At 66.6% G+C, this 54,625-nt stretch carries 55 protein-coding genes and 1 tRNA gene (2 of these 56 cut by a window edge); 30 read left to right on the forward strand and 26 right to left on the reverse strand.

Translation table 11 applies throughout. The features are described from left to right. The 5 genes from cysS to AB7F10_RS08210 all read left to right on the forward strand — a co-directional run. On the forward strand, positions 1 to 406 hold the 3' end of the coding sequence (gene cysS, locus AB7F10_RS08190) for a cysteine--tRNA ligase (RefSeq protein ID WP_428558748.1). The gene continues 932 nt to the left of window position 1, outside the view; the window shows 406 of its 1,338 coding nt (coding positions 933-1,338); its start codon lies beyond the left edge, outside the window; the stop codon is at positions 404 to 406. Then, positions 403 to 792, forward strand: coding sequence for a hypothetical protein (locus AB7F10_RS08195; protein ID WP_428558745.1), 390 nt, complete (start codon positions 403 to 405; stop codon positions 790 to 792). Before cysS ends, AB7F10_RS08195 begins: the two co-directional genes overlap by 4 nt. Continuing rightward, positions 789 to 1,289, forward strand: coding sequence for a GNAT family N-acetyltransferase (locus tag AB7F10_RS08200; RefSeq protein ID WP_428558743.1), 501 nt, complete (start codon positions 789 to 791; stop codon positions 1,287 to 1,289). The genes AB7F10_RS08195 and AB7F10_RS08200 overlap by 4 nt, the downstream gene beginning before the upstream one ends. 119 nt (positions 1,290 to 1,408) lie before the next feature. Beyond that, a complete protein-coding gene (cimA, locus tag AB7F10_RS08205; RefSeq protein ID WP_428558740.1) occupies positions 1,409 to 3,007 on the forward strand; it encodes a citramalate synthase in 1,599 nt (532 codons plus the stop codon). A gap of 25 nt (positions 3,008 to 3,032) precedes the next feature. Next, positions 3,033 to 3,416, forward strand: coding sequence for a VOC family protein (locus AB7F10_RS08210; RefSeq protein WP_428558738.1), 384 nt, complete (start codon positions 3,033 to 3,035; stop codon positions 3,414 to 3,416). A gap of 79 nt (positions 3,417 to 3,495) precedes the next feature. On the opposite strand, the gene AB7F10_RS08215 is transcribed toward AB7F10_RS08210, so the two are convergent. The 3 genes from AB7F10_RS08215 to AB7F10_RS08225 all read right to left on the reverse strand — a co-directional run bounded on the left by AB7F10_RS08215 (position 3,496) and on the right by AB7F10_RS08225 (position 5,060). Further along, positions 3,496 to 4,086: a PRC-barrel domain-containing protein gene (locus AB7F10_RS08215; protein WP_428558736.1), complete on the reverse strand. Its 591-nt coding sequence runs from the start codon at positions 4,084 to 4,086 to the stop codon at positions 3,496 to 3,498. Positions 4,087 to 4,226: 140 nt separating this feature from the next. Further along, positions 4,227 to 4,406 carry a hypothetical protein gene (locus AB7F10_RS08220; protein ID WP_428558734.1) on the reverse strand — a complete coding sequence of 60 codons (180 nt, stop codon included), beginning with the start codon at positions 4,404 to 4,406 and terminating at the stop codon, positions 4,227 to 4,229. 48 nt (positions 4,407 to 4,454) lie between these two features. After that, a complete protein-coding gene (locus AB7F10_RS08225) occupies positions 4,455 to 5,060 on the reverse strand; it encodes a TIGR00730 family Rossman fold protein (RefSeq protein ID WP_428558732.1) in 606 nt (201 codons plus the stop codon). A 169-nt stretch (positions 5,061 to 5,229) separates the two neighbouring features. On the opposite strand from AB7F10_RS08225, the gene AB7F10_RS08230 reads away from it, so the two are divergent. Genes AB7F10_RS08230 through pssA form a run of 3 tightly spaced genes read left to right on the forward strand, consistent with a single transcriptional unit; the run spans position 5,230 to position 8,880 of the window. Continuing rightward, on the forward strand, positions 5,230 to 7,206 hold the full coding sequence (locus tag AB7F10_RS08230) for an ABCB family ABC transporter ATP-binding protein/permease (protein ID WP_428558730.1): 1,977 nt from the start codon (positions 5,230 to 5,232) through the stop codon (positions 7,204 to 7,206). A gap of 21 nt (positions 7,207 to 7,227) precedes the next feature. Next, positions 7,228 to 7,926: a phosphatidylserine decarboxylase gene (locus AB7F10_RS08235; protein ID WP_428558727.1), complete on the forward strand. Its 699-nt coding sequence runs from the start codon at positions 7,228 to 7,230 to the stop codon at positions 7,924 to 7,926. A 54-nt stretch (positions 7,927 to 7,980) separates the two neighbouring features. Beyond that, a complete protein-coding gene (pssA, locus tag AB7F10_RS08240) occupies positions 7,981 to 8,880 on the forward strand; it encodes a CDP-diacylglycerol--serine O-phosphatidyltransferase (RefSeq protein ID WP_428558725.1) in 900 nt (299 codons plus the stop codon). A 15-nt stretch (positions 8,881 to 8,895) separates the two neighbouring features. Here pssA and AB7F10_RS08245 read toward each other — a convergent pair whose 3' ends face one another. From AB7F10_RS08245 to AB7F10_RS08255, 3 genes are read right to left on the reverse strand one after another with little or no spacing between them, the layout of a single operon-like run. Further along, positions 8,896 to 9,567: a glutathione S-transferase family protein gene (locus AB7F10_RS08245; RefSeq protein WP_428558723.1), complete on the reverse strand. Its 672-nt coding sequence runs from the start codon at positions 9,565 to 9,567 to the stop codon at positions 8,896 to 8,898. A gap of 18 nt (positions 9,568 to 9,585) precedes the next feature. Beyond that, positions 9,586 to 9,975 (reverse strand): AprI/Inh family metalloprotease inhibitor, encoded by a 390-nt coding sequence (locus AB7F10_RS08250; RefSeq protein ID WP_428558721.1) that lies wholly within the window; start codon positions 9,973 to 9,975, stop codon positions 9,586 to 9,588. An 18-nt stretch (positions 9,976 to 9,993) separates the two neighbouring features. Then, the gene (locus tag AB7F10_RS08255) at positions 9,994 to 11,487 is read right to left on the reverse strand and encodes a CoA-acylating methylmalonate-semialdehyde dehydrogenase (RefSeq protein ID WP_428558719.1); all 1,494 of its coding nucleotides are present in this window, start codon (positions 11,485 to 11,487) and stop codon (positions 9,994 to 9,996) included. Positions 11,488 to 11,763: 276 nt separating this feature from the next. Here AB7F10_RS08255 and AB7F10_RS08260 point away from each other — a divergent pair, with 276 nt between their 5' ends. The 5 genes from AB7F10_RS08260 (at position 11,764) to AB7F10_RS08280 (ending at position 16,946) form a co-directional block, all read left to right on the forward strand. Then, positions 11,764 to 12,543, forward strand: a complete 780-nt coding sequence (locus tag AB7F10_RS08260) for a motility protein A (protein ID WP_428558717.1) — start codon at positions 11,764 to 11,766, stop codon at positions 12,541 to 12,543. Positions 12,544 to 12,557: 14 nt separating this feature from the next. Beyond that, positions 12,558 to 13,385 carry a flagellar motor protein MotB gene (locus AB7F10_RS08265; protein ID WP_428558715.1) on the forward strand — a complete coding sequence of 276 codons (828 nt, stop codon included), beginning with the start codon at positions 12,558 to 12,560 and terminating at the stop codon, positions 13,383 to 13,385. Between the two features lie 123 nt (positions 13,386 to 13,508). Beyond that, on the forward strand, positions 13,509 to 15,425 hold the full coding sequence (locus tag AB7F10_RS08270) for a potassium transporter Kup (RefSeq protein WP_428558713.1): 1,917 nt from the start codon (positions 13,509 to 13,511) through the stop codon (positions 15,423 to 15,425). 43 nt (positions 15,426 to 15,468) lie between these two features. Next, the gene (locus AB7F10_RS08275; protein WP_428558712.1) at positions 15,469 to 15,810 is read left to right on the forward strand and encodes a rhodanese-like domain-containing protein; all 342 of its coding nucleotides are present in this window, start codon (positions 15,469 to 15,471) and stop codon (positions 15,808 to 15,810) included. Between the two features lie 23 nt (positions 15,811 to 15,833). After that, positions 15,834 to 16,946 (forward strand): polyamine ABC transporter substrate-binding protein, encoded by a 1,113-nt coding sequence (locus AB7F10_RS08280; RefSeq protein WP_428558710.1) that lies wholly within the window; start codon positions 15,834 to 15,836, stop codon positions 16,944 to 16,946. A 10-nt stretch (positions 16,947 to 16,956) separates the two neighbouring features. On the opposite strand, the gene AB7F10_RS08285 is transcribed toward AB7F10_RS08280, so the two are convergent. From AB7F10_RS08285 to AB7F10_RS08315, 7 genes are all read right to left on the reverse strand, one after another. Further along, positions 16,957 to 17,913, reverse strand: a complete 957-nt coding sequence (locus AB7F10_RS08285; protein ID WP_428558708.1) for a lipid A biosynthesis lauroyl acyltransferase — start codon at positions 17,911 to 17,913, stop codon at positions 16,957 to 16,959. Between the two features lie 11 nt (positions 17,914 to 17,924). Next, positions 17,925 to 18,947, reverse strand: a complete 1,023-nt coding sequence (locus tag AB7F10_RS08290) for a zinc-binding dehydrogenase (protein ID WP_428559991.1) — start codon at positions 18,945 to 18,947, stop codon at positions 17,925 to 17,927. A gap of 23 nt (positions 18,948 to 18,970) precedes the next feature. Next, complete coding sequence (locus tag AB7F10_RS08295; protein WP_428558706.1) at positions 18,971 to 20,251, reverse strand: beta-ketoacyl-ACP synthase; 1,281 nt, start codon at positions 20,249 to 20,251, stop codon at positions 18,971 to 18,973. Between the two features lie 21 nt (positions 20,252 to 20,272). After that, positions 20,273 to 21,460 (reverse strand): beta-ketoacyl-ACP synthase, encoded by a 1,188-nt coding sequence (locus tag AB7F10_RS08300; protein ID WP_428558703.1) that lies wholly within the window; start codon positions 21,458 to 21,460, stop codon positions 20,273 to 20,275. Beyond that, positions 21,457 to 21,924, reverse strand: coding sequence for a 3-hydroxyacyl-ACP dehydratase FabZ family protein (locus AB7F10_RS08305; protein WP_428558701.1), 468 nt, complete (start codon positions 21,922 to 21,924; stop codon positions 21,457 to 21,459). Before AB7F10_RS08305 ends, AB7F10_RS08300 begins: the two co-directional genes overlap by 4 nt. 26 nt (positions 21,925 to 21,950) lie before the next feature. Continuing rightward, on the reverse strand, positions 21,951 to 22,232 hold the full coding sequence (locus AB7F10_RS08310; RefSeq protein WP_428558698.1) for an acyl carrier protein: 282 nt from the start codon (positions 22,230 to 22,232) through the stop codon (positions 21,951 to 21,953). A 180-nt stretch (positions 22,233 to 22,412) separates the two neighbouring features. Next, positions 22,413 to 22,736, reverse strand: a complete 324-nt coding sequence (locus AB7F10_RS08315; protein ID WP_428558696.1) for a hypothetical protein — start codon at positions 22,734 to 22,736, stop codon at positions 22,413 to 22,415. Between the two features lie 249 nt (positions 22,737 to 22,985). On the opposite strand from AB7F10_RS08315, the gene AB7F10_RS08320 reads away from it, so the two are divergent. The 3 genes from AB7F10_RS08320 to AB7F10_RS08330 all read left to right on the forward strand — a co-directional run bounded on the left by AB7F10_RS08320 (position 22,986) and on the right by AB7F10_RS08330 (position 25,715). After that, positions 22,986 to 24,710: a VTT domain-containing protein gene (locus AB7F10_RS08320; RefSeq protein WP_428558694.1), complete on the forward strand. Its 1,725-nt coding sequence runs from the start codon at positions 22,986 to 22,988 to the stop codon at positions 24,708 to 24,710. A 66-nt stretch (positions 24,711 to 24,776) separates the two neighbouring features. Beyond that, positions 24,777 to 25,130, forward strand: coding sequence for a DUF2946 family protein (locus AB7F10_RS08325; RefSeq protein ID WP_428558692.1), 354 nt, complete (start codon positions 24,777 to 24,779; stop codon positions 25,128 to 25,130). Between the two features lie 78 nt (positions 25,131 to 25,208). Continuing rightward, the gene (locus tag AB7F10_RS08330; RefSeq protein WP_428558690.1) at positions 25,209 to 25,715 is read left to right on the forward strand and encodes a copper chaperone PCu(A)C; all 507 of its coding nucleotides are present in this window, start codon (positions 25,209 to 25,211) and stop codon (positions 25,713 to 25,715) included. 66 nt (positions 25,716 to 25,781) lie between these two features. Here AB7F10_RS08330 and AB7F10_RS08335 read toward each other — a convergent pair whose 3' ends face one another. From AB7F10_RS08335 to AB7F10_RS08355, 5 genes are all read right to left on the reverse strand, one after another. Next, positions 25,782 to 26,366, reverse strand: a complete 585-nt coding sequence (locus tag AB7F10_RS08335) for a carboxymuconolactone decarboxylase family protein (RefSeq protein ID WP_428558688.1) — start codon at positions 26,364 to 26,366, stop codon at positions 25,782 to 25,784. Between the two features lie 50 nt (positions 26,367 to 26,416). Next, a complete protein-coding gene (locus AB7F10_RS08340; RefSeq protein ID WP_428558686.1) occupies positions 26,417 to 26,821 on the reverse strand; it encodes a septal ring lytic transglycosylase RlpA family protein in 405 nt (134 codons plus the stop codon). Between the two features lie 65 nt (positions 26,822 to 26,886). Further along, complete coding sequence (locus AB7F10_RS08345; protein WP_428558684.1) at positions 26,887 to 27,537, reverse strand: glutathione S-transferase family protein; 651 nt, start codon at positions 27,535 to 27,537, stop codon at positions 26,887 to 26,889. Positions 27,538 to 27,658: 121 nt separating this feature from the next. Further along, positions 27,659 to 27,732 (reverse strand) — tRNA-Gln (locus AB7F10_RS08350). 129 nt (positions 27,733 to 27,861) lie between these two features. Next, a complete protein-coding gene (locus tag AB7F10_RS08355; protein ID WP_428558681.1) occupies positions 27,862 to 29,073 on the reverse strand; it encodes an MFS transporter in 1,212 nt (403 codons plus the stop codon). A 308-nt stretch (positions 29,074 to 29,381) separates the two neighbouring features. Between AB7F10_RS08355 and AB7F10_RS08360 the strand changes: the two genes are divergently transcribed. Both AB7F10_RS08360 and AB7F10_RS08365 read left to right on the forward strand, forming a co-directional pair. Continuing rightward, a complete protein-coding gene (locus AB7F10_RS08360; protein WP_428558679.1) occupies positions 29,382 to 30,542 on the forward strand; it encodes an ABC transporter substrate-binding protein in 1,161 nt (386 codons plus the stop codon). Between the two features lie 11 nt (positions 30,543 to 30,553). Then, entirely contained in the window at positions 30,554 to 32,974 is a 2,421-nt protein-coding gene (locus AB7F10_RS08365) for a methyl-accepting chemotaxis protein (RefSeq protein WP_428558677.1), read from the forward strand. A gap of 86 nt (positions 32,975 to 33,060) precedes the next feature. Here the strand turns inward: AB7F10_RS08365 and AB7F10_RS08370 are convergent, their stop codons facing one another. After that, positions 33,061 to 35,427, reverse strand: a complete 2,367-nt coding sequence (locus tag AB7F10_RS08370) for a xanthine dehydrogenase family protein molybdopterin-binding subunit (protein WP_428558675.1) — start codon at positions 35,425 to 35,427, stop codon at positions 33,061 to 33,063. A gap of 232 nt (positions 35,428 to 35,659) precedes the next feature. Between AB7F10_RS08370 and AB7F10_RS08375 the strand changes: the two genes are divergently transcribed. Together AB7F10_RS08375 and AB7F10_RS08380 are read left to right on the forward strand one after the other, a co-directional pair. Next, complete coding sequence (locus AB7F10_RS08375) at positions 35,660 to 36,775, forward strand: Ppx/GppA phosphatase family protein (RefSeq protein WP_428558673.1); 1,116 nt, start codon at positions 35,660 to 35,662, stop codon at positions 36,773 to 36,775. Next, positions 36,772 to 37,488, forward strand: a complete 717-nt coding sequence (locus tag AB7F10_RS08380; RefSeq protein WP_428558671.1) for an RlmE family RNA methyltransferase — start codon at positions 36,772 to 36,774, stop codon at positions 37,486 to 37,488. The genes AB7F10_RS08375 and AB7F10_RS08380 overlap by 4 nt, the downstream gene beginning before the upstream one ends. Before the next feature lie 2 nt (positions 37,489 to 37,490). Here the strand turns inward: AB7F10_RS08380 and AB7F10_RS08385 are convergent, their stop codons facing one another. Continuing rightward, positions 37,491 to 39,908, reverse strand: a complete 2,418-nt coding sequence (locus tag AB7F10_RS08385) for a tetratricopeptide repeat protein (RefSeq protein WP_428558669.1) — start codon at positions 39,906 to 39,908, stop codon at positions 37,491 to 37,493. Between the two features lie 110 nt (positions 39,909 to 40,018). After that, on the reverse strand, positions 40,019 to 41,458 hold the full coding sequence (locus AB7F10_RS08390) for an MFS transporter (RefSeq protein WP_428558667.1): 1,440 nt from the start codon (positions 41,456 to 41,458) through the stop codon (positions 40,019 to 40,021). Positions 41,459 to 41,796: 338 nt separating this feature from the next. Here AB7F10_RS08390 and guaB point away from each other — a divergent pair, with 338 nt between their 5' ends. From guaB to AB7F10_RS08405, 3 genes are read left to right on the forward strand one after another with little or no spacing between them, the layout of a single operon-like run. Continuing rightward, on the forward strand, positions 41,797 to 43,287 hold the full coding sequence (gene guaB / locus AB7F10_RS08395) for an IMP dehydrogenase (RefSeq protein WP_428558665.1): 1,491 nt from the start codon (positions 41,797 to 41,799) through the stop codon (positions 43,285 to 43,287). 13 nt (positions 43,288 to 43,300) lie between these two features. Then, positions 43,301 to 43,723, forward strand: a complete 423-nt coding sequence (locus AB7F10_RS08400; protein ID WP_428558663.1) for an MAPEG family protein — start codon at positions 43,301 to 43,303, stop codon at positions 43,721 to 43,723. 10 nt (positions 43,724 to 43,733) lie between these two features. Further along, a complete protein-coding gene (locus AB7F10_RS08405; RefSeq protein WP_428558660.1) occupies positions 43,734 to 45,032 on the forward strand; it encodes an RsmB/NOP family class I SAM-dependent RNA methyltransferase in 1,299 nt (432 codons plus the stop codon). Positions 45,033 to 45,320: 288 nt separating this feature from the next. Here the strand turns inward: AB7F10_RS08405 and aat are convergent, their stop codons facing one another. Beyond that, positions 45,321 to 46,259, reverse strand: a complete 939-nt coding sequence (gene aat, locus AB7F10_RS08410; protein ID WP_428558658.1) for a leucyl/phenylalanyl-tRNA--protein transferase — start codon at positions 46,257 to 46,259, stop codon at positions 45,321 to 45,323. A 182-nt stretch (positions 46,260 to 46,441) separates the two neighbouring features. On the opposite strand from aat, the gene guaA reads away from it, so the two are divergent. Both guaA and AB7F10_RS08420 read left to right on the forward strand, forming a co-directional pair. Beyond that, positions 46,442 to 48,007 carry a glutamine-hydrolyzing GMP synthase gene (gene guaA, locus AB7F10_RS08415; RefSeq protein WP_428558656.1) on the forward strand — a complete coding sequence of 522 codons (1,566 nt, stop codon included), beginning with the start codon at positions 46,442 to 46,444 and terminating at the stop codon, positions 48,005 to 48,007. Continuing rightward, the gene (locus AB7F10_RS08420) at positions 48,004 to 48,402 is read left to right on the forward strand and encodes a nuclear transport factor 2 family protein (protein ID WP_428587146.1); all 399 of its coding nucleotides are present in this window, start codon (positions 48,004 to 48,006) and stop codon (positions 48,400 to 48,402) included. The genes guaA and AB7F10_RS08420 overlap by 4 nt, the downstream gene beginning before the upstream one ends. A gap of 6 nt (positions 48,403 to 48,408) precedes the next feature. On the opposite strand, the gene AB7F10_RS08425 is transcribed toward AB7F10_RS08420, so the two are convergent. Next, positions 48,409 to 49,038: a glutaminyl-peptide cyclotransferase gene (locus AB7F10_RS08425; RefSeq protein WP_428558652.1), complete on the reverse strand. Its 630-nt coding sequence runs from the start codon at positions 49,036 to 49,038 to the stop codon at positions 48,409 to 48,411. Between the two features lie 41 nt (positions 49,039 to 49,079). Continuing rightward, positions 49,080 to 50,300 carry a helix-turn-helix domain-containing protein gene (locus tag AB7F10_RS08430; protein ID WP_428558649.1) on the reverse strand — a complete coding sequence of 407 codons (1,221 nt, stop codon included), beginning with the start codon at positions 50,298 to 50,300 and terminating at the stop codon, positions 49,080 to 49,082. Positions 50,301 to 50,429: 129 nt separating this feature from the next. Between AB7F10_RS08430 and AB7F10_RS08435 the strand changes: the two genes are divergently transcribed. The 4 genes from AB7F10_RS08435 (at position 50,430) to AB7F10_RS08450 (ending at position 52,251) form a co-directional block, all read left to right on the forward strand. Then, a complete protein-coding gene (locus tag AB7F10_RS08435; RefSeq protein ID WP_428558646.1) occupies positions 50,430 to 51,170 on the forward strand; it encodes a DUF899 domain-containing protein in 741 nt (246 codons plus the stop codon). Between the two features lie 8 nt (positions 51,171 to 51,178). After that, complete coding sequence (locus AB7F10_RS08440) at positions 51,179 to 51,421, forward strand: hypothetical protein (protein ID WP_428558644.1); 243 nt, start codon at positions 51,179 to 51,181, stop codon at positions 51,419 to 51,421. Between the two features lie 79 nt (positions 51,422 to 51,500). Beyond that, positions 51,501 to 51,848, forward strand: coding sequence for an ArsC family reductase (locus AB7F10_RS08445; RefSeq protein ID WP_428558642.1), 348 nt, complete (start codon positions 51,501 to 51,503; stop codon positions 51,846 to 51,848). Positions 51,849 to 51,855: 7 nt separating this feature from the next. Continuing rightward, positions 51,856 to 52,251 (forward strand): carboxymuconolactone decarboxylase family protein, encoded by a 396-nt coding sequence (locus AB7F10_RS08450; RefSeq protein WP_428558640.1) that lies wholly within the window; start codon positions 51,856 to 51,858, stop codon positions 52,249 to 52,251. Between the two features lie 7 nt (positions 52,252 to 52,258). On the opposite strand, the gene AB7F10_RS08455 is transcribed toward AB7F10_RS08450, so the two are convergent. Beyond that, positions 52,259 to 52,429 (reverse strand): hypothetical protein, encoded by a 171-nt coding sequence (locus tag AB7F10_RS08455; protein WP_428558637.1) that lies wholly within the window; start codon positions 52,427 to 52,429, stop codon positions 52,259 to 52,261. A 153-nt stretch (positions 52,430 to 52,582) separates the two neighbouring features. On the opposite strand from AB7F10_RS08455, the gene AB7F10_RS08460 reads away from it, so the two are divergent. Continuing rightward, complete coding sequence (locus AB7F10_RS08460; RefSeq protein WP_428558635.1) at positions 52,583 to 53,458, forward strand: DMT family transporter; 876 nt, start codon at positions 52,583 to 52,585, stop codon at positions 53,456 to 53,458. Here AB7F10_RS08460 and AB7F10_RS08465 read toward each other — a convergent pair. Further along, positions 53,455 to 54,625, reverse strand: the 3' portion of a protein-coding gene (locus AB7F10_RS08465) for a cryptochrome/photolyase family protein (RefSeq protein ID WP_428558633.1). Its footprint extends 299 nt past the window's final position; the window shows 1,171 of its 1,470 coding nt (coding positions 300-1,470); its start codon lies off the right edge, out of view; the stop codon is at positions 53,455 to 53,457. The genes AB7F10_RS08460 and AB7F10_RS08465 overlap by 4 nt on opposite strands.

The following is a 54,625-nucleotide window of genomic DNA, read 5'->3' on the forward strand; positions in this document are numbered from 1 at the left end:
GGTTCGCGGCCTGAAGGAGAGCGAGCAGAACCTGCATTCGTGGTTCGACGCGAGCGACGATGCTGCGACGGGCGGCTTAGCGCCGGCGGTACTCGATGCCTTGCTCGACGACATGAATACGCCGAAGGCCATCGCGGAGATTCATGCGCTGCATGCAAAGCGTGAGGGCGCCGCGCTCGGCGCGACGCTGGCGGCGCTTGGCTTCAAGCGTTCGGCCCAGCGGATCAACGTCGACGAGGCGAAGGTCGGCGGGTTACTCGCCGCCCGTGCCGCCGCCCGCAAGGCAAAGGACTTCAAGGAATCCGACCGCATCCGCGACGAACTCGCCGCGATGGGCGTGATGCTGAAAGACGGCAAGGACCCCAACACCGGCGAGCCGGTGACGACATGGGAGATCGCGCGATGATTAGCGCATTCGGATGGAGCGTGGTCGGGCTGATCTACGATATTGTCGGCGCAGTTTTTTTAGCATTCGCGATCTTTCTGAATTCGCCGAAAAAAGTGGCCGCTCAAGCGGGCACATATTGGGACTTTAACCCGCACTTGTTGAAGGCGATTTCAGAACAGACCACAGATGCCCGCTCAGGTCTAATTTTTCTGGTATTCGGTTTTGCGCTCCAGCTTGTGGGTCAATGGCGACTGCCCGAGAGTCGCGCATGGAGCATCACTCTGCTGGTGTTGTTAGGAATTTTTGTCCTGTTTTATGTGACCGTTCTGCGACGACATCTGACCAGTCGCCTCGAAGCTCGTGTTAGAGCGATGTATGCGGTTAGCGAGAAGGCGGCCACATGAGCGCGCAGGCTACCCCGCCGTTCGCGCTGCGTCCGATGCTGCCGGCCGACGTGCCGCAGCTCGCGGAAATCCTGCGCGAGAGCGTGCTGGAACTGACCGGCGACGACTACAACGAGCAGCAGCAGGAAGCCTGGATTTCCGTGCTCGACGATCTCGAAGCCTTCGCCGCGCGCCTTGCCGGCGGCCTTACCATCGTCGTCACGCTTGGCGGTGCGGTGGTCGGCTTCGCGTCGCTCGAAGGCAATGACACGATCGATCTGCTCTACGTGCATCCGGCGGCGGCCGGGCAGGGCGCCGGCGCGATGCTGGCCGACGCGCTGGAGAAACTCGCCGGCAGCCGCGGCGTCGCGGCGCTGAAGGTCGACGCGAGCGACACCGCCTATGGCTTCTTCATCAAGCGGGGCTATGTCGCCCAGCAACGCAACAGCGTCGAGCGCGGCGGCGAATGGCTCGCCAACACCACCATGCAGAAACCGCTCGGCGGAGACAAAGCATGAAGCGTCCCGACACGCCGTTCCCGAAACACTGGGCTTATTACATCGTGTTGAAGTTTGTCGTGCTGGCCGCCGCCGTGCTGCTGGCCCTGTATCTGTTTGGCGTACTCTGAGGCTGTCCGATGACGAAAGAGCGCTTGTATCTGTTCGACACCACGCTGCGCGATGGCGCGCAGACCAACGGCGTCGATTTCACGCTGGCCGACAAGCTGGCGATCGCGGAGATGCTCGGCGAGCTCGGCATCGACTATATCGAGGGCGGCTATCCCGGCGCCAACCCGACCGACACCGAGCTGTTCGCCGCCCCGCACCGCTTCGACAAGGCGACCTTCACCGCCTTCGGCATGACGCGGCGGCCGGGCCGCTCGGCCTCCAACGATCCGGGTCTCAACGCGCTGCTCGAAGCGAAGTCGGATGCGATCTGCTTCGTCGCCAAGTCGTCGGCCTATCAGGTGAAGGTCGCGCTGGAGACGACCGAGGAGGAAAACCTCGCCTCGATCCGCGACAGCGTCCGCGCCGCCAAGGCGAAAGGCAAGGAAGTGCTGCTCGACTGCGAGCATTTCTTCGACGGTTACAAGGCGAACCCGACTTTTGCGCTGGCCTGCGCCAGGGCGGCTTATGACGAAGGCGCGCGCTGGGTGGTGCTGTGCGACACCAATGGCGGCACGCTGCCGCATGAGGTCGAGGCCATCGTCGGCGCGGTCTGCAAGGCGATCCCCGGCGATCATGTCGGCATCCATGCCCACAACGACACCGAGCAGGCGGTCGCCAATTCGCTCGCCGCGGTGCGCGCCGGCGCGCGGCAGATCCAGGGCACGCTGAACGGCCTCGGCGAGCGGTGCGGCAACGCCAATCTGGTCTCGATCATCCCGACGCTGAAGCTCAAGCCGGACTATGCCGGCCGCTTCGAGATCGGCGTGTCGGATGCGCAGATGCGGCGGCTCGCGCAGGTGTCGCATGCGCTCGACGAGCGGCTGAACCGCGCCTCGGACCGCCATGCGCCTTATGTCGGCGACAGCGCTTTCGCCACCAAGGCCGGCATCCACGCCTCCGCCATCATCAAGGACCCGGCGACCTACGAGCATGTCGCGCCGGAGACGGTCGGCAACCGCCGCAAGCTGCTGATCTCGGAGCAGGGCGGCAAGTCCAACGTGCTGGCGGAGCTCGAGCGGATCGGCCTCAAGGTCGACAAGAACGATCCGCGCGTGCCGAGGCTGCTCGACATCGTGAAGGAACGGGAGGCGGCGGGCTATGCCTATGAGGCGGCGGACGCCTCGTTCGAGCTGCTGGCGCGCCGCGTGCTCGGCACGGTGCCGGACTATTTCAGCGTCGACAAGTTCGACGTCAATGTCGAGCAACGCATCAACGCGAAGGGCGACCGCGTCACCGTGACGATGGCGGTGGTCAAGGTGAAGGTCGGCGACGAGAGCATGATCTCGGCGGCGGAAGGCAACGGTCCCGTCAACGCGCTCGACCTCGCGCTGCGCAAGGATCTCGGCAAGTACCAGAAATACATCGACGACCTATCGCTGTCGGATTTCCGCGTGCGCATCCTCAACGGCGGCACCGAAGCGGTGACGCGCGTGCTGATCGAGAGCGAGGACGGGCAGGGCGACCGCTGGACCACCGTGGGCATCTCGGCGAACATCATCGACGCCTCGTTCCAGGCCTTGATGGATTCGATCGTCTACAAGCTGGTGAAGTCGGGCGCGCCGGCGTGATACGGTCGGCGCCAAAGAGGGCGTCATGATCGACCATGTGTCCGTCGCGATAAGCGACCTTGGCAAAGCCACGGCGTTCTATGACGCGGTGCTCGGCGTCCTCGGTATGACGCGGCTGGAGACGCGCCCCGCGACCTGCGGTTACGGCAAAAAATACGCCGAGTTCTGGATCAACCTCCGGTCCGTAATGGCGCCGCCGGCGCCGGACAGCGGCCAGCATGTCTGCCTGCGAGCGCGCTCCGCGGAGATCGTCGATGCCTTTCACGCCGCGGCGCTGGCGCAGGGCGGCACCTCCGATGGTGCGCCGGGTTTGCGTCCGCAGCACGGTGAGGGCTACTACGCCGCCTTCATCCGCGATCCCGATGGCAACCGCATCGAAGCGGTGACGTTTCTCCCGGACGCGACCTGAACAGGGCAAAAGAATACGGCCGCCGGTTTTCGCCGGCGGCCGCATGATTTTTGTCAGTACCGAATTGTATCGCGAGCCGTTACTTCGGCGCCATCGGAGACGGCGAAGCCGGGCGCGGCGACGTCGAGGCCGCCGGCCGCGGCGGCGTATAGGGCTTGAACTCGGCGGCCTTGGACAGCTCGTCCTTGTTCATCGCGACCTTCAGCTGCACGTTGCCGGGGTCCTTGCCGGGCACGACCTCGACCGAGGCCGGGTCGAGCGCGATCTGCTTCGCGCCGATGCCGAGCACGCCGCCCACGCCGATCACGTAGGCCGAGACGCGGCCGTCCTTCTCGAACAGCACGTCATCGATGTCGCCGATCTTCTTGCCGTCGACGCCGATCACGTCGGTGCCTTTGAACTTCGAGGCCAGCATCTGATCGGGACTCTGCGTGGTGACGATCATCGGTGCGGCGCTGGCCATCGAGCCGGACGCCGTAGTGCCAGTGGTCGCCTTCGAGTCGGTGCTTGCCTTCGGCGCCGTGTCGGCGCCGGCCTTCGGCGCGCTCGTGGCTGCCGGGGCCTTCTCCGCCGGAGCCGGCGGGCTCGACTGCGCGAGCGCGGTGGTCAGCGCAAGGCCGCTCACCGCGGCGGCAATCGTCATTCGGGTGAATACACCTTTGTTAAACATGATATCGACCTCCATGGTCAGGAAAGGAGCAAGTGCTTGCTTTATGAAAGCCGCAGCGCGATGTGCCACGGCCCTCCACAGAAAAGTAGTTCTCAATCTCGAATACAATGCGGCGAGAGCGCAGCAATATCGGGGTCTTTTCACTGCGGATAAAAATGCGGGAAGGCGACGGCATAAGAAAATAAAATGGAACTCACGTTTCTTTTTTTCGGAAAAATTTTTTGAAACCGCCCGACAAAGCGGAACTCAAAGCCGGTGTCGTGAGTTTGACAGTTCGCCACCGCTACGCGATGGCTGCGTTGCAGCGCGGCGAACGTCAATGCTGGTGCGTTTCGCGCGATTCGTGCGCGAAGTGAAAGGCCGCCGCATCAAAGCTGATGTGGACGCGCCTCTTTCATCTTTTTGTCTTCTTCATCGATGCCGGCAAGCGCCTTGCGCAGCGTCGGCAGGATGTCGTCGACGTTCTCGGCGACGAGCATGTTGAAGTCGAGCCCCTCGCGGATGAACTGCACGGACTTCATGTGGTCGAGCAGGGCGCAGAGCGGGTTCCAGAATCCCTTGATGTTGGCGACCAGCACCGGCTTGCGGTGCCGGCCGAGTTGCACCCAGGTCAGTTGCTCGACCAGTTCCTCCAGCGTGCCGACCCCGCCGGGGAGCGCGACGAAGGCGTCGGCATGTTCGAACATCAGCCGCTTGCGCTCGTGCATGTCGCGCGTGACGATGAGGCCGTGCTCGCCGCGCTGCGCGTGCTCGCGCCGCATCAGGAAATCGGGGATGATGCCGGTCACCTTGCCGCCGCCGGCCTCGACCGCGTCCGCGACCGCGCCCATGATGCCGACCGAGCCGCCGCCATAGACGAGGCCGATGCCGTTTTCCGCGAGGATTTTGCCGAAAGCCTGGCCCGCCGCCATATAGGCCGGGTCGTTGCCGGGGCCTGACCCGCAATAGACGCAGATTGTCTTCAGTTCGCTCATGTCCGTCCGTTCCGGCCCTGCAAGACCATGGCGGGTCGGCGGGCGTCAAGTTGACGACCGTAGATAGGTATTTCTGCAAGGAATTTCACCCGCGCGGGATGATTAGCGCCCTGAATCCTCCTATATGAAGCGGATTGTGGCCGCCGCCGGCGGCCGCGCCGGAACACCCATGACCGCCGAATCGTCCACCCCGCCGAAAGAGCCGCAGATTTCCGCCAGCCGCGGCGCCTTGCTGCGCACGTTGGTCCACCTGTGGCCGCATATTTGGCCGTCCGGCCGTATCGATCTGAAGCGGCGAGTGCTGCTGGCGCTGCTGTTGCTGCTGCTCGCCAAGCTCGCCACGGTCGCGGTGCCCTTCACCTACAAGTGGGCGGCCGATGCGCTGGCCGGGCAGGGTAGCGCGCCGGTCGCGGCGTCCGACTGGGTGCTCTGGGCGCTCGCCGCGCCGCTCGCCATGACCGTTGCCTATGCCGGCATGCGCATCGTCATGGCCGTGCTGACGCAGCTGCGCGACGGCGTATTCGCCAAGGTCGCGATGCATGCGGTGCGCCGGCTCGCCTATCGCACCTTCGTGCACATGCACGACCTGTCGCTGCGCTTCCACCTCGAGCGCAAGACCGGCGGCCTCACGCGCGTGCTCGAGCGCGGCCGCAACGCCATCGAGACCATCGTGCGTATGGTCATCCTGCAGCTCATCCCGACCGTCATCGAGGTGTCGATGATCTCGGCGGTGCTGATGTGGCAGTTCGACTGGCGCTATGTGGCGACGATCCTGGCCACCGTCACGCTCTACATGGTCTACACCTATTTCGCGACCGAATGGCGCATCGCCATCCGCCGCAAGATGAACGACAGCGACACCGAAGCCAACGTCAAGGCGATCGACTCGCTGCTCAACTACGAGACCGTGAAATATTTCAGCGCCGAGCGCCGCGAAGCCGCGCGCTACGACCGCGCGATGGAGCGCTACGAAAGCGCGAGCATCGATGCATACACCTCTCTCGCGGTGCTTAACGCCGGGCAGGCGGCGATCTTCACGGTCGGCCTCGGCGTTGCGATGGTGCTGTGCGCGATCGGCATCAGGAACGGCACCAACACGGTCGGCGATTTCGTCCTGATCAACGCGATGATGATCCAGCTCTATCAGCCGCTGAATTTCATGGGCATGGTCTATCGCGAGATCAAGCAGGCGGTGACCGACATCGAAATCATGTTCGCGATCCTCGGCCGCAAGCCGGAGATCGCGGACGCGCCCGGCGCGCAGCCGCTGCAGACGACGCAAGGCGCGATCCGCTTCGACGACGTACGCTTTGCCTATGAGGCCGAACGGCCGATCCTCAAGGGCATCAGCTTCGAGGTGCCGGCGGGCAAGACCGTCGCAGTGGTCGGGCCGTCCGGCGCCGGCAAGTCGACCATTTCGCGGCTGCTGTTCCGTTTTTACGAATTGTCGGGCGGCCGCATCACCATCGACGGGCAGGACATCAGCGCCGTCACGCAAACCTCGCTGCGCGAGGCGATCGGCATGGTCCCGCAGGACACCGTGCTGTTCAACGACACGCTGCGCTACAACATTCGCTACGGCCGCTGGGAAGCGACCGACGCCGAGGTGGAGGAGGCCGCGCGGCTTGCCCGGATCGACGACTTCATTCGTCTGTCGCCGAAGGGCTACGAGACGGAAGTCGGCGAACGCGGCTTGAAGCTGTCGGGCGGTGAGAAGCAGCGCGTGGCGATCGCCCGCACCATCCTCAAGGGGCCGCCGATCCTGGTGCTCGACGAAGCGACTTCGGCGCTCGACAGCCATACCGAGAAGGAAATCCAGGATGCGCTCGACCGCGTGTCGCGCAACCGCACCACGCTGGTGATTGCGCACCGGCTGTCGACCATCGTCGCCGCCGACGAGATTATCGTTCTCTCGGCGGGCGAAATCGTCGAGCGCGGCACGCATCAGCAACTCTTGGCCAAGGGTGGGCTTTACGCCAGCATGTGGAACCGCCAGCGCGAGGCCGAGGAGGCGCGCGAAAAGCTTGCGCTGACCGGGGAAGGCGGCGATACCGGCGCGCCGAACCGCAATCCGCCGCCGGTCAATGACGAGATTTCCGCCGCGGCCGGCGCGCCGCTGCCGGTGCGGGTGGAAGCCGCGGAATAGTCCGCGCAACGGGGGACTGGGATGTCGATCGTCGACTCGATCAAGGCGCAGGCCGTGCCGGTGACGCCGGAGGGGTATCCGTTCATCGCGGCCTTCGCCTTCGCAAGCCTCGTGCTGTTCTGGCTGTGGACCCCGCTCGGCTGGCTCGGCGTCGTCCTGACGCTGTGGTGCGTCTACTTCTTCCGCGATCCGCCGCGCGTGACGCCGGTGCGCGACGGCATCGTGGTGTCGCCGGCCGACGGCCGCGTCAGCCAGGTCGCCGCCGCGTCGCCGCCGCACGAGCTCGGCCTCGGCGATGCGCCGATGACTCGCGTTTCGATTTTCATGAGCGTGTTCGACTGCCATGTGAACCGCAGCCCCGTCACCGGCCAGATCGAAAAAATCGTCTATCAGCCGGGCAAGTTCTTCAACGCCGATCTCGACAAGGCGAGCGCGGACAACGAGCGCAACTCGCTGGTGATCGCCACCGGCGAAACCCGCATCGCGGTGGTGCAGATTGCCGGCCTGATCGCGCGGCGCATCGTCTGTTACGCGCGGGAAGGGCAGGCGATGCCCGCCGGCGAACGCTTCGGCATGATCCGGTTCGGCTCGCGGCTCGACGTCTACCTGCCGGCCGGCACGCCGGTGATGGTGGCGGTCGGGCAGACGGCGCTGGCCGGCGAAACCGTGCTGGCCGATCTGCGCGGCAGCGAGGCTCCGCGCGCGTTCCGGATGGGTTAACGCCGCCGGCGCGGCTCCATGGAAAAGCCGTGTTGAACCGACTATAATCCTGTCATGGTGTTCCAACCGCTCGATCCCAATCGTCCGCCCGGCCGGCGGCTGCGCTTCAAGCCGGTTCCGGTGCGCGTGCTGCTGCCGAACGTCATCACGCTGCTCGCGCTGTGCGCAGGGCTCACCGCGATCCGCATGGCGTTCGAGAGCCGGCTCGATCTCGCGCTCGCGGCGATCGTTTTCGCGGCGCTGCTCGACGGCGTCGACGGCCGCGTCGCGCGCATGCTCAAGGGCACCTCGCGCTTCGGCGCGGAACTCGACAGCCTCGCCGACTTCGTCAATTTCGGCGTCGCGCCTGCGCTCATTCTCTATTTCTGGGGTCTGTTCGAGCTGAAGTCGGTCGGCTGGATCGCCGCGCTGGTGTTCGCGATCTGCGCGGCGCTGCGGCTCGCGCGCTTCAACGTGATGATCGACGACCCCAACCAGCCGGCCTGGGCCGGCAACTTCTTCACCGGCATCCCGGCCCCGGCGGGCGCCATCACCGTGCTGCTGCCGATCTATCTCGACTTCCTCGGCGCGGATCGCGGCAAGGCGATGATCTGGATCGCCTTCGCTTATACGCTGCTGATCGGACTGCTGATGGTGTCGCGGCTGCCGGTGTTCTCCGGCAAGCGGGTCGGCAAGCGGGTGGCGCCGGAAATGGTGCTGCCGGTCTTCGTCGTCGTGGTGCTGTTCTTCGCGCTTCTGGTCAGCTACCCGTGGGAAGTGTTGACCTCCGGCACGCTGATGTATCTCGTCTGCCTGCCGCTCGGCTGGCTATCCTACCGCAATTACCAGCGCAAGGACGCCGAAGCCGCCACCGCCGTCGCGGCGGGCGTCGGCGCCACCGAAGCGCCGAGCGTCGCGCCTTTGCCGGGCGAGATCGGCCCGGACGGCGACGATCGCCCGAACCGTCTCAACTGACTTGCGCGGAAACCGTCAGGGAGCCGGCTTGCCGTTGAGCAGGCTGGTGCCGAACGGATATCCCGGCATCAAATCGTAAGGATGCGCCCAGCCAGGCAGCGCCTTGACGCGGTCGAGCCACTCCGACACCGCCGGATGGTCCTTGCGGATATCGAAGCCGAACTCGTCGGCCGGATAATAAAGATAAGCCACCATTGAAATGTCGGCGATGGTCGGCCGCCCGCCGAGCAGATAGGGCGCCTTCTCCAGCCGCTTGTTCACGATCGCGAGGTTCGCGTCGATGCGGCCTTTCAGGAAGTTGAACACCGCCTGATCGGGCCGCGGCTTCGCCCAGTTGTTGATGAAGCGATAGGGACCGAGAAAGCCGTTGACCTTCTGGTTGTCGAACACGATCCAGCGCAGCGCTTCCAGTTCCTCGTCTTCGCCCTGCGGCATGAATTTGCCGGACCGCTTGCCGAGATAGTTCAGAATGACGGCCGACTGCGTGAGCTTCTTGTCGCCGTGCGCCAGCACCGGCACTTCACCCATCTCGTTGATGTCGGTGCGGAACTCCGCGGTGCGCTGCACGAGGCCGGCGAAGAAGTCGACCCACACCGGTTTCCAGTCGGCACCGATCAGGTTGAGCATCAGCGCGGCGCGATAGGCGTTGCCGGACTGGGCGAAACAGTAGAGCTGATAGTCGGCCATGATGAGGCTCCTTGGGATTCAGCGTGAGGGTTTGCGCGACAAGGTGAGCGGCAGCCCGTCGGCGGTCCTGCCTTCGAAATGCTCACCCTTGCTGTCGAGTTGCGCGAGAGCTTCGTCGTCGCCGGACGCCACGGTCAGGACGCCGTCGGTGAGCGTCCAGTGCCGCGCCTTGTAGAGACTGCCGGGGCAGCCGCCGTCCGGCGTCATATCGCCGGCCTGTCCGCTTCGGCTGCGCAATTCGACGCCGCAGGGCGGCGCATTGGGAGCGGCGAACATCCAGCGTCCGGCCATCGAGAGGCTCGTGGCCGGACCGTTCGATGCCGTCGTGTCGAGGACCGCGCCGCCGCCTGTCGAGCAGGCGGCGAGCGCGAAGGTCAGCAGCGTTGCCGCTATGGCAAATGGGGCCATCGCCGGCATCGAACGCGTCTACTTCATCGTCGGGATGACGAACTCGGCGCCTTGCTTGATGCCCGAGGGCCAGCGCGAGGTGACGGTCTTGGTCTTGGTGTAGAAGCGGATCGAGTCCGGCCCGTGCTGGTTGAGGTCGCCGAAGCCGGAGCGTTTCCAGCCGCCGAAGGTGTAATAGGACAGCGGCACCGGAATCGCGAAGTTGACGCCGACCATGCCGACATTGACGCGGCCGGCAAAATCGCGCGCGGCGTCGCCGTCGCGGGTGAAGATCGATACGCCGTTGCCGTATTCGTGCTCGGACGGCAGCCGCACGGCCTCCTCGTAGTCCTTCGCGCGGACCACCGACAGCACCGGCCCGAAGATCTCTTCCTTGTAGATCTTCATGTCCGGCGTCACGTTGTCGAACAGGCAGCCGCCCATGAAGTTGCCGTTCTCGTAGCCCTGGAGCTTGAAGTTGCGGCCGTCGACGACGAGCTTGGCGCCTTCCTTGACGCCGATATCGACGTAGTCCTTCACCTTGTTGAGATGCGCGCGGGTCACCATCGGGCCGTAATCGGCCTGGGTGTCGGTCGAGGGGCCGATCTTGAGGCTCTCGACGCGCGGGATCAGCTTCTTCACCAGCAGATCGGCGGTCTTCTCGCCGACCGGCACCGCGACCGAGATCGCCATGCAGCGCTCGCCGGCCGAGCCGTAGCCCGCGCCGATCAGCGCATCGACCGCCTGATCCATGTCGGCGTCCGGCATCACGATCATATGGTTCTTGGCGCCGCCGAAGCACTGCACGCGTTTGCCGTGCGCGCAGCCGGTCGCATAGATGTATTCGGCGATCGAGGACGAGCCGACGAAGCCGACCGCCATGATGCGCGGGTCGGTCAGGATGGCGTCGACCGCTTCCTTGTCGCCGTTGACGACGTTGAGGACGCCCGGCGGCAGGCCGGCCTCGAGGAACAGTTCGGCGATCCGCATCGGCACCGACGGGTCGCGCTCCGACGGCTTCAGGATGAAGGCGTTGCCGCAGGCGATGGCCGGCGCGAGTTTCCAGAGCGGGATCATCGCCGGGAAGTTGAACGGCGTGATGCCGGCGACAACGCCGAGCGGCTGGCGCATCGAATAGAGGTCGATGCCGGTGCCGGCGGCCTCGGTGTATTCGCCTTTCATCAGATGCGGGATGCCGCAGGCGAACTCGACGACCTCGAGGCCGCGCTGGATGTCGCCCTTGGCGTCACTGAAGGTCTTGCCGTGCTCGGAGGAGAGCAGGCGGGCGAGATCGTCATATTCGTCCTGGATCAGTTCCAGGAATTTGAACATCACGCGGGCGCGGCGCTGTGGGTTGGTAGCGGCCCAGGCGGGCTGCGCTTCGGCCGCGTTGGCCACGGCCTTTTCGACCTCGGCTTTCGAGGCGAGCGCCACCTTGGCCTGCACCTCGCCGGTATTGGGGTCGAAAACGTCGCCCTGGCGGCCCGCGCCCTTGACGGTCTTGCCGCCGATGAAATGGCCGATATCACGCATGATTGTCTCTCCCGTGCCGGGCCGCCGGTGTTCCGGCTGGCCCACGTCCCATTTGGTTCAGATAGCGCAGCGCGGACGCTGCGAAAAGCCGTGCCGGAGCGTGTCTGGGCTGCGATCCGGCGGCCAAACCTTAATGCATCCTGAATTTTCCCGCTCGCATTGCAAGGCCGGCGGATAGCGTTCTTTTACGCTCCCTTAAGCGCGCGCCACTAGTGTCCTTTTGCGGGTTTCTGCGCATTTCGTGCGGCCCGGCATCGTCTTGCGTGGAGTTGCGTCATGGACATTTCAACCGGCCTTGGCCTTGCTGCCGGCGCGGTCGTGCTGGTCACCCTCATCCTGATGGGTGGCGAACTCGGCATGTTCCTGGACGCCCACGCCGCCATCGTCATCTTCGGCGGCTCCTTCGCCGCCACGCTGATCCGCTTCCCGCTGTCCTGCATTTTCCACGGCGTCCCGCTCGGCATGAAGTTCGCCTTCACGCTGCGCCGCATGGGCGCGCGCGAGCTGGTCGAAGAGCTCGCCGGCCTCGCCGAGATCGCCCGCAAGTCGGGGCCGGTCGGTCTCGAAAAGGTCGAGGTCGAGGATCCCTTTCTCGCCAAAGGCATCCGCTTCGTCGCCGACGGCTACGACGCCGACTTCATCCGCGACAATCTGGAGCGTGACCGCGACAACTTCCTGACCCATCTCGACGAGGGCCAGAAGATCTACCGCGCGGTCGGCGACTGCGCGCCGGCCTTCGGCATGGTCGGTACGCTGATCGGCATGGTGCAGATGTTCGCCAACATGACCGATCCTTCCAAGCTTGGTCCCTACATGGCGGTCGCGCTACTCGCGACATTCTACGGCGCGGCGGTGGCCAACCTGTTCTGCCTGCCGATCGCCGACAAGCTGCACCTCAAGCTGATCGACGAGGAAATCAATCGCACGCTGATCATCGACGGCATCCTGATGATCCGCGACGCCAAGAGCCCGACGCTGGTGCGCGAGATGCTGCTCGCCTACCTGCCGGAGAAGCACCGTCACGTCGGCGAGGAAGCCGAACTGGCGCCGGCTTGAGGCGGGGCTAGCTCATGGCGCGGCGCAAGGACGGCGGACACGGCGGCGGACACGGCTGGTTCGTCACGTTCGCGGACCTGATGGGTCTGCTGGTCGCATTCTTCGTGATGCTGGTCGCGTTTTCCACGCAGGACTCCGCCAAGCTTCAGGTCGTCGCGGGATCGATGCGCGATGCTTTCGGCGTGCAGGATCGCGTGCGCTATTCCGGCATCATCGAGGTGCCGGGCCTGCCGACGCGGCCGAAGCTGAAGAACACCGCGCATATCAGCCCGGAGGAGGCGTCCGCGACGCCGACGCCGAACGAGCGCGACCGCAATCGCACATTCGGCGCGCGCTTTCACGAGGACCAGAAATTCGCGCTCGCGGCCGCCTCGCTGCGCCAGGCGCTGCAGAACATGCCTGAAATCACCGAAGCCTCGAAGCACATCATGATCGAGGAGACCAAGCAGGGTCTCAACATCGAGATCGTCGATCAGGATGGGCGCTCGATGTTCGCCGACGGCAGCAAGTTTCCCAACGACCGCACGCGCAAGATCCTCCAGAAGATCGCGCCGGCGCTGAAGGAGATGCCGTATCGCGTCTCGATCACCGGCCATACCGCGACCAGCCGGATTCCGCCGCGTCACGGCTACGGTCCCTGGGAGCTTTCGGCCGACCGCGCCAATGCGGTGCGAGAAATTCTCTCCGCCGAAGGTCTGCCGTCCGGCAATATCTTTCAGGTCGCGGGCAAGGCCGACACCGATCCCCTGTTTCCGGACAATCCCTCACTGTCGCCGAACCGCCGGGTGACCATCACCCTGATGCGGGAGGAACCGCCGGTTCCCGTTAACCTGCGGCCCTGACAGGGTTTTTCGCGCGCTCTTGCCCACAGGGCACCTCTGCGCCGTCGCCATGTTTGGTGTTCTTGGCCTCAATCGGGTGTTATAAGGCCCGCCGTTTAACGGAGCACCGGCGTTCGACAGCCCATGGCTGAAGGTTCGCGTACGACAACCACAGATGCCAATGGGGACGCGGACGCCGCACCGGCGCCCGCGAGCTTTTTTGCGCTCGCGCTCGGCAGCGTCGGCGTCGTCTATGGCGATATCGGCACCAGCCCGCTTTACGCCTTCCGCGAGGCGGCGATCGCCGCGGCGACTGATAACGTCGTCACCCGCGACATCGTGCTCGGCGTGCTGTCGCTCATCGTCTGGGCGCTGATCGTCATCGTCGCGCTCAAATACGTCCTGCTGCTGCTGCGCGCCGACAACAACGGCGAGGGCGGCACGCTGTCGCTGACCGCGCTTGCCAGCCGCGCGCTCGGCCGCCGCGCCGTGTTCATCTATTTCGCCGGCATTGTCGGCGCCGCGATGTTCCTCGGCGACTCGATGATCACGCCGGCGATCTCGGTGCTGTCCGCGGTCGAGGGCCTGAAGCTCGCGAGCCCGGTGTTCGACTCCTATGTCGCGCCGCTGGCGGTCGTCATCCTGATCCTGCTGTTCGCGGTCCAGAGCCGCGGCACCGCCAAGGTCGCCGCGTTGTTCGGTCCGATCATGGTGGTCTGGTTCATCGCCATCGCGGTCGCCGGTGCGCTGCACATTCGCGACGACGTTGGCGTGCTGCACGCCATCAATCCCTATTACGGCGTCAAATTCGTTTTCAACCACGGCACGGTCGGTCTGATTACGCTCGGCGCTGTCTTCCTGGTCGTCACCGGCGGCGAAGCGCTTTACGCCGATCTCGGCCATTTCGGCCGCAAGCCGATCCAGTTTGCCTGGTTCGGCCTCGTGATGCCGGCGCTGCTGATCAATTATTTCGGGCAGGGCGCCAAGGTGCTGGCCGATCCGATGGCGATTGAAAATCCGTTCTACCGGCTGGTGCCCGACGACTTCATCGTGCCGATGGTGGTGCTGGCGACGGCGGCGACCGTGATCGCGAGCCAGGCGGTCATCACCGGCGCCTATTCGCTGGTCCAGCAGGCGATCCAGCTCGGCCTGTTGCCGCGGCTCGCCATTCTGCACACCTCGGCCTCGCATGCCGGGCAGATCTACATTCCGCGCGTCACCTGGGCGCTGCTGGTCGGCGTTCTGCTGCTCGTCGGCATGTTCCATACTTCGAGCTCGCTCGCCTCGGCCTATGGCATCGCCGTTGCGACCACGATGGTGGTCGACGGCTTCCTTGCGTTCTTCGTGGTGTGGAAACTGTGGCGCTGGAAGCTGTGGCAGGCGCTGCTGCTGATGGTGCCGTTCATCGTGGTCGACGTGTTCTTCTTCTCGGCCAATGCCTCCAAGCTGCTGGAAGGCGCCTGGCTGCCGCTCTTGTTCGGCATCACGATGGTGCTGCTGATCATGACCTGGCGGCGCGGCACCGGCCTGCTGTTCGACAAGACTCGCCGCACCGAGGTTCCGATCGATACGCTGTTCCGCAACCTCGAGAAGAAGCCGCCGCATATCGTGCCGGGCACCGCGGTGTTCCTGACCAGCGACCCCGATTTCGCGCCGACCGCGCTGCTGCACAATCTCAAGCACAACAAGGTGCTGCACGAGAGCAACGTGATCCTCACCGTCAACACCGCCGACACGCCGCGCGTGCCGGAAAACGAGCGGGTCAAGATCACGCCGATGTCCGAACACTTCAGCAAGGTCGCGCTGAAGTTCGGCTACATGGAACAGCCCAACGTGCCGAAAGCGCTGGCGATCGCCCGCAAGCACGGCTGGCAGTTCGACATCATGGCGACGTCGTTCTTCCTGTCGCGGCGCTCGCTGCGTCCGGCCGCGCATTCCGGCATGCCGCTCTGGCAGGATCACCTGTTCATCGCGCTGGCGCGTTCGGCAAGCGACGCCACCGACTTCTTCCAGATCCCGACCGGGCGGGTGGTCGAGGTCGGCACGCAGGTGACGGTGTAACCCGCGCGCCGGCTATGCTATTCTCCCGGAAAAGGGAGTCACAATGTCCGAACCGATGCCGCGCGCCGACGAGGTCACCAACCTGACCGTCGAGGAGGTCGCGAAGGGCCTGACCGAAGGCCGCATGCTGCTGATCGATGTGCGCGAGCCGAACGAGACGGCGCTGGAACGCTATCCCGGCGCGGTGCTGTTGCCGCTGTCGTCCTTCGACCCGGCGCAGATTCCCGATCCGAAGGGCAGGCAGGTGGTGTTTGCCTGCCGTTCCGGGCGGCGCTCGATCACGGCTTCGGTTGCCGCGCAGGACGCCGGGCTCAAATCCTGTAACTGCCATCTGGCCGGCGGTATCCTGGCCTGGAAGGCTGCCGGGCTTCCCACCGAGAGCTGAAAATTCCACCGAGAGGCGATGCGATGGTCCTGACAAAGTCGTTGCGGTTGGCCGCGGCGCTGGTCACGGCGCTTTACTGGGGCGCTATCGTGCCGGCGCTTGCGCAAAGCGAGCGCGTCGTCAACGTCTACAACTGGTCGGATTACATCGATCCGCAGGTGATCGAGGAGTTCACCAAAGAGACCGGCATCAAGGTCCGCTACGATACGTTCGACTCGAACGACACGCTCGAGGCCAAGCTGCTCGCCGGCAAGTCCGGCTACGACGTCGTGGTGCCGACCGGCTATTTCCTCGAGCGGCAGATCAAGGCCGGCCTGTTCCAGAAGCTCGATAAATCGAAGCTGCCGAACCTGAAGAACGTCTGGCCGGAGATAGCGAAGCATCTCGCGGTCTACGACCCCGGCAACAACTACGCCGTCAATTACATGTGGGGCACCACCGGCATCGGCTACAACGTCAAGGCGATGCGCGAGCGGCTGGGCGCAAGCGGAAAAATCGAAAGCTGGGATACGGTCTTCAAGCCGGACAACCTCGCGCGGTTCAAGGACTGCGGGGTTCACATGCTGGACTCCGCCGACGATATCCTGACCACGGCGCTGCATTATCTCGGCATCGACCCGAATACGACCAGGCAGGACGAGTTGCAGAAGGGCGCCGACCTTTTACTCGCGGTGCGTCCGTCGGTCCGCAAGTTCCACTCTTCCGAATATCTCAATGCGCTTGCGAGCGGCGAGATCTGCCTCGTGGTTGGCTGGTCCGGCGACATCAAACAGGCGCAGAAGCGCGCCGCCGAAGCCAAAAGTGGTGTCGGGATCGGCTATGCGATCCCGAAGGAGGGCGCGCAGCTGTTTTTCGACAATCTGGCGATCCCGAAGGATGCCGCCCATGTCGCGGAAGCGCATGCCTTCATCGATTTCCTGCTGCGCCCGGAGATCGCCGCCCGCAACACCAATCTGGTGTCCTACGCCAACGGCAATCTCGCGAGCCAGAAGCTGGTCAAGCCGGAGATATTGAGCGATCCGGGCATCTATCCGGACGCCGAGACGATGAAACGGCTTTATGCCGTGAAGGCGCGCGACCCGCGCTCGCAGCGCGTGATGAACCGGCTCTGGACGCGGATCAAGACCGGCCGCTAACCCGGTCCGGTCAGCGTTTGAACGGGGCGTCCTGCGGCCGCCAGCGGCGGTGCACCCACAGCCATTGCTCGGGGTGCTCGCGGATCCAGTTTTCGATCACGGTCGTGATCGCCTGCATGGTGCCGGCGATGTCGATGCTGCCATCCGTGTCGCGCACCGGCGGGATGGCCTCGGTCAATTCGGCGCGGAAGCGGCCGCCGGGCAGGCGGACGATCCGCGTGCCGTGGATCGGGCAGTCGACCTGCCGCGCCAGCCGCGCGAGCAGCGGATTGGCGCGCGTGCGCTGGCCGAAGAACGTCACCTCGACGCCACGCACGTAATACTGGTCGACCAGCATCGCGACATGTCGTCCGGCTTCGAGCGCCTCGGCAAGCCGCACCGGCGCGTCGAGCCCGGTCGCGATCAGCGTGCCCATGCTGCCGGAGCGGATGCGGGTGATTGCGTCGGCGACCGCGCCGAGATTGGGGCGGCGATAGAGCACCGCGGTGTCGAGGCCGAAGGTCTGCGCGATCTGCGCCGGCAATTCCCAATTGGCGAGATGCGCCGCGAAAATGAGTGCCGGCTTGCCGTCGTCCTGCAACTGCCGGAACAGCTGCTCGGTCTCGGGGCTGAAATCGACGTCGCCGGCATCCTTGCCGTGCGCGGCGTCGGAGCCGATGGCGGTGCGGATGCGGTCGATATGGGCGAACTCGCCGGCGACGCGGCCGAGATTGTCCCAGACGCCTTTCAGGATTGCTTCGATCTCGGCCCCGGACTTTTCCGGGAACGCCGCTTTGAGATTGTCGCGGCCGATCCGGTGTTCCTTCGTCAGCGGGCCGATCGCGCGGGCGGCGGCGGCCATTGCGTTGGCGGAGCCGCGGCGGGGAAACAGCCGCAGCACGCGCAGCAGCATGGCGGCGGTGTTGCCGGCCGCCTCGTCGGCGGCGGCGATCAGTCTGGAGCGAAAGGAGCGGTCGGCGCGCGGCATCCTCGCGCGCCTCAGAAATGCACGATGATCTTGCCGAACACCTGGCGACTCTCGATGCGTTCGAGGCCGCGCTCGTATTCGGCGAGCGGCACCTCCATGTCGATCACCGGCGTCAGCCCCTTCGCCATCTTGGCAAGGCCGTCGGCGATGTTGCGCATGGAAGCGCCGAACGATCCGAAGATCTTGTACTGCTGCTGGAACAGCTGCATCAGGTTCAGCGTGATACTCGGTCCCGCCGTCGAGCCGCAGGTAACGAGCCGGCCGCCGCGCTTCAGGACCAGCAGCGAGCCGTTGAAGCCTTCGCCGCCGACATGCTCGAACACGACGTCGACGCCCTTCTTGCCGGTCAGCTTGCGCGTGATCGTCTCGAAACGTTCGGTGCGGTAATTGATGACGTGGTCGGCGCCGAGCGCCTTGACCTTCTCGGCCTTCACGTCGTCGCCGACGGTGGTGATGACGGTGCAGCCCATCGCCTTGGCCATTTTGATGGCGACGGTGCCGATGCCGGAGCCGCCCGCCTGCACCAGCATGGTTTCGCCGGGCTGGAGCTTGGCATTGTCGAACAGCATGTGCTCGACGGTGCCGTAGGCGATCGGCGCGCAGGCGGCGTCGCGGAACGAGACGCCTTTCGGCACCGGGATAACGAGGCGAGCGGGCATGTTCAGCAGATCGCGGGCAAATCCGTCGATGTGGAAGCCCATGATGCCGCCGATGTTCTCGCAGAGATTGTCGCGGCCCTCGCGGCAGGCCTTGCAGGTGCCGCAGGTGAGGCCGCCATACATGACTACGGGGTCGCCCGCCGTGAAGCCGGTGACGCCGTCACCGACGGCGGCGATCTCGCCCGATCCCTCGACCCCGGCGATCAGCGGCAGCTTGCGCTTGGCGAAGGCCATGCCGCGAAAGCCCCAGAGGTCGAGATGGTTGAGTGCGATCGCCTTGACGCGCACCTGCACCTCGCCGGCCGCAGGCGGCGGTGGCGCGTCGATCTCGCGCAGTTCGAGCTTGCGGTCGGCGACCTGGGTGAGCGCGCGCATGGTCTTCGGGGCGTCGGCCGTCGTCACGCCGGCTCCCGCGCCATCACCAGCGACACGTTCTGGCCGCCGAAACCGAAGGAACTGGAGATTGCATAACGCACCTGTGCGTCGCGCGCCGTGTTCGGCACCACGTCGAGCGGGATTTCCGGGTCCGGCACCGCGTAATTGATGGTCGGCGGCAGGCGGCCATGTTCCAGCGTCAGCATCGTGAACACCGCCTCGACCGCGCCCGCGGCCGACAGCGTGTGGCCGATCATCGACTTGTTGGACGACATCGGGATCTGCTTGGCGCGTTCACCGAACACCGCCATCACGCCCTTCGTTTCCATCTTGTCGTTTTCCGGCGTGCCGGTGCCGTGCGGATTGATGTAGTCGATGTCGTCCGGCGTAATGCCGGCGTCGTCGAGCGCATTGCGGATGCAGCCGATGATCGGCTTGCCGTCCGGGCTCGAGCGGGTGCGGTGGAAGGAGTCCGCCATCTCGCCGCAGCCGGCCAGCACGCCGAGGATCGTTGCGCCGCGCGCCTTGGCGCTGTCGAGGCTTTCGAGCACCAGCGCACCGGCGCCTTCGGCCATCACGAAGCCGTCGCGGTTCTTGGAGAAGGGCTTCGCCGCCGATTGCGGCGGGTCGTTCTGGGTGGACAGCGCCGACAGCAGCGAGAAGCGCACCAGCGACTCGATGTTCACCGAGCCGTCGGTGCCGATGCAGAGCGCGGCGTCCGCTTCGCCGCGCCGGATCGCCTCGACGCCGAGCTGGATCGCGGTCGCGCCCGATGCGCATGCGGTCGACAGCGACACCGGCGAGCCGCGCGTGCCGAAACGATCGGCCAGGCTGTCGGCGATCGAGCCGAACATGAACAGCTCGTTGAATTTCTGGAACTTGCCGGTCGCGCCGGCGCGGATCAGGTCGTCGTAGCTGACATCGGCATTGGCGCCGGCCGCCTTGGCGAGTTCGGCGCGCTGCGGCCATTCGATTTCAACGGGCGCGACGGCGAGGAAGAGGGGCCCGGGGAAGTCGCCCTTGGCTCCGATGCCGGACTGGCCGACGGCTTCCTCCGCCGCCAACTGCGCGAGGTTGTGCGACAGCGCGGGCGCGCACATCGGGTCGGCGTCGACGAAATCGACGGTGCCGGCGACGGTGGTGCGCAGGCCCTCGGTCGAAAAGCGCTTGATGGTGCGCAGCCCGGACTGACCGGCGGTGAGCTTCTTCCAGTTCTCCGCCTTGCCGGCGCCGAGCGATGTCACCACGCCCATGCCGGTGACCACGACGACCCGCCGTCCCGTCTTGTCGTGCGTCGATGTCATGACGGTTCTCTCCGCGAATTGTCAGGGGGCTTCGACCAGCGCCATGCCGGCGCCGCGCCACAGTCCGACGCTCGAAACGACGACCTGCTTGAGCGGGGCGCTCATCGGCTTTTCAAGGCCGGTGCCGTCCTTCGGCGGGAATAACGTGCCGTGGCCGAGCGCGATCGCGGCGAGGGCGAGATTCATCGTGAACTGGGCCTCGTTGGAGTGCCCAATATAGGTCTCGGTGGCGCGAACCGGTAGGTCGGGGATGGCGGCCAGAAACGCCCGTTCGGCGGCGGTGGCGGGCGCAACCCCGGTCGCGGCCGACAACATCGCGGCCTCGCCCTTGCGAACCGAGCCGCCGATCCGCTCCCACAGCGAGCGCAGCGCGGAGGCGTCGGCCAGTTGATCGGGCTTGGCGCGCTCCGACAGAACCTCGGCGATGCGGCCGTGAACCTTGGCGCCGCGTGCCTGCGCGTGGGCGCGCGACTCGATGACGAGGAAGGCGCCGAGCGAGCCGAGCGCGGCGCCGCCGGAGGCGCGCTCCCACACCGGCGCGTAGCCGCCTTCGAGCAGCAGGTTGCCGAACTCGAACAGCATGATGCTGTCCTTGCGCTCGCCGTTATAGGAGCCGCCGACGAGGGCGACCTCGCTCTGCCCGGCATTGATGCGGCTGCAGGCGATGCGCACCGCGTCGACGCCGGCGGCTTCCTCGCCCATGAAGGTGCGCGAGGAGCCGGTGACGCCGTGCACGATCGAGATGTTGCCGGCGAGCAGGTTCGACAGTTGCGCGAGGAACAGAGTGGGGCGGATGTCGCTCATCAGCCGCGCGTTGAGCACGCTGTCGGGATCGGCGGCATCCTTCATCGCCGTCAGGATGGCGCTGTCGGCGGCCAAGTCGCGTTCGCCGCCGCCGGCCGCGACGATCATGTCGGTGCGCGCGAGGACGTCCGCATTGCCCTTGATGCCGGCGGAGTCCAGCGCAAGACCGGCGGCATAGGTGCCGATCCGCTGCCAGGCTTCCATCTGGCGCTGGTCGCCCTTTTTCGGAATCTGCTTGTCGTAGTCGAGCGGCACGACCGGATGCACACTGTAGGGCGCAAACGTCGTGTCATCGACATGGGTTTCGCCGCGCATCAGCTTGTCCCAATGCGCGTCCGGTCCCTCGCCGAGGCAGGAGACGATGCCGATGCCGGTGATGCAGGCGTCGCGTGCGGAGTCGGTCATGTCACCGCGTCCATCGGAAATTCGATCTTGCCGGCAAAGTCCTTCATGAACGTCACGAATTGCGGGTTCGGGAAGTCGACGATGCGGAACGTAATATTGGCGTCGCAGATTCGCTTGCCGCCGATCTCAATTTTGGCGTCGGTGATCGCGTAGCCGGAACCCTCGTGCACCAGCGAAGCCGTAATGTCGAGGTGCTGGCCCGGCGTCACGAAGGTGCGGAACTTCGCTTCCTTCAGCGCGGCGAGGAACGGCATCTTGGCGAATCGCTGCGCGCCGATGATGAGCCAGCCCGAGGTTTGCGCCATCGCCTCGGTCAGCAGGACGCCGGGCAGCAGCGGGTAGCCGGGGAAGTGGCCTTCGAAAATGGTGCTTTCGGTCGGGACGGTCGCGGCGCAGCGGATCGTGCGGTTTTCGAGATCGAGGTCGACAATCCGGTCGATGAGCTGAAAATACTCGATGCGCATTGCGTCGGTCGGCGACCAGGCTCCCGTCAGGCGCTTTTGGCGGCGACAAGCTCGTCGATGCGGGCGCTGAGGTTGGAGAGCACGAAATACTGTTCCGTGGTCGCCTTGCCTTCGTTGACTTCCTGCGTCCACTGCTCGAGCGGCATTTTGATACCGAAGGCCTTGTCGATCGCGAAGGCGATGTCGAGGAAGTCCAGGCTGTCGATGCCCAGGTCGTCGATGGCATGGCTTTCCGGCTTGATGGTCTCGCGCGGAATGTCGCAAGTCTCGGCAATGATTTTCGCGACGGTGTCGAAGGTCGAGGACATCGGTAACTCTCTTGGTCTTCTAAGGTTTTCCTGGATGCCCTGGGGCTTCTGGAGGCGCGTGTCCGGCCGGTCCGCCGGAACGTCCGTTCGGCTGTGCGTATAGCGAAGCAAGGCCGATAGTTCAATGCCAGCCGCTATTTATGCCAAATATGGACAGATTTAGCCGGGGAAAGCCGGCCGTTACCGGCGTTCCCGCGTCACTTCCATGGGGGTGCAGTTGCGCCGGCCCTGCAGGGCGCAGTCCTGGTTCTTGCGCATCTCGGCCATCGTATTGGCGATCCAGAGCCCGGCGCCGATCAGCCCGCCGACCAGCAGGAAGGCCGCCACGTTAACCAGCATCCGATGCCGGTAGTCGTCGCCGTCCTCGTCGTGCTCGTAGCGGTCGAGGCCGTCGACCGGCTCGTCCCGGCCGGCCAGGCCGCCGCCCAGCTCGTCCGAGCGACGGTGGCGGAAAGGCAGAATCCGGGCGTCTTCGTCGTCGGATGGGGGGCTGCCGCTCTGCATGGGTGAAATCTAGCCGATTGCACGCCGCCTTGCGATCCGCCGGAAGCGCGGCGCAGGGCGGCGGATTCCGCTTGTCGGGACTGGAGCCATTCGCCACTATCGCCCCGGAGCCAAAAACAAGAACGATAAGGCTCTGCCTTTTATCGGGACCAACCCCGGCTTACGCGGACGCGACGGCCAGTCGCGGCGGATGGAAGGCTGAAGGGTCCGCCGGCCACGGCGGGCAGCTGGGGGCTCTAGGGGTTTCGCTTGATCCACAATCTCGTTGTCGCGGCGCATCTCGCCGCCGGCGACCTTTCACTGGCGACCAAGCTGATGTCGCTGCTCGTGCTGCCGTTCGCGCACGAGGATCTCGCCATCGTTCTGGGCGGCTACATCATCGTCAACGACATGATGCCTCCGGGGCTCGTCGCGGTCGCGATCTATGGCGGCATCGTCATCAGCGATCTCGCGCTGTACGGCGTCGGCTTCGGCGCGCGGCGGGTGTCGTGGCTCGGCCGCTTTGCGATCGATAATCGCGTCAGGCGCTTTGCCGAAACGATCAGGCGCAACGTGTTCGGTCTCGTCGCGTTGTGCCGGCTGGTGCCCGGCGTCGTCTTCGTCGCCTTCATCGCCTGCGGCTGGATGCGGGTTTCGTTCTGGCGCTTCGTCGTCGCCAGCGTCGTCGTCTCGGCGCTCTATCTGCCGCTGATGCTGTATCTCGTCATCACGTTCGGCGACACGATGGACAACAGCATGGGCCTGTGGACCTGGCCGGTGCTGCTCGTGGTGCTCGCCGCCGCCGGCTATGTGCGCAAGCGTGTGCTGAGCGTTCCCGACATCGCCGCCGACGCGGGGACTGCGAATGTCATCGTCACGCCGTGTCCCGGCATGCCGGCGGTTGCGATGTCCGACCGCAAGGTCGCCGCCGCCGAGCGCATTCCGCCGGCGCTGTTCTATTTGCCGCTGGTACTGAACTGGCTGCGGCTCGGCATTCGGCATCGCAGCCTCACGCTGCCGACCGCGGCGAACCCGAACATCTTCTGCGGCGGCATGTGGGGCGAGACCAAGAGTTCCTATCTGCTCGACGTCGGCGCGGATGAGCGGCGCTGGGTCGCGCCGTTCGTGCTGGCGAAGCGGACGGCGGGCGCGGATACGCTCGGTGCCGACCTTGCGCGCGCCTTGCAGGCGATGCACGGCGCCGGCCTTGCGTTCCCCCTGATCGCGAAGCCCGACATCGGCTGGCACGGCTACGGCGTGCGCATCATCGACGGCCCCGCTGCGCTCGAAGCCTACATGGCGGATTTTCCGGCCGACGCCACCATCATGCTGCAACGCCTGGTCGAACATCCGGCGGAAGCCGCGGTGCTTTATGCCCGCATGCCGGGCGAGGTGCGTGGCCGCGTCCTGTCTTTGACCTTCCGCTACTTTCCGCATGTCGTCGGCGACGGCTGTGCGAGCCTTCGCGAATTGATTGAGCGGGATGAGCGCGCCCGCTGGAAGGGCGCGCTGCATCTCGGTCAGGACGGCACGCATTGCGGGCCGGCGGAGGACGATCTCGCGCGCGTGCCCGGCGCGGGGGAGGTCGTGCGCATCGCGCTGATCGGCAACCAGCGGGCGGGCGCGCTTTATCGCGACGGCGGCCATTGCATCGGCGCGGCGCTCGACGCCCGGTTCGATCGCGTCGCCGCGAGCATGACCGAGTTTCACTATGGCCGCTTCGACATCCGTTTCGAATCGGTGCCGGCGCTGATGCGCGGCGAGGGCTTCTCGATCGTCGAGATCAACGGCATCGGTGGCGAGTCGATCGACGTCTGGGACGCGCGGGTGCCGGTCGGCGAGGTTTACCGCCGGCTGTTTGCGCAGCAACGGCTGCTGTTCGAGATCGGCGCGCGCAACCGCGCCCGGGGTCATATGCCGGTCGGCGCCTTCGCATTTGTCGCGAGCCTCGCGCGCCAGAGCCGGCTGATCGGGCGTTATCCCGCCTCGCGGTGAGCCGTCCCATAGCCGGGCGGCGGGCGCGGATGGACGCCCGGATTGCCGCGGCCTATAAGGGCGGCGATGTCACGCCTGCGCCGATCGTCCCGCTGGATTGCGCTGATCGCTGCCTATGCGATCGCGCTGCAGGCCTTGTTGCCGGCCGCGCTTGCCGCGGCCTCGCCGGGCAGCTTTCCGATCTGTTCGGGCCTTGCGGCCGGTTCGGGCGAAAATCCGGCCAACCGATCCGGCGATGACGGACGGAGCGACTGCTGCAGCGTGATGTGTTGCGGACCCGTGCTTGGGACGCCGCCTTCACCGGCGGCCTTTGTCGCGCGCGACAGGATCGCGGCGTCGGTTGCCGTTTCGGTCTTGCACGATCTCGCGCTGCCGCCGCTGCGCGGCCCGCAGGCGCCGCGCGCGCCGCCGCGCGCCTGATCTCCGGCAAATCATCGAACATCGCTGACAGTCGAAGGCCCGATGTCGGGCTGCGCTTTGCGCAAACAGGAGATTCTCATGAATCGTTTCGTTCTCGCGGCGATTGCCGCCATCGTTTTCGTCGTTCCGGCCTCCGCGCACGATTACACGCTCGGCGCGCTCAAGATCGGCCATCCCTGGGCGCGGGCGACGCCGAAGGGCGCCACCGTCGGCGGCGGCTATCTCACGATCACCAACACCGGCAAGGAGGCGGACCGTCTCGTCGGCGGTTCGACCGACGTCGCCGGCAAGGTCGAGTTTCACGAAATGTCGATGGAAGGCGGCGTCATGAAAATGCGCCCGCTTGCCAACGGCCTCACCATCAAGCCCGGCGAAACCGTCGCGCTGAAGCCCGGCGGCTATCACGTCATGTTCATGGGCCTGAAGAAGCCGCTGGTCGAAGGCCAGAGCTTCAAGGGAACGCTGGTGTTTGAGAAGGCCGGCAAGATCGAGGTCGATTTCAAGATCGACAAGATCGCCGCGCAGTCGTCCGGCGCGATGGACCACAAGATGGACCACGGCGGCATGGGCAACATGAAGCACTGAGCGCCCGACGCCTCGATCCAAAGCCGGCGGCGCGGTGGCGTCGCCGGCTTTTATTTTGCGGGAAGGCTATTTCGGTTCCGTGAAGGCGAGTTTGGCGTCCTCCGGCGGCAGCATGCGGAATACGTTGAGCGTCATCGAGATCATCGCGTAGTAGCCGAGAATGCCGATCAGTTCGACAACGGCGCCGTCGTCGAGAATGGCGCGGACGCGCTTATAGGTGCGGTCGCTGACGCGCCGCGCCTTGTAAAGCTCGTGGATGAAATCGTAGATCGCGCGCTCGTCCTTCTTGGCGCCTTTCGGCACGCGGCCGGCGCGCAGGTCCGCGACGGTTTTTGCCGACACGCCGGCTTTGAGCGCGATCGGCTCATGCGCGTACCATTCATATTGCGCGCGCCACAGCCGCGCGGTGCACAGGATCGCGAACTCCGACAGCCGCGGCGGCAACGCGGTGTGATAGCGGCAATGCGCGCCGAGCTGCTGGGCAAGGTCGCCGAAGGCCGGCGCATGGATGAAGGCGGCGAACGGTCCGCGCGGGTTCATCGTTTTCCCGCGCGGCGTCGAACGGATCGCGTTCATCAGCGCGCGCTGCGGCGCGGAGAGCTGCTCGTCGCTCAGCAGCGGCAGGCGCGGCGCGGGGCGTTTGGCGGGCATGGCGGTGTCCTTGCTGAAAACTGGCTGGGTTCGATTAGGGATGGTGGCGTTCAGTCGCCTGTCTTGACGGCGGCGGCCGGCTTGTCCGGCGCGAGCACGGTCACCGTCACGGCGATGATGCCGCGCTTGATCATGCCGATCTCCTTTGCCGCCGCGAGCGACAGGTCGATGATCCGTCCGGGCGTGAAGGGGCCGCGGTCGTTGACGACGACCAGCGTGCTGCGTCCTGTCCTGGTATCGGTGACGCGCAGCCGCGTGCCGAACGGCAGCGTCTTGTGCGCGGCGGTGAATTTCGTTCCGTCATAGGGCTCGCCGGAGGTGGTCTTGCCCTTGTAGTCGGGATCGTAATAGGCGGCCTTGCCGGAGAAGGTGACGGAGTCCTGCGCATGCGCGGCGCAAAGCCCGGCCAGACAGGCGGCGCCGATCAGGAAGGAGCGAAGCGCGAACCGGGACATCCGAGGCCGCTGAGATGTGGCGTTGGGCACCGCTACTCAACACGTTCCGCCGTTCCGGACAAGCCTTAACGAATGTCCGCGACGGACACGCCAAAGCGCTCTGCGTAAAGCGCGAGCGTGCGCTCCCAGGCCGGGCGCGCGAGGGCGCGCGCGTAATAGGCCTTGAGACGCGGATAGGGTTCGACGAGATCGGTGTTGCGCACTTCGCGCAGGACCGTGGCCAGAAGAATATCGGCGACGGTGAAGTCCTGGCAGGCGATCCACTCACGTCCGTCCAGCCGTTCTTCCAGCCCGTCGAGCCATCGCTTGGCGATGCCGGTCCAGGTCTTGCGGCCGTTGTCGTTCAAACCGGCGATATCGCCGAGCCCAAGCAGGCTCAAGGTCGGCGCAACGGTGCTGACGGCGGCGAAGCACCATTGCGTGACGCGCGTTCGTCCCTCGACATCGGATGGGATCAGCTTGCCGGCCTTCTCCGCGATGTAGAGCAAGGCCGCGCCGGACTCCGCGACCACGAAGCCGTTGTCGTCGATTGCCGGTGCCTGACGGAACGGACTGATCTTGCGGTAGGCCGGGCTGTCGAGTTCGCCCGCGGTGTGGTCGAGCGCGTGGACGCGATAGGGCAGGCCGGTCTCCTGCAACGCCCATTCGACTCGCAGGTCTTTCGTTTCGCCGATTCCCTCGCGGAAAATGCGGCCAAAGCCGTAGAGCGTGATCATGCCGGCCTCCCGTCGTGACGCGCTGCAAGCCGTGCTCGGAAACAGGATATTCAAAAGGAAAACGAAGCTTCATTGCCGATGCGTGGCGCGCGAGCGCCGAAACCGGATCATCTGTTGAAGTTGGCTGGGGGACTAGGATTCGAACCTAGAAAAGCAGAGTCAGAGTCTGCCGTGATACCATTTCACCATCCCCCAACGGGATTGCGGCTGCCGAAGTGCGGCAATCCGGGCGGCGGTGGATCGGCCGCCGGGCCTTCAAATGGAGTAATCCGGCCGGTTTGACAAGCCCTTAACGCCCCGCCGCGGCGGCGTCAAAAACCGTTGTCAGGACGCGGGTTTCCCCGGCTGGGCGGCGATGGTCGCGACCGCCAGCAGGCACAACGCCGCGCAGGAGACGAACACCAGTTGCGGGTGGCCGTGGTCCATCAACAGCCCGAACGCCAGCGGCGCGACCACACCGGCGATGTTGAAGCCGGTCGTCACGAAGCCGAACACGGTGCCGAACGCGCCGGGCGGCGTCACCTGCCGCACCAGCAGGTCGCGGGACGGCATGATGAAACCGGTCAGAAAGCCGATCGTGGACATGATGGCGATCAGCAGCGCGTTGCCGGGGTCGCCGGTCACGATCAGCACCATGACGCTACCCGCGACGGCGAGGCCTGCCATGGTCAGCATGTCGTGGCGCTGGAACCACGCGGCGAGCACGCCTCCGGCCAGCACGCCGACCGTTGCGAGGCCGAGATAGCCCGTCAGCGCCGCGTTGGCGATCACCGCCGGCGTGCCGTACAGCGCGCCGAGCGCGACGACCGAGTAGTTCTGCAATCCCGCGTTGATCATCGCGAGCAGCATGAAGGTCGCGAAATTGAACAGGATCGGCGCCGACAGCAACAACGGCCAGCCAACCTTGACGGCGTTCGCGTTGTCCTTGCGCGATCCGGCCTGCGTCGCGCCGGCCGGACGCGGCTGCAGCGCAATCAGCAGCGCGACGGCGAGGCTGAGCGCGGCGGCGCCGAGAAACGCGCCGCGCCAGCCCCACAGCCCCTGCATCAGCAGCAGGCTCGCGGGCGCTGCCGCCGAACCGAGCAGGCCGGCGAAGGTATGGAACGAATAGGCCTTGGCGATGCGCTCCGCGGCGACCTCCTGCGACAGCAGCGCGTAGTCGGCCGGGTGGTAGACGGCATTGGCGACGCCGCCGACGCCGAACATCGCGACCAGCAGCCAGAACGACTCGGTGAGGCCGACGACGGCGAAGGCGATGCCGGCGATCGTCAGCGCCGCGAACAGCGGAATGCGGCCGCCGATTCGGTCGACCAGAAATCCGGCCGGGGTTTGCAGGAACGCTGAGGCGAGGTTGTAGGCGACGAGGGCAAAACCGAGTTCGGTATAGCTCACGCCGTAGTCGGCGCGGACGAAAGCGAACAGCGGCGGCAGCACGAGGTAATGGTAGTGCGACACGAAATGCGCCGCGCCGATCGTTGCGATCACGCGGTTGTCGCCGGCGGACGACGCGCCGAGCTGGTCGGTTGCTTGTACCATGACGCTCCGGCCCGGCGGCTGCGCGGGGCGGCGGGACTATTGCCCGCCGGCGGCGCGGAATCCACCGCCGGGGACGCATAGCCGCTCCGACAACCGGTTGAAGCCACGGCGGAATCCGGTTCCAAGGGGATCGTCCGGCGGCCCTTCGCCACGGTTATGCTTAATGGATTGGTAATTGTCCCAGTTTATTACTGGACCCCAATAAAGCTCCGCAATCACAGCGCTTTTCGACGTGGTCTGCTTCCGAATTTATGTCCCAGCGCCTTCGCCGCGTCCCGTTTTCCGTCCCTCGATCAGGATCGTGCTCGATGTTCAACCGACGTGACATTCTCACGGCCGTCGCCGCCACCGGCGTGACGGCCTTGTGCCCGGTGCGCTCGTTCGCCGAAACCGGCGTCAGTGCCGACAAGATCGTGTTCGGCCAGGCCGCGGCGCTCGACGGCCCGGCGGCTGCGCTCGGCACCGGCATGCGGGACGGCATTCTCGCCGCCTTCGCCGAGGCCAACGCGGCCGGCGGGGTGCAGGGACGCAAGTTCGAACTCGTGTCGGTCGACGACGGCTATGAACCGAAGCGCGCCATCGAGGCGACCCGGACGCTGCTGGACCAGGGCGTGTTCGGGCTGGTCGGTTATGTCGGAACCCCGACCTCAATGGCGGTGTTTCCGCTCGTCAAGTCCGCCAAGATTCCCTTCATCGGCGCCTTCACCGGCACCGGAGGCTTGCGCAATCCCTATCAGCCGCTCGCGGTCAACGTCCGGGCCTCTTACGGCCAGGAGACCGAGGTGATGGTCGAGCGTCTGGTGAAGGACAAGGGCGCCAAGCGCTTCGCGATCCTCTATCAGGACGACGCCTACGGCGCCGCCGGTCTTGCCGGCACGCGCCGCGCGCTCGACAAGCGCAAGATGACGTTGGTCGCCGAGGCCGGCTACGAGCGCAACACGGTCGCGGTGCGGGTTCCGCTGCTCGAAATCCGCAAGGCCAAACCCGACGCGGTGATCATGATCGGCGCTTACCGCCCCTGCGCCGAGTTCATCAAGGTGGCGCGGTCGATCAATTTCGATCCGGCCTTCATCAACATCTCGTTCGTCGGCAGCGATGCGCTGGCGAAGGAACTCGGGCCTGCCGGCGCCGGCGTGCTGGTGACGCAGGTGATCCCGTTCCCGCAGGACAAGTCGATCCCGGTTGTCGCGGCCTTCCACAAGGCGCTGAAGGCGTCGAAGCCGGACGCGGTGCCGGGCTTCGTGTCGCTCGAGGGCTATGTCGTCGGCCGCACCGTCGTCGAGGGCGTGCGGCGCGTGAAGGGCGAACTGACGCGCGACACGCTGATGGCGCAGCTCACCAACGGCACGTTCGACTACGGCGGCTTCTCGCTGACCTACGGACCCAACAACAATCAGGGTTCGAATGCCGTTTATCTGACCGTCATCGGTGCCGATGGCAAGTTCAAACCCGCCACCCACATCGCGTGAGCAAGCCGATCATGAAATTTCCCAAGATCGCAATTCCCGGATTCTCGAAGCTTCGCCTGCCGGCATTCCTGCGCAGGAGCGTGGGGACCAGCGTCTACATGAGCATCGGCGCCATCGTCGGCCTGACGATCGTCGCCTCGCTCGTCGCCATCATGTCGTTTGCGAAGGTCGGCTCCATCATTCACGGGCTGACCGAGGATCGTTATCCGGTGGTCGAGTCCTGGCGCGATCTCGCGGACGCCGCGTCGCGCACGATGGCGGTCGCCCCGCAATATGCCCGCGCGCTCGACGACAGCATGGTCGCCGACGTCGCGGAGCGGCTGTCCTCGGCTGACAGCGACATCCGCAACGCGATCGACCGGCTTGGGTTCCGCAAGGCGCTCGACCGTCCGCACTTCATCGAGGCCGCCGACAAGATCAAGGCGGAGGTCGGCAAAGTCGATGCCGCCGCGCGCGAGCGCATGGCGATCGAGGCGGAAAAGACCAAGCGCGCCGCTGCTCTCAACAAGGCGGGCGAGGCGTTCCAGCAGGCGCTGATCTCGGAAATCGACGTCTCGCAGTTCAACGTCATGATGGGGCTGGAGAAGGCGACCGGCGCCGCAAACCCCGACGACGTCAAGACGTTGCTCACCAGCCTGTCCGACAAGGATCTGGTCGCCTATGGCGCCGACATGACGCTGCTCGCGCAGGGGCATCTGTTGTTCGGTCTGATGCGCGAGCTGATCGTGCTCGACCGGCCCGAGCTGATGGTGCCGGCGCGCGATCGCTACAAGGCGCTGTCGAAGCGCGTCATCAAGGCGCTCGCGGCGGTCGAGAAAGTGTCGCCCCATCCCAAGCGCAAGGCGGCGACCGAGGCCCTGCTTGCCTTCGGCTCCGCCAAGGACAATCTTTTCGAGCTTCGCGAACGCGATTTCAGCGTGCGTGACCGGCTCAACGCCAACCTGAAGGCGGCCGGCGACGTCATCGTCCAGCTCAATGCCGAAGTCGACTCGATGGTGATGACGGCGAAGTTCGCCGCGAGGGAAGCCGCGACCGCGGCGAACGCGCATATCGCCGCGACCAACAACTGGCTGATCGGCATCGCGATCGCCAGCGTGCTGATGGCGGCTATGATCGCCTGGTTCTATGTCCGTCCGCAGATCGTGCGCCGCCTGCAGCGGCTGTCGGTTGCGACCGGCGAAATCTCGGAAGGCAAGCTCGATACCGAGGTCGCAGTCAGCGGCCAGGACGAAATCGGCGCCGTTGCCGCAGCCGTGGTGGTGTTCCGCGACGCCGCGATCGAGAAGAACCGGATCGAGGCTGCTGCGGCCGATCAACGCCGACATGCCGACGATCAGCGCCGGCAGGCCGACGAGCAGCGCGCCGTCGCCGACAAGGAGCGGGCGCAGGCCGAGCAGGATCGCCGCCGCGCCGACGAAGAGCGCGCGGCCAACGAGGAAGAGCGGCGCAAGAATGCCGAAGCGCAGGCCGTTGCCGCGCTGGAGCAGTCCACCGCGATCCGCAATCTGGCCGACGGCCTCGCGCGGCTGTCGGAGGGCGATCTGACCTGCGAGCTGGACGAGGGCTTCTCCGCGACCTACGCGCAGATCCGCGAAGACTTCAACAAGGCGATCGTGCAGCTGCGCGAGACCATCACCGCGATCGTTTCCTCGACCCGCGAGATCACCAGCGCCTCGGCGGAGATCGCGGCGTCGACCACCGATCTGTCGCAGCGGACCGAGGAGCAGGCGGCGAGCCTCGAGGAAACCTCGGCCTCGATGGAGCAGATCGCAACCACGGTGAAGAAGAACGCCGAGAATGCCGAAGCCGCCAACAGCTCGGCCGGCGAGACCCGCGTCGTCGCGGAGCGCGGCGGCGCGGTCGTCGAACAGGCCGTCAAGGCGATGGCTCGCATCGAGGAGTCCTCGCTCAAGATCGGCGACATCATCGGCGTCATCGACGAGATCGCGCGGCAGACCAATCTGCTGGCGCTCAATGCCGCGGTCGAAGCCGCGCGCGCCGGCGACGCCGGCCGCGGCTTCGCGGTGGTGGCCTCGGAGGTTCGCTCGCTCGCCCAGCGTTCCGCGCAGGCGGCGAAGGACATCAAGAACCTCATCACCGACAGCAACAATCTGGTGAAGGACGGCGTCGGCCTCGTCAACAAGGCCGGCGGCTCGCTCACCGAGATCGTCGAGTTGATCAAGAAGGTCGCGGCCATCGTGTCGGACATCGCGACCGCCAGCCGCGAGCAGGCGACCGGCATCGAGCAGGTCAACCGTGCGCTCAACAACATGGACGAGGTGACCCAGCAGAACTCGGCGCTGGTCGAGGAAAACGCCGCGACCGCCAAGGTGCTGGAGACCCAGGCGCAGGCCATGAACGAGCGCATGGAAATGTTCCGTCTCGCCGCGGGCGAGGGCGCCGCGGAGGAAGAGGCCGTTCGCGCCGCCTGAGCGCGTCACCGGAACAAACAAAAAGCCCGCGCCGGCATGTCGCCTGCGCGGGCTTCTGCTTTTTCAGCGTCGCGCCGGCGCGGCGATCAATGCGCGGTTTTGGCGTCCTGCAAGGCCTGCCAGATGCGGGCCGGCGTCGCCGGCATGGCGATGTCGTGCACGCCGGCCTCCGACAATGCATCGACCAGCGCGTTCATCACCGTCGGCAGGCCGCCGGAGCAGCCGGCTTCGCCGCAGCCCTTGGCGCCGACCGGGTTGAGCTTGGTCGGAATGCCGCGATTGGCGACCGTCATGGCCGGCGTGTTGTGCGCGCGCGGCATGGCGTAGTCCTGGAACGAGCCGGTCAGCAGCTGGCCGTCGTCGTCGTAGATCACGCCCTCGAACAGCGCCTGGCCGAGACCCTGCACCACGCCGCCGTGGATCTGGCCTTCGACCAGCATCGGATTGAGCACCGTGCCGAAGTCGTTGACCGCGGTGTATTTGACCACCTGCGCGCCGCCGGTGTCGGGATCGACCTCGACCTCGGCCACATGGATGCCGTTCGGGAAGGTTCCCGGCACGGCCTGCGTGACATGGGTGACGTCGAGCGTGGCAGGCGCGCCGACGGGCATTGTCATGCCTTCGCGCAGGCGCTTCGCCAGATCCATGATGCCGACCGCGCGGTCGGTGCCGGCGATGACGAAGCGGCCGTTCTCGAATTCGATGTCGCCGGCGGAGGCTTCCAGCGCATGCGCGGCGATCTGCTTGCCGTTTTCGACGACTTTCGCCGACGCCTCGACGATCGCGGTGCCGGACAGCATGGCCGAGCGGGAGCCGCCGGTGCCGCCGCCGGTGACGAGCTGGTCGCTGTCGCCTTGCAGCAGCGTGATCTTGTCGAACGGAATGCCGAGCCTGTCGTGCAGCACCTGCGCGAAGGGCGTGGCGTGGCCTTGCCCGTAGTCGAGCGTCCCGGTGACGATGGTGACGGTGCCGTCGTCGTTGAAGCGGATGCCGCCCATTTCCGTGGTGCCTGACGCGGTCGTCTCCAGATAGCAGCCGACGCCGAGGCCGCGCAGCTTGCCGGCCTTTCGGCTTTCGCGCTTGCGGGCCTTGAAGCCCTCGACGTCGGCGAGTTTCAGCGCCTCGTCGAACAGGCCGGGGAAGTCGCCGCTGTCATAATCCATGCCGGAAGCGGCCTTGAACGGCATCTCCTTCGGCTTGATGAAGTTGCGCTTGCGTAGCGTGAAGCGATCGATGCCGATCTTCGTCGCGGCATAGTCGATCAGCCGGTCCATGTAGAGCGCGCCTTCGGGACGGCCGGCGCCGCGATAGGCCGACACATGCGTGGTGTTGGTGAGCACGCATTTGGTCGCCACCTCGAGCAGCGGCGTGCGGTACATCGAGTTGACGTTCTTGGTGACGTTGACGGTCGGCAAGAGCGGGCCGAAGGCCGACACGAAGCCGCCGAGCCCGCCGAAGCCGGAGAGCCGCACCGCCTTGATGACGCCGCGCTCGTCGAACGCGCCTTCGACCGTCATGTCGAAATCGCGGCCGTGATGGTCGGACATGAAGCTGCCCGATCGCTCGTCGGTCCATTTCACCGGGCGGCCGAGGTCGCGCGCCGCATGCAGGATGCAGACATATTCGGGATAGGCGGCAGCCTTCATGCCGAACGAGCCGCCGACATTGCCGGTCAGCACCCGCACCTTGTCGGCCGGCGCGCCGAGAATGTCCTTGAGCATGTTCTTCAGGCCGAATACGCCCTGGCTGCACGAATGCAGCGTCCACTTTTCGTTGGTCTTGTCGTATTCGCCGATCGCGGAGCGCGGCTCGATCGAGGCGACCACGAGCTTCTGGTTGACGATCGGCAGCGCCACCACATGGGCCGCGCCGTCGAAGGCGGCCTTCACCTTGTCGGCGTCGCCATAGTGATAGTCGAGCACGAGATTGCCCGGCACCTCGTCCCAGATCAGCGGCGCGCCGGGTTCGGCGGCCTTGCGCGCGTCGGTGACGGCGGGCAGCGGCTCGATGTCGATCATGACGGCTTCGGCGGCGTCCTTCGCCTGTCCGGCGGTTTCCGCCACCACGCAGGCGACGGGATCGCCGACGAAACGGACCTTGTCGCCGGCCAGCGCCGGCCGCGGCGTGTAGCGCAGCGGCGTGCCGTCGCGGTTCTTGAGCGGCAGGTTGCATTTCAGGCCGCCATAGGCCTTCAGGTCGCCGGCGGTATAGACCGCCAGCACGCCGGGCATGGCGCGCGCCGCCTGCGTGTCGATGCTGCGGATGACGCCGTGGGCGTCTCGGCTCCGCACGATGGCCGCGTAGGCCTGGCCGGGCAGGTTCACGTCGTCGGTGTAACGGCCCTGGCCGCTGACCAGCGTGGGGTCTTCCTTGCGCGGCACGGACTGGCCGACGCCGAATTTGGTGAGGGCCAGATTGGCCTGCTGGGTCGCGTCGCGGGTTCGTTCGTCCATCGTCAATGGTCTCGGCTTCAGCGGTCTCGGGAGCAATCGGCTGCGGAAGATTCCGGCGGATTTGGGGGCTACACCTTCAGATAGTGGAGCCGGGCGCGCCGCACAACAACGCATGCCTCATGGCCCGGTTGCGCCGGATGACGGCACTGTTACAATTTTGGGGATTTATGGACATGGATTGCCACCATGAGAAGCCTCTGAGCGGGTTCGGGTGGCAGGAAGGCATTGGTTGATGAGCGACGGAGCCGGGGAGATCCCCGGCGCCGGTCCTGCTGGCGAGCGGCCGCCGCATCGGCGCCCCCGGCGGGGTCGGTCGCCGTTCCCGCAGCGCGCGCCCGGCCCGCAGGCCGGCGGCGGTGCGACCTATGCCGCGCTCGACCTCGGCACCAACAACTGCCGCCTGCTAGTGGCGCGGCCGACCGCCGACGGCTTCCGCGTCGTCGATGCCTTCTCGCGCATCATCCGGCTCGGCGAGGGCGTCTCCGCAACCGGCCGCATCAACGACGCGGCGATCGCGCGCGCAGTCTCAGCGCTGTCCGTCTGCCGCGACAAGCTGCGCAACCGCGGCGTCACCCGCGCGCGGCTGATCGCGACGGAGGCGTGCCGGGCCGCCGCCAATGGCGATGAGTTTCGCGCCCGTGTGCTCGAGGAAACCGGCCTCGATCTGGAAGTGATCGACCGGGAAACCGAAGCCTCGCTGGCCGCGACCGGCTGCACGCCGCTGATCGATCCGGAGGCCGAGGGCGTACTCTTGTTCGACATCGGAGGCGGCTCCTCGGAGCTTGTCCGGCTCAGCCGTTCGGCCGCCGCCTGCCGCAACGGTCCGCCGAAGCCGAACATCGCCGGCTGGACCTCGCTCGCGCACGGCGTCGTGACGCTTGCCGAGCGCCACGGCGGCATCGACGTGAGCCGCGCCACATACGAGGCGATGGTCGACGAGATTACCGCGATGCTCGCGCCGTTCGCCGCCGAGCATGGCGAGGATTGCAGCAACGGCATCCACATGCTCGGCACCTCGGGCACGGTGACCACCATCGCCGGCGTTCATCTCAATCTGCCGCGCTACGACCGCAACCGGGTGGACGGCTGCTGGATGAGCGAACAGGAGATTTCGACCGTGATGGATCGCCTGCTGGCGATGAGCTACCAGGATCGCGTCGCCAGCCCGTGCATCGGCGCTGAGCGCGCCGACCTCGTGCTCGCCGGTTGCGCCATCCTCGAAGCGATCCGCCGTGCCTTTCCGTGCCGCCGCCTGCGTGTCGCCGATCGCGGCCTGCGCGAAGGCATGCTGGTCGAGATGATGCGTGCCGACGGCGTCTGGGACGGCGCGGGGCACGCTGCATCGTGACCCGCGGCAAGGACGGCAAAACAGCGGGCGGCAAAAGCAGCCGCGGCGGCTCGCGCGAGCTCAAAGTTCGCGTGAAGACCGCGAAGAGCCGCACGGCCTCGTCGCAGCGCTGGCTGGAGCGCCAGCTCAACGATCCTTATGTCGCCCGCGCCAAGCGCGAGGGCTTGCGCTCGCGCGCCGCCTTCAAGCTCACCGAAATCGACGACCAGTATCGCTTTCTGAAGAAAGGCGGCCGCGTCGTCGATCTCGGTGCCGCGCCCGGCGGCTGGAGCCAGATCGCCGCCAAGCGCGTCGGCGCGCCGGAGGAGGGCCGCGTCGTCGGCATCGATATCCTCGACATCGATGCGGTGCCGGGCGTCGATTTCCTGCACCTCGACTTCCTCGATCCCGATGCGCCGGACAGGCTCAAGGCGCTGCTCGGCGGGCCGGCCGATGTGGTGCTGTCCGACATGGCGGCGAACGCGACCGGTCACCGCAAGACCGATCACCTGAAGATCATGGCGCTGGTCGAGGCGGCGGCGGAGTTCGCCCGCGAGGTGACGAAGCCGGGCGGGGCATTTCTCGCCAAGGTGCTGCAGGGCGGCACCGAGCCGTCTCTGCTTGCGACGTTGAAACGCAATTACGCGACGGTGCGGCACGTCAAGCCGAAAGCGAGCCGGGCGGACTCTGCCGAGCTTTATCTGCTGGCGACAGGATTCCGCGGCGGCAAGTAGCGTCAGCGCCGATAGTCGCGGAAGGCGTCGGTGAATTGCGCCGGCCGACGCGCCCGCTGCTGCTCGTAGTACCGCCGTTTCGCACGCTCGTAGCGTTCCTTGGCCTCGAGCTGGCGGAAGTAACGCTCGCGCGCCGCCCGGTCGCGTTCGGCGCGGCTGCGCGGCGCGGGCTCGCGGCTGTAACGGGCGCGTTCGGCCTGCTCATGCCTGCTGCGCGATGTGGTCCGCTCGGCGGCACGGGTTTTCGTGCTGCCGGAGCGATGCTCGTTGCGCTCCGACGCTTCGCGGCGGTCGGATCGCGGCGCGGCGTGCTGCTCCTCGCGCGGGACGGCGCCCTGCGGGCGCGCCGCCGGAACCGGTACGCCGGTGGCCTTGGCGGCTTCCCGGTCCGTGGCGGCGGGCGGGATCGAGGCGACGGCCTGCACGTCGTCGTCCGCGTCCGGCTTCCGTTCCGGTTTCGCGTCGGTCTTCGATTCCGTTTTGGCGACGCGGTTGCGGCCCTTCTTCTTTCGCTCGGCGGCCTCCCGCTGCTTGATCTCGGCGGTGACGCGGGCGAGCGCCTTGCGGGCCTCGGCGCTGTCCTTATGCCGCGTCGCGAGCTTGAAGTCCTCGGCGGCGTTGACGAGATCGCCGGTCTGCTCGCGGGCGAGGCCGCGCAGATAATGATCGCTGGCGTTGCCGGGCTCCAGACGAATGGCGTTGTCGAGGTCGCCGATCGCCTTGTCATAAGCCTTGGCGGCGAGCAGGGCATTGCCGCGCGCCCGCGCATAGTCGGCCTTGTGCGGCTCGCGCTTGATGGCGGCGTCGAGATCGGCGAGCGCGCCCGCGCGGTCGCCTTTCCCGCTGCGCAACGCGGCGCGCTGGAAATAGGCGTCGGCGTTGTCGACGCCGAGCTTGATCGCTGCGTCGAGGTCGGCGAGCGCCGGGTCGTTCTCCCCGGCGGCGATGCGCCAACGCGCGCGCTGATAATAGAGCGCCGCCGATTTCGGCTCGCGCTTGATCGCTTCGCCGATATCGCCGATCGCCTTGGCGTTGTCGCCCTTGGCATGGAAAATCTGCGCGCGGGCGCTGAACACCGCGCCGCTGCCGCTGTGCAGCGCGACGGCGCGGTTGAGATCGGCCAGGGCGCGTTCGCTGTCGGACTTCGCGGCGAAGACGAGGCCGCGCTCGGCATAGGCGAAGCCGAGCTTGTCGTCGTCCTTCAGCGCGGCGTTGAGCTTGGCGAGCGCCTGCGCGTAATCCTTGTTCCGCGCCGCCACCGCGCCGCGCACCGCGAGCGCCGCCGGATGGTCGTCCTCGAACTTGTCGAGATAGCCGGCGTCGACTTCCGCGCCCTTGATGTCGCCGCCGCCGAGCCGCCACTCCGCCCGCAGCGCCAGATATTCCGGCCGCCACGCGAATTTCAGCGCGCGGCTGATTTCCCGGATGGCGCGGGCGCGGTCGCCTTTGGCGAGATAGCCTTCGGCGAGATAGCGATAGCTCGGCGCTGCGTTCTGATCGAGCTGGATCGCCTTCTGGTAGAGCGCCAGCGCGCGGTCGGTGTCGCCCTTCTGCTGCTGGACCTTGCCCTGCGCGAGCCAGGCCGCGACGTTGTTCGGCTCGATGCGGGACGCCTCGGCATAGTCGGCCATCGCGCCGTCGAGCGCGCCGGACTCGCGGCGCGCCTCGCCGCGCCGCATGTAGTTGGTCGCCGTGCGCTCGTATTGCAGCGCGTGGTCGTAGTCGCCGATGGCGCGCGCATAGTCGTCCTGGCGCAGATACATCTCGCCGCGGCCGCGATAGGCGCTGGCGCGCTTCGGGTCGAGTTCGATGGCCTTGCGGAAATCCTCGAGCGCGCCGTCGGTCATGCCGAGATCGCGCTTGGCGACCGCGCGATTGACATAGGCCGAGGCGGCCTGCGGATCGCGCTTGATCGCTTCGTCGTAGTCGGCGAGGGCGCGGCCGAAATTGCCTTTCGCGTACCAGGCGTTGCCGCGGTTCTGATAGGCGGGCGCGAAATCCGGCGCGAGCGAGACCGCGCGGTCGAGATCGGCGATCGCGTTGGGCACGTCGCCACGGTCGAGATAGGCGAGGCCGCGCAGCGCATAGGTGACGCCCGCGGTTTCGCCGCTCGCCTTGCGGGATTCCAGCACGCGGCTGCAGGCGGTGATGCGGTCGGCCGCCTGGTCCTTCGCCTGATTGGCGCAGCCGCGGGCGCTCTGCCGCAACGTCATGTGCGGCTGCATCTCGCGGATGGAGCGGCGAGCCTCCGACATCGTCATGCGGTCCTGTGACTGGGACTGCACGCGCGCGAAGGCGTCGAGACCTTCGGCGTCGTCGCCGCGGGACTGGGCATGCGAAGGCGCGCACGCAAACGCCAACAGCGCCGCCGCGCCGATGGCGCGCAACGCGAGCGTCCGAAGTGTTTCGGGTCTACGCATGCACTTGTTACCCGAGGATTAACCTTAATCGGGACGCTAGGACCGGCAGGAAAACCTGTCCACGGTGCAAATGTGACAATCACTTATATGGTTAACGCGGCGGCGGCCGGTCAGGTCGGACGCGGATCGGCGGTTTCCGGCGCGGTCTCCACCGCGTTCGGCGTCCGGTTGGCGAGTTCCGCGCCGGCATCGTGCGGCAGGCGAGCGAAGATCAGCACCGAGATTGCGGAAATTGCGGCGACGAGCAGGAAGGCCGGCGGGAAATCCGCGGCCTGCAATGACGCGGCCGGATCGCCGCCGCGCGTCAGGATCGTCAGATGCACGGCGAGCGCGCCGACGGCGACGCCGGCCGATAGCGACAACTGCTGACCGACGCTGACGAGTGCGGTCGCGCGGCTCACGCGCGCCGTCTCGACCTCGGCATAGGCCAGCGTGTTGATGCAGGTGAATTGCAGCGAGCGGAAGAAGCCGCCGATCACGAGCAGGATCAGCATCAGCGCCGCGGGCGTCGCCTGCGTGAAGGTGGCGCAGACGGCGAGGAAGGCCGCGCTGATCAGCGCGTTGAAAACCAGAATGACGCGAAAGCCGAACCGCCGCAGGATCGTCGCCGCCGCCATCTTCATGGTCAGCGCGCCGACCGCCGAGCCGAAGGTGATGAGGCCGGACTGGAACGGCGTCATGCCGAAGCCGGCCTGCAGCAGCAGCGGCAGCAGAAACGGCATCGAGCCGATGCCGAGACGGAAGGTGAAGCCGCCGACAAGGCTGGCGCGGAAGGTCGGCAGGCGCAGCAGCGTCAGGTCGAGCGCCGGCGCGGCGATGCGCCGGGCGTGAACGATATAGGCAAAGGTGAAAGCCGCGCCGCCGGCGATCAGCCCCGCAACCACGGTCCACGGCAGGAAGTTCAGCCCCAGGACCGACAGTCCGAAGGCGAGGCCCGCGATGCCGAGGCCGGCGAGCGCCATGCCGACCGTGTCGAAGCGCTCATGCTGCTCCGCGCGCAGGTCGGGGATATAGCGCGCCGCCATCACGATGCCGGCAAGCCCGATCGGGATGTTGATGAGGAAGATCCAGTGCCATGACGCGAAGGTGGTGATGAAGCCGCCGATCGGCGGGCCGACCACCGGTCCGATCAGCGCCGGCGTCGTGACCCAGGCCATCGCGTTGATAAGCTCGCGCTTCGGCGTCGAGCGCACCATGATGATGCGGCCGACCGGCGTCATCATCGCGCCGCCCATGCCCTGCACGATGCGCGCGATCACGAAGTCCGTCAGCGAGCCGGAGATCGCGCAGCCGATCGAGCCGATCATGAAGACGGCGATGGCCGCGCGGAACACCGGGCGCGCGCCGTAGCGGTCGGCGGCCCAGCCGCTTGCCGGAATGAAGATCGCGAGCGACAGCAGGTAAGAGGTCAGCGCGAGCTTCAGCGCCAGCGGGTTGGTGCCGATGTCGTCCGCGATCGCTGGCAGTGAGGTGGCGATGACGGTCGAGTCCATGTTCTCCATGAACAGCGCCACCGCCACGATCAGTGCGATGATACGGTCAGAACGCATGAAACCTGCGGACGTTGCGGTGGTGAGGGGGAATCTGTCCGGGCACCGCGGGCTTCTAGCACAGACGCGGCAGAACCAAGGCGCCGCCGTGCCCGGCATGGCAGCCATCCGTGCGCCCGTGACCGGCGCGGCGCGCCGGCAAAAACGCCCGGAAAGCCGCGCTCACATTTCCCGGTGAATGGCCACCGCTGCCCTAGGAATCGCTGCGGACCCGTGCTAACGACCCATGCCAACCCAAAAGCGGGCCGTGATCCGGGCGAGGGAAACCCCTCGCTAAGGCATCTTTTCAGCCTTTTCGGCCGGCCGGTCCCGCCTTGCGGGCGAAACGGAGTTGGCAAATGCCGGTCGAGAATGCGAGCCCGCCTGACGCACTGACCTTCGACGACGTGCTGATCAAGCCGGGCCTGTCCGAGGTGATGCCGACCGACGTCGACGTCCGCTCCCGCGTGACGCGCACGATCCAGGTCAATCTGCCGATCCTCGCCTCCGCGATGGATACCGTCACCGAGGCGCAGATGGCGATCGCCATGGCGCAGGCCGGCGGTATCGGCGTCCTTCACCGCAACATGGACCCGGAAGACCAGGCCGCGCAGGTGCGCATGGTCAAGAAATACGAATCCGGCATGGTGGTGAACCCGCTCACCATTTCGCCGAACGCGACGCTCGCCGAGGCGCTGGCGCTGATGAGCGAGAATCGCATTTCCGGCATCCCGGTGGTCGAGGGCGGCACGCCCACCCATGCCGGCAAGCTGGTCGGCATCCTGACCAACCGCGACGTGCGCTTCGCCAACGATCCGCGGCAGAAAGTCTCCGAGCTGATGACCAGGGACCGGCTGGTCACGGTGCGCGAGGACGTCGGGCAGGACGAAGCCAAGAAACTGCTGCATCAATATCGCATCGAGAAGCTGCTGGTGGTGGACGCCGACTACCGCTGCGTCGGTCTCATCACCGTCAAGGACATGGAAAAGGCGGTCGCTAACCCGAACGCCTGCAAGGACGAGCAGGGCCGCCTGCGCGTCGCCGCCGCGACCACCGTGGGCGACAAGGGCTTTGCCCGCACGGAGGCGCTGATCGCCGCCGGCGTCGATCTCGTCGTGGTCGACACCGCGCACGGCCATTCGAAAATGGTGCTCGACGCCGTCGGCCGCATCAAGCGGCTCTCCAACAAGGTGCAGGTCATCGCCGGCAATGTCGCGACGCGCGAGGGCACCAAGGCGCTGATCGACGCCGGCGCAGACGCGATCAAGGTCGGCATCGGTCCCGGTTCGATCTGCACGACGCGCATCATCGCCGGCGTCGGCGTGCCGCAGCTCACCGCGATCATGGACTCTGTCGAGGCCGCGAAGGTGACCGGCACGCCGGTCATCGCCGACGGCGGCATCAAGTATTCCGGCGATCTCGCCAAGGCGCTGGCCGCCGGCGCCGACGTCGCGATGGTCGGCTCGCTGCTCGCCGGCACCGACGAGACGCCGGGCGAGGTGTTTCTCTATCAGGGGCGCTCCTACAAGACCTATCGCGGCATGGGCTCGGTCGGCGCGATGGCGCGCGGCTCGGCCGACCGCTATTTCCAGCAGGACATCAAGGATTCGCTGAAGCTCGTGCCGGAAGGCGTCGAAGGCCAGGTGCCCTATAAGGGCTCGGCGTCGACCATCCTTCATCAGCTTGCGGGCGGGTTGCGCGCCGCGATGGGCTATGTCGGCGCCCGCAATCTGGACGAGCTGCACGAGAAGGCGCGCTTCGTGCGCATTTCCGGCGCGGGCTTGCGCGAGAGCCACGTCCACGACGTCGTCATCACCCGCGAAAGCCCGAACTATCCGAGCCGCGTCTAACCGGAGTTGAGCCATGTCAGTTCAGGCGGTGTTGCTTCCGGTCTTCGCGATGGTGCTGCTCACCTTCGTGCTGCTGATCAAGACCGCGGTGGCGCGGCGCGCCGACATCGCCGGCCGCCGCGTGCAGATCCGCGACATCGCGCTCGGCCAGCTTGCCTGGACGCCGCAGACCCAGCAGTACGGCAATTCCTACAACAACCAGTTCCAGCTGCCGGTGCTGTTCTATGTGGTGATGACGCTCGCGCTCATCACCAAGCAGGCGGATCTGCTGTTCGTCGTGCTGGCCTGGGTGTTCGTCGCGCTGCGCGTCGTTCACGCCTTCATCCACGTCACCAACAACCGTGTGATGCGGCGCGGCCTCGTGTTCGGTCTTGGCTGGCTGGTGCTGATGGCGATGTGGATCGTCTTCGCCGTCCGCATCCTGCTCGCGATCTGACGGTGTTCTTGTGACCCCCGCCGCGCGGCTCGCCGCCGCGATCGAAGTCATCGACGCGGTTGCGCGCGAGCGCCGTCCGGCGGCGGATGCGCTGAAATCGTGGGGCCTCGCGCACCGCTTCGCCGGTTCCGGCGACCGCGCGGCGATTGCCGGCCTCGTTTATGACACGCTGCGCCGCCGCGCCTCGTCGGCCTGGCTCATGGACAGCGACGGCCCGCGCGCCGTCGCGCTCGGCATGCTCAGCCGCGAGCGCGGCCTTGATCTCGAGGCGATCGAACGGCTGGCCGATGGCTCGCGCCACGCGCCCGAGCCCCTGAGCGACGCGGAACGCACCCGGCTTTCCGCCGTGACGCTCGATGGCGCGCCGGCTCATGTCGCCGGCGATTATCCGGAATGGCTCGATCCCGCCTTTGCCGCGAGCTTCGGCGAGGCGCGGGCGGAGGAGGGCGCGGCGCTTGCCTCGCGCGCGCCGCTCGACCTGCGCGCCAATATGCTGAAAGCCTCGCGCGACGAGGCGCTGGCGCTGCTCGACGACCTCCAATTCGAGGCGACCCGCTGGTCGCCCTGGGGTCTGCGGCGTCAATTGTCCGCCGACGCGAAAAATCCGGCGATCCATGCCGAGCCTGCCTTCATCAAGGGTGCTGTCGAGGTGCAGGACGAAGGCTCGCAGCTCGCGGCGCTGATGTCGGGCGCAGCGCCCGGCGAGCAGGTGCTCGATCTTTGCGCCGGCGCCGGCGGCAAGACGCTGGCGCTCGCCGGCATGATGGACAACAAGGGCCAGCTTTACGCCACCGACGACGACAAGCGCCGCCTTGCGCCGATCCATGAGCGGTTGACGCGCTCGGGCGCGCGCAACGTTCAGGTGCGCACGCCGAAATCGGTCGGCACCGAACTCGACGATCTCGCGGGCAAGCTCGATCTTGTCCTGATCGACGCGCCCTGCACCGGCACCGGCGCATGGCGGCGCAACCCCGACGCCAAATGGCGGATGCGGCCCGGCGCGCTGGAGATCCGGCGCAAGGAACAGGCCGAGGTGCTCGATCGCGCCGTGCCGCTGCTCAAGGCCGGCGGCCGGATCGCCTACATCACCTGTTCGGTGCTCAACGACGAGAACGGCGCGCAGGTCGGCGCGTTCCTGTCGCGCCATCCGGAATTTTCGCTGACGCCGCCGTCCGAGGTCATCAGGGCGCTCGGCGATCGTGCCGGTGATTTCGCAAAGGCCGCGCGGCTGTCGGCCGAAGGCGTGCTGATGACGCCGCGAACGACCGGCACGGACGGATTTTTCGTGAGTGTGTTGCGCAAAGCCTAACAGTCGTCATTCCGGGGCGCGAACGCAGTGAGCGAACCCGGAATCCAGCGGCAAATGCCGAATCCGTTTCTGGATTCCGGGTCCGGCGCTTACGCGCCGTCCCGGAATGACTGCCCAAAAACAGTCGTGCCCGCACGCTTGCACGTACGGGCACCCACATCTTCTACTCGGTACAAGACAAGATGCAGATGGCGGGCGAGCCCCCCACGACCTGCGGTCAGCATGATCGCGTTCGGCGCAAAGATCGCGTGGAACTGCCGCGCGTGGTTAACGCGCGCGCCTTGGGGCCTATTTGTCGTCGCTATCCCTGTGGACGGCGCCGTTGCCGGCGGGCTTCCACTCGGAAATGACGGCGAGATCGTCCTCGACCTTCCAGCGTCCGCTCTTGCCGGGGAGCTTCACCGCCGCTTCCAGCCGCCGCAGGTAGTCGGCGCGCGGCACGTCGCGGAAGCCCATGTCCTTGCAGGTCGGCGTCATCAGCTTGCCGTCGTCGAAGGCATAGCCCCACTTGTTGAGGTGCCAGTGCAGCACCGTGAAGCCGATCTTCGAGGTGTTGGTCTCGCGGGTGAACTGCGACTCGGTGGTGAACGAGCCGCCGGCCGCCACGCCATAGCCGCCGCCGACCAGATCGCCCGCCTCGTTCCACACCTCGAAGGAGTGGGCGTGGCCGGCGTCGAACATCTCGGTATAGAGCCGCATCACCCGCGGCGTGATCCAGGTCAGGTTCCAGCGGCCGTTGCGGCTCTCGCTGCAGGCCTTGATGACGCCTTCGAAGTCCTTGTCGAAGGTGACGGTGTGCTTGCCCTGCCGCATCTGGCGGCGCAGCCGCTTGGCGATATGAATCTCGTCGAACAACAGCAACGAGCGCTCCGGCGGCGACCACCATTTCAGCGGCCCGACATGCGCGAAGGGGAAAATGCCGCGGCGATAGCCTTCGAGCACGGTCGGCATCGAGAAATCGTGGACGATGCCGGCAAGGCCCGGCGGGTTGGCGAGCGCGGCTTCCGGGTCCGGCAGCGCGTAGTCGGGCGCCATCATTTCGCCGAGCCACATCCGGGCGAGGTTCGGCAGGCCGGAGATTCGGTTCGGCTTGCAGGCCCAGGCGGTGCCCAGCGCCCAGCGCTGCAGCATCGCGGCCGGTCCCTCGCGATAGAGCGCGTTGCGGCGGCTTTTCGGGTTCGCCTGACCGGCGGCGGCAAAGGTCAGATGGTCGGCATGGAAGGCCACGGCGGCGCGCTCCGAAGGTGTGGAAAGCCAGCAAATCTGGCGCTTTTCTCTCACGCGCAGGGCTAATGGAGGCTTATCTGAAAGCGTCCAATTTGCCGCGTGGTTAACCGGAGCCTGCCGCCTTGACGCAACCTGCCGTTAAGCCCAAAAACGCCGCCTTCAACACAGGCGATTCCGCGGCAATGTCTGGGTCAAACCCGGTACACGACAAGATTCTCATCGTCGATTTCGGCTCGCAGGTGACCCAGCTCATCGCGCGCCGGGTCCGCGAGGAGAAGGTCTATTGCGAGATCGTGCCGTTCCAGAAGGCCGAGGAAGCCTTCCTGCGGATGCGGCCGAAGGGCGTCATTCTCTCCGGCGGCCCGGCTTCGGTGCTCGACGACAACGCGCCGCTCGCGCCGAAGGCGATCTACGAGGCCGGCGTGCCGGTGCTCGGCATCTGCTACGGCGAGCAGGCGATGGCGCAGCAGCTCGGCGGCAAGGTCGAGGGCGGCCATCACCGCGAGTTCGGCCGCGCCGAGGTGCAGGTCGCGGAAGAGTCACCGATCTTCGACGGCGTCTGGAAGAAGGGCGAGAAATACCCGGTCTGGATGAGCCACGGCGACCGCGTCACGCAGCTGCCGCCCGGCTTCAAGGTGCTCGGCACCTCGCCGAACGCGCCGATCGCGATGATCGGCGACGACGCGCGCAAATTCTACGCGGTGCAGTTTCACCTCGAGGTGATGCACACGCCGAACGGCGCGGCGATCCTGCGCAATTTCGTTCGCAAGATTGTCGGTGCGTCGGGCGACTGGACCATGCGCGCCTTCCGCGACGAGGCGGTCGAGAAAATCCGCAAGCAGGTCGGCAAAGGCAAAGTGATTTGCGGCCTGTCCGGCGGCGTCGACTCCTCCGTGGCCGCGGTGCTGATCCACGAGGCGATCGGCGAGCAGCTGACCTGCGTGTTCGTCGATCACGGGCTGCTGCGGCTCGGCGAGGCGGAGAAGGTCGTCGCGCTGTTCCGCGACCACTACAACATCCCGCTGATCCATGTGGACGCGAGCGAGATGTTCCTTGGCGAACTCAAGGGCGTCACCGACCCGGAAGTGAAGCGCAAGACCATCGGCAAGCTGTTCATCGATGTGTTCGAGGCTGAAGCGAAGAAGATCGGCGGCGCGGATTTCCTCGCGCAAGGCACGCTCTATCCGGACGTGATCGAGAGCGTGTCGTTCACCGGCGGCCCGTCGGTGACGATCAAGTCGCATCACAATGTCGGCGGCCTGCCGGCGCGCATGAACATGAAGCTGGTCGAGCCGTTGCGCGAACTGTTCAAGGACGAGGTGAGGGCCTTGGGCCGCGAACTCGGCCTTCCGGACGTGTTCGTCGGCCGCCATCCGTTCCCCGGTCCGGGCCTCGCGATCCGCATTCCCGGCGATATCACCAAGGAGAAGTGCGACATTCTCCGTCTCGCCGACGACATCTATATCGAGGAAATCCGTCGCGCCGGCCTGTACGACGACATCTGGCAGGCTTTCGCGGTGCTGCTGCCGGTCAAGACCGTCGGCGTGATGGGCGACGGCCGCACTTACGAATATGTCCTCGGACTGCGCGCCGTCACCTCGACCGACGGCATGACGGCGGACTTCTATCCCTTCGACATGGCTTTTCTTGGCCGCGTCGCGACCCGCATCATCAACGAGGTCAAGGGCGTCAACCGCGTCGTTTATGATGTGACGTCGAAGCCGCCGGGGACGATTGAGTGGGAGTGAGCGTGAGCTTGGATCCGCTCGCCGCCATCGACATTGCGAAGGCCTATCTCGCCGCGATGGAATCCCGCGATCTGGCGCGGGCCAAAAGCTTTCTCGCGCCCGGCATTGAGTTCATCTTCCCCGGTGGCGCGCGGCTGAACGACCTCGACGCCATCGTGGCGGGGTCCGCCAAGCGCTATCAGTTCGTCGGCAAGCATATCGAGAGCATCGACGCCGCCCCGGTGACCGGCGGCGGCGTCGCTGTCTATGTTCGCGGCACCTTGCACGGCCGCTGGCTCGACGGCGGCGCGTTCGAGGGCATCCGCTTCATCGACCGCATCGAGGTCCGCGACGGCCTGATCGTGCGGCAGGATGTCTGGAACGACAGCGGAGAAATCCGCAACGCGGTGCGTTGACGCGCCCTAGCGCGGTTTCTTTACCATTCGCACTTTGCCGCTCGGGCCGCCGCCGCAATAGAACGCGTCGCGGCCGTTCCACTCGACACCCGACACCGCGACATCCTTCGGCATGTCGATCTGCTCCAGCAGGTCGCCGGATGCCGGGTCGATCCGCCGGATGTTGCTTTCCTCGTTCTCCCAGGTGCCGTGCCACAGTTCGCCGTCGGCCCAGGTAACGCCGGTGACGAAGCGGTTGGAGTCGAGACTGCGCAAAATCTTGCCGGTCTCGGGATCGACCTGATGGATCTTGCGGGCGCGATGCTGGCCGACCCAGAGCGATCCTTCCGCCCAGGCCATGCCGGAGGCGCCGCCTTGCGGCGCGGGGATCGTTGCGAGCACCTTGCCGCTGTCGGGGTCGAGTTTCTTGATGTGCTCGCCCGACAACTGGAACAGATGCCGGCCGTCGAAGGCGGTGCCGGCATGGGCCGCGATGTCGAGCTTGCGCACCGTCTTGCCGTTGTCGGCGTCGATCGCGTCGAGGCTGTCGCCGACGGCGATCCAGATGTTCGTGCCGTCATAGCTCACGCCGCCGATATTGGTGACGCCAGGGAAGGGGCCGTATTCGCGGAGTATGGTCGCGCTTGAACGTTTCATGATCTCACCTTGCCTTGCTGTTGGCTTGCGATGGCGAGACCCTAGCCACCGGGCAACGCACCCGTGAGTAACAAGCTTGTCGGGAAACCGGGCACCGGCGGCGTCATCCAGCGCCGCGCGCGGGCGCGGCCGGTCGCCTGCACTTTGCCGCCCGCCGCGAGGCCGTCGAGCGCGCGCTGCACGGTGCGCTGGCTCGCGCCGAGCGCGAGCGCCAGCGCCGAACTCGACCACGCCTCGCCGTCGGCGAGCAGTGCCAGCACGGCGGCGTGCTCGTCGTCGGCCGGCGGGGCGAGCACGACGACATCGCGTGCGCGGCGCGGCGTCAGGATGAAACCCTCGGGCGTTGCGTCGACGCGCGCGATGGCGCGCAGCGCCTTGCGCAGCCGGCCGATCTCGACGCGCAGCCGCGCGCGGTGCGACTCGTCGGCGTGCCTGGCGCGAAAGGCGCGCGCCAGCAGCGCCTCGCGCGACGCGCCGCCGGGCCAGCCTTCCGCCAGTGCGCGGGCGAGCGCGAACAGAACCGGGCGGCTGTCGAGCGAAACCACGGTTGCGCCATGCCGCACGGCAAGGCGGCAGGCGTCGACAATGAATGTCTTCGAGCCAAGCAGCGCCTCGACATCGGCGAGCATCAGCGTCTTTTCCTTGCCGCGCCCGATCAGCCGCGCGGCGGGCTCCGTCAGCGCGAGGCCCGCGCTTTCGACCTCCGCCAGCAGCGGCGGGATGCGCGCCGCCTGCGCGGCGCGTCTGGCGCGCGCCAGCGCCGCACGCGCCGGTTTCGTTGTCAGGCGCCGCAGCGCAATGCCGGCGACCGCCATCTCGTGGGCCGCCCGCAGCGCCGGCGGCAGCGGCGCGGGATCAAACCCCGCGAGCAGGCGTTCGGCCTCCGCGACGCGGCCGATCAGGATCAGGCGGCGGATTTCGAGATGGCGCGCATGCGCTGCGTTCGCTTTGTCGCCGCGCGCTTCGAGCGTCGTGCGGGCGGCCTGAAGCGCCTTCACCGGCCAGGTCAGGTCGCGCGAGACGAGCGCGATTTCGGCTTCCGCCACCGCGCAGCGCGCCCGCGCGATCGCTTCCCTCGGCCCGAACGCCTTTGCCGCGCGGCGCAGCAGCAGCCTGGCGCGGGCGAGGTCGCCGAGTTGCGCCATCGCGATGCCGCGCAGCGCCAGCGCCGGCGGATCGTCGCGCAGCGCGATGGCATTCAGCGCGGCGAGCGGATCGCCTGTGGCGAGTGCGCGGGCCGCGGCGATCGTCAGCGAGTCCATTCAAATCCCGCCACACTTGTCACTCCCGGCCGTCGGGGTGTCCGGCGCACAATCTATCTCACGGTCAAGGTCCGGCAAGAGAGAGCGACGAAACGGTAAACCGCGCCGGACCGCGAAAGGAGAAACACCATGACGACACATGCAACGACATCGCGTGAGAACTGGCTGGAGGCGCGCCGCGATCTTCTGGCCGCCGAGAAGGATCTGACCCGCCGCGGCGACGAGGTTGCGCGGCTGCGCCGGCAACTGCCCTGGGTGCGGATCGATAAGACCTATGTGTTCGACAGCCCCGGCGGCAAGGTATCGCTTGCCGATCTGTTCGCGGGCCGCCGTCAGTTGCTGGTGCAGCACTTCATGCTGGCGCCGGGCTGGGAGGAGGGCTGCAAGAGCTGCTCCTACATGGCCGACCACAATGACGGCATGCTCGTCCATCTCGCGCAGCGCGGCGTCAGCTTCGTCGCCGTCTCGCGTGCGCCGCTCGCCGAGATCGAGCGGTTCCGCCGCCGCATGGGCTGGCAGTTCGAGTGGGTGTCGTCGTTCGGCAGCGACTTCAACTACGACTTCAAGGTCAGCTTCACGCCGGAGGAGATCGCGAGCGGCAAGATCGACTACAATTTCGGCAAGTGGTCGCTGACCGGCGAGGAGTGGCCCGGCATCAGCGTATTCTGCAAGGACGAAGCCGGCGGCGTCTTCCACACCTATTCGACCTATGGCCGCGGCGTCGAGGCGATGATGGGCACCTACCGCATGCTCGACCTGATGCCCAAGGGTCGGGATGAGCCGGAAGGCGGCATGGCTTGGGTGCGCCATCACGACCGCTACGGGCCGGACGCGGCGAAGGCTGCGTCGTGCTGCGGCGGGCGCGGCTGAGGCGCGGCATGAAAACGGTCTGCATCGATGGAACCGGGAGCGGCAACGCCGCTCCCGGCCTCGCCGGGTTGCTCGGCCTTGCCGCCGCGCCGGTCTTCGCGCTGATGGCGCTGGGAACGGCGGCCTCCGATACGTCCGACATGCTCTGTGCCTCAATGGGCGGCTCGCCGCTCGGCGGCATGACGCTGATGTATCTGTTGATGGCGGCGTTTCATTTCGCGCCGTGGCTGCGATTTCTCGCAGGTCGCTGACGCACTCCCGCATCGGCCGAAGGTCCGTTACACTCGCCGTCTGCGCCACTGCGCGAGGCAACGGGAGAACCGGCGGTCCATGCCCATTACCATCTACGGCATCAAGAACTGCGACACCATGAAGAAGGCGCGCGCCGCGCTGGACAAGAAGGGCGTCGCCTACGACTTCCACGATTACAAGACGAAGGGCATCGACAAGGCGAAACTCGAAACCTGGGCGAAGAAAGCCGGCTGGGACGTCCTGCTCAACAGGGCCGGCACCACGTTCAAGAAACTGCCCGACAAGGACAAGGAAGGGCTGACCGAAACCAAGGCCATCAAGCTGATGCTCGCACAGCCCTCGATGATCAAGCGCCCCGTGCTGGAACTGCCCGGCGGCAAATTGCTGGTCGGCTTCAAGCCGGAAGCCTACGCATCCATCAAGTGAGGCGACGATGTCCCGACTGACACCCATCGAGTATGCCGATGCGTCGCCCGCGGTGCGCGCGGTCTATGACGACATCAAGACGAGCCGCAACGTGCCGGACGTCAACAATTTCTGGAAATACCTCGCGCACGACCCGGCGACGCTGAAGCGCACCTGGGAGAGCATCAAGGAGGTGATGGCGCCGGGCGCGCTCGATCCGCTCACCAAGGAGATGATCTATCTCGCCGTCAGCGTCACCAACGGCTGCGGCTATTGCATCGCGAGCCACACCGCGGCGGCCCGCAAGGCGGGCATGAGCGATGCCATGTTCGCGGAGGTGATGGCGGTCGCCGGCATGGCTAACGAGACCAACCGCCTCGCCAACGGCTATCGCGTGCCGATCGACGCCGCCTTCGGGCCGTAAGGGGCGGTCAGGCGATGCGGATCGCGACCCGCCACGCTGCCCAGAACATGAAGAAGAACAACGCGAGGAAAATGGTCAGGCTCAAGGCCGGCGCGAAGAGTTCGATCTGCCGGCCGACCGCATAGGCGCCGAATTCCCCCACGGTGAGCAGTCCCACATAAACGGCGAGCAATTGCATGGCGGCCTGTCCTCCGACGTTGCCGGACACCGGCAGAGCTAGCACGGCGCCCATGCGCCAAGAGGGGAGCGCGGCCTAAAAAGGGGTGCTATCGGCCTAAACTTCTGATTACCTCCGCCAGCGATTCAGGGCGCGACGGCCGGGAAGACGACGATGAAACGTGATTTCATGACAGGCTTGGCGCCTGTCATTTTTGTCGTGCTGTGGAGCACCGGCTTCGTCGGCGCCCGTTACGGGCTGCCTTACGTCGAGCCGATGACGTTCCTGGCGATCCGCATGGTGTTTGTCGTCGTGCTGATGGCGGCGATCGCGTGGTTTGCCGGCGCGCGCTGGCTGACGAAGGCGGAAGCCGGCCACAGCGCGATCACCGGCCTGCTGGTGCACGGCATTTATCTCGGCGGCGTCTTCACCGCGATCTTTCAGGGCGTGCCGGTCGGCATCTCGGCGCTGATCCCCGGATTGCAGCCGCTCCTGATGGCGACGATGGCCAATCGCTGGCTCGGCGAGAAGGTGCGGCCGATCCAGTGGCTCGGCCTCGCCATCGGCCTCGGCGGCTGCGTGCTGGTGCTGCACGACCGCACCATGCTCGGCTCGGGGACGCTGCTCGGCTGGGCCGCGAGCGTCGCCTCGCTGATCGGCATCACGCTCGGCACCATGTATCAGAAGCGCTATGGCGGCCAGATCGACTGGCGCACCGGCAATCTCGTGCAGTATTTCGTCGCCGGGATTTTCTTCGCGATCTTCGCCTTCGCTTTCGAAACGCGCGCCGTGCACTGGACCGGCGAGTTCGTGTTCGCGCTGGCCTGGCTGGTGCTGGTGCTGTCGATCGGCGCGGTGACGCTGATGTACTGGCTGATCCGCCGCTCGGCGGCGGCGGGCTTCGCCAGCCTGTTCTATCTGGTGCCGTCGGTGACCGCGCTGATGGCCTTCGTGCTGTTCGGCGAGAAGCTCGACGCCATCTCGATCGCCGGCATGCTGATCTGCGCGCTCGCCGTGTTCCTCGTCAATCGCGCGCCGGCCAAAGCTTAAATCTCAGACTTGGTCGCCTTGAAGGCCTCGAGCGCGCGCGCCCGCGCGGCGGCGTGGTCGACGATCGGCTGCGGATAGTTCTTGCCGAGCGTGACGCCGGCATCGGCAAGGTCGAGCGGCGTTGCGAGCCACGGCGAATGAATATCGTCGTCGCGCAGCTTGCCGAGTTCGGGCACCCATCGCCGCACATAGTCCCCTTCGGGATCGAACGTCCGGCCCTGCAGGACCGGGTTGAAGATGCGGAAATAGGGCGCGGCGTCGGCGCCGCAGCCCGCCACCCATTGCCAGCTTGCCGGATTGTTGGCGGGGTCGGCGTCGACGAGCGTGTCCCAGAACCATTGCTCGCCGTGCCGCCAGTCGATCAGCAGGTGTTTCACGAGGAACGACGCGACGATCATGCGCACGCGGTTGTGCATCCAGCCGGTCGTCCACAATTCGCGCATGCCGGCATCGACGATCGGATAGCCGGTGCGTCCGCGCTGCCACGCGCGCAGTCCCGCCGCGTCGTCGCGCCAGGGGAATGCATCGAAGCGCGGTTGCAGGTTTTTGATCGCGAGATCGGTATTGTGCTGGAGCAGCGAATAGGAAAAATCGCGCCAGCCGAGCTCGCTGTGGAATTTGTCGATGTCGCGGCCCGGCACTTGCCCTTCGTCCGCCATGAACTGCGCTGCGTTGAAGACTTCGCCGGCGCTGATCTCGCCGAAGCGCAGGTGAGGCGACAGCCGGGAGGTCGCCGCGCGGTCGGGACGGTCCCGTTCGGCGGCGTAGCCGGCGGCTTGCTTGAGAAAGTCGCTCAGCCGTTGCCGCGCGCCGTCTTCGCCGGGCGTCCAGGCGGCGCGCAGGCCGCCGGCCCAGTCGGGGCGCGAGGGTTCGAGCGCCCAGTCCGCCAGTCTTTCGCCGGTGAGGTCCGGCCCGCGGGCGAGCTTCCCCGGCGCTGCGAGCGGCGTACGCGACGGGCCGAGCGTCCTGAGGCGTCGCCAGAACGGCGTGAAGACCCGCATCGGCCCGCCGTCTTTGGTGGTCACCGGCGTCGGGCCGGCGAGCAGATTGGGCGCGTGGACCGTCGCGCCGATGCCGGCCTCGCGTAAGGCCTCGATCAGCGCCCGGTCGAGCGCGCGGCAGGCCGCGCCGAGGCCGCGGTTCCAGTGGACGCGCGTGGCGCGGGCC

It is taken from the genome of Pseudolabrys sp. (assembly GCF_050250095.1).
Classification (GTDB): Bacteria; Pseudomonadota; Alphaproteobacteria; order Rhizobiales; family Xanthobacteraceae; genus Pseudolabrys.

What these genes read in the sequence shown, in the direction of transcription:
- AB7F10_RS08195 (WP_428558745.1), top strand. Translation starts at nt 403, where the DNA reads ATGATTAGCGCATTCGGATGGAGCGTGGTCGGGCTGATCTACGATATT.
- AB7F10_RS08200 (WP_428558743.1), top strand. Translation starts at nt 789, where the DNA reads ATGAGCGCGCAGGCTACCCCGCCGTTCGCGCTGCGTCCGATGCTGCCG.
- cimA (WP_428558740.1), top strand. Translation starts at nt 1,409, where the DNA reads ATGACGAAAGAGCGCTTGTATCTGTTCGACACCACGCTGCGCGATGGC.
- AB7F10_RS08210 (WP_428558738.1), top strand. Translation starts at nt 3,033, where the DNA reads ATGATCGACCATGTGTCCGTCGCGATAAGCGACCTTGGCAAAGCCACG.
- AB7F10_RS08215 (WP_428558736.1), bottom strand. Translation starts at nt 4,086, where the DNA reads ATGTTTAACAAAGGTGTATTCACCCGAATGACGATTGCCGCCGCGGTG.
- AB7F10_RS08225 (WP_428558732.1), bottom strand. Translation starts at nt 5,060, where the DNA reads ATGAGCGAACTGAAGACAATCTGCGTCTATTGCGGGTCAGGCCCCGGC.
- AB7F10_RS08230 (WP_428558730.1), top strand. Translation starts at nt 5,230, where the DNA reads ATGACCGCCGAATCGTCCACCCCGCCGAAAGAGCCGCAGATTTCCGCC.
- AB7F10_RS08235 (WP_428558727.1), top strand. Translation starts at nt 7,228, where the DNA reads ATGTCGATCGTCGACTCGATCAAGGCGCAGGCCGTGCCGGTGACGCCG.
- pssA (WP_428558725.1), top strand. Translation starts at nt 7,981, where the DNA reads ATGGTGTTCCAACCGCTCGATCCCAATCGTCCGCCCGGCCGGCGGCTG.
- AB7F10_RS08245 (WP_428558723.1), bottom strand. Translation starts at nt 9,567, where the DNA reads ATGGCCGACTATCAGCTCTACTGTTTCGCCCAGTCCGGCAACGCCTAT.
- AB7F10_RS08250 (WP_428558721.1), bottom strand. Translation starts at nt 9,975, where the DNA reads ATGGCCCCATTTGCCATAGCGGCAACGCTGCTGACCTTCGCGCTCGCC.
- AB7F10_RS08255 (WP_428558719.1), bottom strand. Translation starts at nt 11,487, where the DNA reads ATGCGTGATATCGGCCATTTCATCGGCGGCAAGACCGTCAAGGGCGCG.
- AB7F10_RS08260 (WP_428558717.1), top strand. Translation starts at nt 11,764, where the DNA reads ATGGACATTTCAACCGGCCTTGGCCTTGCTGCCGGCGCGGTCGTGCTG.
- AB7F10_RS08265 (WP_428558715.1), top strand. Translation starts at nt 12,558, where the DNA reads ATGGCGCGGCGCAAGGACGGCGGACACGGCGGCGGACACGGCTGGTTC.
- AB7F10_RS08270 (WP_428558713.1), top strand. Translation starts at nt 13,509, where the DNA reads ATGGCTGAAGGTTCGCGTACGACAACCACAGATGCCAATGGGGACGCG.
- AB7F10_RS08275 (WP_428558712.1), top strand. Translation starts at nt 15,469, where the DNA reads ATGTCCGAACCGATGCCGCGCGCCGACGAGGTCACCAACCTGACCGTC.
- AB7F10_RS08280 (WP_428558710.1), top strand. Translation starts at nt 15,834, where the DNA reads ATGGTCCTGACAAAGTCGTTGCGGTTGGCCGCGGCGCTGGTCACGGCG.
- AB7F10_RS08285 (WP_428558708.1), bottom strand. Translation starts at nt 17,913, where the DNA reads ATGCCGCGCGCCGACCGCTCCTTTCGCTCCAGACTGATCGCCGCCGCC.
- AB7F10_RS08290 (WP_428559991.1), bottom strand. Translation starts at nt 18,947, where the DNA reads ATGCGCGCGCTCACCCAGGTCGCCGACCGCAAGCTCGAACTGCGCGAG.
- AB7F10_RS08295 (WP_428558706.1), bottom strand. Translation starts at nt 20,251, where the DNA reads ATGACATCGACGCACGACAAGACGGGACGGCGGGTCGTCGTGGTCACC.
- AB7F10_RS08300 (WP_428558703.1), bottom strand. Translation starts at nt 21,460, where the DNA reads ATGACCGACTCCGCACGCGACGCCTGCATCACCGGCATCGGCATCGTC.
- AB7F10_RS08305 (WP_428558701.1), bottom strand. Translation starts at nt 21,924, where the DNA reads ATGCGCATCGAGTATTTTCAGCTCATCGACCGGATTGTCGACCTCGAT.
- AB7F10_RS08310 (WP_428558698.1), bottom strand. Translation starts at nt 22,232, where the DNA reads ATGTCCTCGACCTTCGACACCGTCGCGAAAATCATTGCCGAGACTTGC.
- AB7F10_RS08315 (WP_428558696.1), bottom strand. Translation starts at nt 22,736, where the DNA reads ATGCAGAGCGGCAGCCCCCCATCCGACGACGAAGACGCCCGGATTCTG.
- AB7F10_RS08325 (WP_428558692.1), top strand. Translation starts at nt 24,777, where the DNA reads ATGTCACGCCTGCGCCGATCGTCCCGCTGGATTGCGCTGATCGCTGCC.
- AB7F10_RS08330 (WP_428558690.1), top strand. Translation starts at nt 25,209, where the DNA reads ATGAATCGTTTCGTTCTCGCGGCGATTGCCGCCATCGTTTTCGTCGTT.
- AB7F10_RS08335 (WP_428558688.1), bottom strand. Translation starts at nt 26,366, where the DNA reads ATGCCCGCCAAACGCCCCGCGCCGCGCCTGCCGCTGCTGAGCGACGAG.
- AB7F10_RS08340 (WP_428558686.1), bottom strand. Translation starts at nt 26,821, where the DNA reads ATGTCCCGGTTCGCGCTTCGCTCCTTCCTGATCGGCGCCGCCTGTCTG.
- AB7F10_RS08345 (WP_428558684.1), bottom strand. Translation starts at nt 27,537, where the DNA reads ATGATCACGCTCTACGGCTTTGGCCGCATTTTCCGCGAGGGAATCGGC.
- AB7F10_RS08355 (WP_428558681.1), bottom strand. Translation starts at nt 29,073, where the DNA reads ATGGTACAAGCAACCGACCAGCTCGGCGCGTCGTCCGCCGGCGACAAC.
- AB7F10_RS08360 (WP_428558679.1), top strand. Translation starts at nt 29,382, where the DNA reads ATGTTCAACCGACGTGACATTCTCACGGCCGTCGCCGCCACCGGCGTG.
- AB7F10_RS08365 (WP_428558677.1), top strand. Translation starts at nt 30,554, where the DNA reads ATGAAATTTCCCAAGATCGCAATTCCCGGATTCTCGAAGCTTCGCCTG.
- AB7F10_RS08370 (WP_428558675.1), bottom strand. Translation starts at nt 35,427, where the DNA reads ATGGACGAACGAACCCGCGACGCGACCCAGCAGGCCAATCTGGCCCTC.
- AB7F10_RS08375 (WP_428558673.1), top strand. Translation starts at nt 35,660, where the DNA reads ATGAGCGACGGAGCCGGGGAGATCCCCGGCGCCGGTCCTGCTGGCGAG.
- AB7F10_RS08385 (WP_428558669.1), bottom strand. Translation starts at nt 39,908, where the DNA reads ATGCGTAGACCCGAAACACTTCGGACGCTCGCGTTGCGCGCCATCGGC.
- AB7F10_RS08390 (WP_428558667.1), bottom strand. Translation starts at nt 41,458, where the DNA reads ATGCGTTCTGACCGTATCATCGCACTGATCGTGGCGGTGGCGCTGTTC.
- guaB (WP_428558665.1), top strand. Translation starts at nt 41,797, where the DNA reads ATGCCGGTCGAGAATGCGAGCCCGCCTGACGCACTGACCTTCGACGAC.
- AB7F10_RS08400 (WP_428558663.1), top strand. Translation starts at nt 43,301, where the DNA reads ATGTCAGTTCAGGCGGTGTTGCTTCCGGTCTTCGCGATGGTGCTGCTC.
- guaA (WP_428558656.1), top strand. Translation starts at nt 46,442, where the DNA reads ATGTCTGGGTCAAACCCGGTACACGACAAGATTCTCATCGTCGATTTC.
- AB7F10_RS08425 (WP_428558652.1), bottom strand. Translation starts at nt 49,038, where the DNA reads ATGAAACGTTCAAGCGCGACCATACTCCGCGAATACGGCCCCTTCCCT.
- AB7F10_RS08430 (WP_428558649.1), bottom strand. Translation starts at nt 50,300, where the DNA reads ATGGACTCGCTGACGATCGCCGCGGCCCGCGCACTCGCCACAGGCGAT.
- AB7F10_RS08435 (WP_428558646.1), top strand. Translation starts at nt 50,430, where the DNA reads ATGACGACACATGCAACGACATCGCGTGAGAACTGGCTGGAGGCGCGC.
- AB7F10_RS08440 (WP_428558644.1), top strand. Translation starts at nt 51,179, where the DNA reads ATGAAAACGGTCTGCATCGATGGAACCGGGAGCGGCAACGCCGCTCCC.
- AB7F10_RS08445 (WP_428558642.1), top strand. Translation starts at nt 51,501, where the DNA reads ATGCCCATTACCATCTACGGCATCAAGAACTGCGACACCATGAAGAAG.
- AB7F10_RS08450 (WP_428558640.1), top strand. Translation starts at nt 51,856, where the DNA reads ATGTCCCGACTGACACCCATCGAGTATGCCGATGCGTCGCCCGCGGTG.
- AB7F10_RS08455 (WP_428558637.1), bottom strand. Translation starts at nt 52,429, where the DNA reads ATGCAATTGCTCGCCGTTTATGTGGGACTGCTCACCGTGGGGGAATTC.
- AB7F10_RS08460 (WP_428558635.1), top strand. Translation starts at nt 52,583, where the DNA reads ATGAAACGTGATTTCATGACAGGCTTGGCGCCTGTCATTTTTGTCGTG.